The following is a 52,140-nucleotide window of genomic DNA, read 5'->3' on the forward strand; positions in this document are numbered from 1 at the left end:
GGCCCGTCACCCCCGGCAAATTCATGCTCAGAATGCGGATGCCTAATGGTATCCTCACCAGCGAACAAATGCGAACTTTAGCCGAAATTACCCAAAAATATGGAGAAGACGGCAATGCCGATATTACCACAAGGCAAAACTTGCAACTGCGAGGTATTCGCCTAGAAGACATTCCCCAAATCTTCCAGAAATTCGAGCAAGTGGGCTTAACTTCCATACAATCGGGGATGGATAATGTGCGAAATATCACCGGTTCTCCCGTCGCTGGCATTGATGGCGCTGAACTGATTGATACCCGCCCCCTGGTGCAGGCAACCCAGGACATGATTACTAATTCTGGTCAAGGGAACCCTGAGTTTACTAATTTACCTCGAAAATTCAACATTGCGATCGCCGGCGGCCGAGACAACTCCGTTCATGCCGAAATCAACGACATCGCCTACGTTCCCGCCTACAAAGACAGTATCCTCGGCTTCAACGTTATCGTCGGCGGCTTCTTCTCCGGCAAACGCTGCGAAGCCGCCATTCCCCTAGACGCTTGGATAGAACCCAATGACTGCGTAGCCGTCAGCCGCGCCATTCTCGAAGTCTACCGAGACCATGGACTGCGGGCAAACCGCCAAAAATCCAGACTCATGTGGCTCATTGACGAATGGGGAATCGAACGCTTCCGAGCCACCGTCGAAGAACAACTCGGCAAACGTCTCCAAGAAGCCGCCCCCAAAGACGAATTCGACTGGGACAAGCGCGACCACATCGGAGTTTACCCGCAAAAACAAGCTGGACTCAACTATGTTGGACTGCACATTCCCGTCGGTCGGCTCTATGCCCCCGATATGTTTGAACTCGCCCGGCTTGCTGAGGTATACGGCAATGCAGAAATTCGGCTCACTGTCGAACAAAATGCCATTATTCCGAACATTCCCGACTCCCGTCTAGAAGCCTTCCTCGCTGAACCTCTATTAGAGAAATTCAGCCTCAACCCCGACCCCCTCTCCCGCGCCCTCGTCTCCTGTACCGGTTCCCAATTCTGCAAATTTGCCTTGATTGAAACCAAAAATCAGGCCAACGCTATGATTGCAGAACTGAGTCAGGAATTAACCCTAGAAAAACCGGTTCGCATCCATTGGACAGGATGCCCCAACTCCTGCGGACAACCCCAAGTCGCCGATATCGGCTTAATGGGAACCAAAACCCGCAAAGACGGGAAAAGCGTAGAAGCCGTTGATATCTTCATGGGGGGAAAAGTCGGCAAAGAAGCACAACTGGGCGAAAAAGTCATGAAAGGTATCCCCTGCGAAGACCTCAAACCCGTCTTACGCAACCTGCTTGTTGAGCAATTTGGGGCCCAACCGAAACCGGGCTATGTAGCCCCAGTGAACCCAGAAGTTAACGGCAATGGGAAAAAATCTCACACCTCTGAACCGGTTGCACCCCCTGTGGGAACGGTGCAATTAACCAAAATGGGTAAAACCTTCACCTGTTATGAGGGCGAGTCCATCTTGGAAGCCGCAGAACGGTCAGGTATTGACCTAGATTCGAGTTGCCGTTCTGGAACTTGTGGAACCTGTCAACAACACTTGGTTTTTGGAGAAGTTCGCTATCTCCAAGACCCTCAAGCTTTGGGTAAACAGGAGGAAGTCATCCTCACCTGTAGCGCTCATCCCGTCGGAGACATTGTTCTTGACGTTTAGAAGCCATAAAAAAACTGGGGGAGTTTCCCCAGCCCACAAATTTTAGTCTTATTTCGGAGTATCGCAAAAATGTCTGCACATCACAACCGTCTTTCCCCCGTTGAGTCTGTCTTGTTAAAAAGCTTAAGCTTAGTGGGTGTGGTGATATTTACTGGACTGATGGCCAGTCGTTGGAATCATCTGTTAGCCCAAGCCGCTTCCGCCGAAACCGAAGTCGCCGAAACCGTCGCGCCAGAACCGGAACCGGAAGAAGTCATTGTTGCTAGTGCCAGTAGCACTCCAGTAACTCCTGTAGTTATGACCGAAACCGTAGAGCCTGAAGCCCTTGCCATGGTTGATGAAGCAACTCTCACCAAGCTAGGCTCCGAACTTTATGAGCAAATCGATAGCAGTTGGCAAACTGCGCCCACCTTCTCCGAGAGTTTAGTGTATCAGGTGGAGGTTAACCAAGAAGGGGCGATCGCCAAATACACCCCCCTAAACTCCCTCGCCTCCGACCACCTCAGCGAAACCCCCCTCGCCACCCTAGCCCAAACCGAAAACAGCTCCAGCGCTGCCCCCTTCCTCGTCGTCATGGCTCCCACTGGAGTCCTCGAAGTCAGTCCCTGGACAGGGAAATAGGGAATAGGGAATAGGGAATAGGGAATAGGAAAAACCCGGTTTTACCCCTTACCCCTTACTCATTACTTCTTACTCAATTACTCATTACTTAATTCATCGTCATGCTCAAAGAAATGTGGTCATTCCAGGGCAGATACAAAATTCTGCACATGACCTGGTTCGCCTTCTTCCTCTCCTTCGTCGTTTGGTTCAACCTCGCCCCCCTAGCCACCGCCGTTAGAGAAGACTTCGGTCTCGAAGTCGGCCAAATTCGCACCCTTGCCATCTGTAACGTCGCCCTCACCGTACCCGCCCGGATTATCATCGGGATGCTCCTGGACAAATACGGGCCCAGAATCACCTACTCTGTCCTGCTCGTCTATGCAGCCATTCCCTGCATCGCCTTCGCCAGCGCCCAAAACTTTAGCCAACTGGTCATTAGCCGACTCGCCCTCAGCATCGTCGGTGCAGGTTTCGTCATTGGCATTCGCATGGTTGCCGAATGGTTCCCCCCCAAAGAAATTGGTCTCGCTGAAGGCATCTATGGAGGATGGGGAAACTTTGGTTCTGCTGCTTCCGCCTTCACCCTACCCACCATTGCCGCCATTCTCACCTTCGGAGCCGGTAGCCTCATCAACTGGCGACTCGCCATTGCCGGAACCGGAATTATTGCCGCCCTCTATGGAGTCCTCTACTTCTTCAGCGTCCAAGACACTCCCCCTGGCAAAGTCTATCAAAAGCCCAAGAAAGCTACCGGCCTAGAAGTCACCACCAAAAAAGACTTTTGGTTCCTAATGCTGATGAATATTCCCCTCTCTGGCATTCTGGCTGTTCTCGCTTGGCGCTTAAGTAAAGTCGGCTTTCTCAATACGTCCCAACTCTATATTGTTTGGGCTTGTTTACTCGGTCTCTATCTCTTCCAAGCCTATAACTGCTGGGACGTAAACAAAGAACTCATGCTCGGCAAAAAGCGCTATCCAGCCGAAGACCGTTATGACTTCTCCCAAGTTGCCCTCTTAGAACTCACCTATATTGTCAACTTTGGCTCAGAACTCGCAGTTGTTTCCATGCTCCCCGCCTTCTTTGAAGGAACCTTTGGCCTCAGCAAACAAGCCGCCGGTATGATTGCTGCCAGTTATGCCTTCATGAACTTAATGTCCCGTCCTGGAGGCGGTTTAATCTCCGATCGCCTCGGAAGCCGTAAAATGACTATGGCAGTATTGACCGGATGTATGGGTATTGCCTATCTGATGATGGGCCGCGTTACCGGCGGTTGGTTTTTACCCCTCGCTGTCATGCTCACCATGATGTGTTCCTTCTTCGTGCAAGCGGGAGAAGGCTCCACCTTCGCCATGGTTCCCCTCGTTAAACGCCGCGTCACTGGACAAATTGCCGGTAATGTCGGAGCCTACGGCAACGTCGGAGCCGTCGCTTACCTCACCCTCTTTAGCTTGCTCCCCTCCGGAGATGTGGGTAACCGAGTCTTCTTTGAAGTCCTAGGAGTCGCCAGTCTCATCGTCGCCTTCCTCTGCGCCTTCTTCCTCAAAGAACCCAAAGGCTCCTTCGCCGACCACCACGAAGGAGAAATGGAAGCCACGACTGTTCCCCACGTGGAACCCATTGCGGCCGAATAAGGGAATGGGGAATGGGGAATAGGGAATAGGGAATAGGGAATGGGAATAGGCAATAGGGAATGGGCAATAGGCAATAGGCAATGGGCAATAGGCAATAGGCAATGGGCAATAGGCAATGGGCAATAGGCAATAGGCAATAGGTATCTGTGTCTCCCCATCATCCCATCACCCCATCCCCCCATCACCCCATTCCCCCATCTCCCCATCACCCCATCCCCCCATTCCCCCATCTCCCCATTCCCCCATCCCCCCATCCCCCCATCCCCCCACTCCCCCATTTTTAATTTTTAATTTTTAATTTTTAATTGAACACTATGGTATACAAAACCCTCTGTCCCTACTGTGGAGTCGGTTGCGGTCTCGAAGCTTCTCCTCCTGCTGTTCCTGGTAAAGCCACCAACCGAGACAAAGATGGTAATCCCATCTGGAAAGTTATGGGAGATAAATCCCATCCCTCTAGTCTTGGGAAAGTTTGTGTTAAAGGCGCAACTATTAGTGAATCTTTAGATAAAAATCGCCTCAAAACGCCCATGATGCGCGAGTCTTTAGATGAGCCATTTCGTAAAGTCACCTGGGATGAAGCGCTCCAGCGCATTGTGGGCAAAATTAAGACGACGCGCTTAGTTCAAGGCCCCCATGCTATTTGTATGTATGGGTCGGGACAGTTCCAAACGGAAGATTATTATATTGCCCAAAAGTTGCTCAAAGGTTGCCTGAAAACCAATAATTTTGATGCCAATTCGCGCTTGTGCATGTCTTCGGCAGTGTCGGGATATATCCAAAGTTTGGGTTCGGATGGCCCGCCCTGTTGCTATGATGATTTGGAACTCACCGATTGTGCGTTTTTAATTGGTACGAATACGGCGGAATGTCACCCAATTATTTTTAACCGCTTGCGGGTTTATCACAAGAAAAATAAAGAGGTGAAATTGATTGTGGTTGACCCGCGCAAGACGCAAACGGCAGAAGCGGCTGATTTGCATTTGGCGATTAAGCCGGGAACGGATATTGATTTAATGAATGGCATTGCCCATTTATTGCAGAAGTGGGGATTGATTGATTCCCTATTTATCGACGAACAAACCACGGGGTTTGTTGATTATGCTCAGGTTATCGAGTCTTATCCCCCGGAATTAGTGGCGCAAAATTGCGAGATTTCGGTGGAAGATTTGGAACAGGCTGCTCGCTGGTGGGGAGAGTCGAAGCGGGTGCTGTCTCTGTGGTCGATGGGGTTAAATCAGTCTTCGGAAGGGACGGCGAAGAATCGGACGTTGATTAATCTGCATTTAATGACCGGGAATATGGGTAAACCGGGAGCTGGCCCGTTTTCGCTTACGGGGCAACCGAATGCGATGGGTGGCCGGGAAGCGGGGGGACTGGCCCATATTTTGCCGGGGTATCGGTTGGTGAAGAATGAACAGCATCGCCGGGAGGTGGAGCAACTCTGGGGGTTAACTCCGGGTAGTATTCATCCTCAACCGGGGTTGTCTGCTTGGGAGATGATTCAGGGGTTGGAACAAGACCGGGTGGGGGTTTTGTGGATTGCGGCGACGAATCCGGCGGTGAGTATGCCGGATTTGGAGCGGACAAAGGCGGCGTTGTTGCGATCGCCTTTCACCATATACCAAGATGCATATTATCCCACAGAAACGGCCCAATATGCCCATGTGTTGCTGCCCGCAGCTCAGTGGAGCGAGAAGACGGGAACGATGACGAATTCGGAGCGCCGTGTGACGCTCTGTCCGGCGTTTCGACCGGCTCCGGGTTATGCGCGTCCCGACTGGGAAATTTTTGCCGAAGTGGGACGCAGATTAGGCTTTGAGCAGCAGTTTGATTTTGCAGATTCGGAAGCGGTGCGTAATGAATTTATCCAACTGACGGCGAATCGCCCCTGCGAACAGAGGGGAATTACTTACGAAAGATTACGCAATGAAGGGCCGCTGCAATGGCCTTGCACAGAAGGGGGAGAACCGCAAGCTCGCATGTATACGGATTTGCGTTTTAATACCCCTGATGGTCGGGCACGATTTGCTGCATTCCATTCGCGGGGACTGGCGGAACCGCCGGATGGCGAGTATCCGTTTGTACTGACGGTGGGACGGCTCTATGGCCATTGGCATACGTTAACCCGGACGGGTCGCATTGATAAGATTCAGAAGATGCATCCAGAAGCAGAGATTGAGGTTCATCCTTATGATGCGGAGCAGTTAGGGATTACGGAGGGGATGATGGTGGATGTGCGATCGCGGCGCGGCTGGTGTCGGTTTCCGGCGAAACTCACCAAAAATATTACTAAGGGAACCGTGTTTGCACCCATGCATTGGGGCGCTATGTGGGGCGATCGCACGGAAGCCAATATGTTAACCCATCCCGAAGCTTGCCCCAGTTCCGGACAACCGGAACTCAAAGCCTGCGCCGTCCAATTAATCCCCGTCTCTCCTGAAGCCTTATCCGCCAACTCTGAAGACTCAACCCTCGATATGTCCCAGTTAAATGCCCCAATAGTGACAAGTTAAAAAAATAGAATTTTCTGGCATTCCCCATTCCCCATTCCCCATTCCCCATTCCCTCGCGCTCCACTCTCTGACCATCTTTCCCTAATGCTCATCCAAAGGGTATCCTAGATGGTTTATTCCTCACATCCAGTTCAGACCATGAAACCCTATCTCGCAGCCGCTATCCAGATGACCAGTGAGCCAGATCTGGAGAACAATCTTAGCCAAGCGGAAGACCTCATTGACTTAGCCAAACGTCAAGGAGCAGAACTGATCGGCTTACCGGAAAACTTCTCCTTCATGGGCATTGAAGCGGAGAAAGTTGCCCAAGCCGGGGCGATCGCCGAACAAACTGAGAAATTTCTCAAAACTATGGCTCAACGGTTCCAAGTGACCCTCCTAGGAGGCGGATTTCCCATCCCGGTGAGCAGCGATAAAGTCCACAATACAGCCTTGTTGATTGACCCCAACGGTGAAGAGTTGGCCCGATACCAAAAAGTCCACTTGTTTGATGTCAACGTCCCTGACGGAAATACCTACCAAGAATCCTTAACTGTGCAAGCGGGAACCCAACTCCCCCCCATCTACGAATCAGAACACTTGGGTTGCTTAGGCTTATCTGTCTGTTATGATGTGCGCTTTCCGGAGTTGTACCGCTCCTTGTCCCAGCGAGGAGCAGAAGTTTTGTTTGTTCCGGCGGCGTTTACCGCTTATACCGGTAAAGATCATTGGCAAGTGTTGCTGCAAGCCAGAGCTATTGAAAATACCTGCTATTGTATCGCTCCTGCCCAAACCGGTTGCCATTACGCTCGGCGCAAAACCCATGGCCATGCCATGATTATCGACCCTTGGGGGATTATTCTCTCTGATGCAGGAGAAGAACCGGGAGTGGCGATCGCCGAAATTCATCCCGACCGTTTAGAACAAGTACGCCGACAAATGCCGAGCTTACATCATCGTGTATTCTAATCACAATCATGTGAAACTCTTACTTTCGTTTTTTTTCATATTTGCTTTACATTTGTAAAGAACCTGTACAGTAGACATCGATGAGTTAAATAACATAATGGTTGAAATACTCCCTTGGGTGTGTTCTCACACCCCAACCAGCCTCACCCCCTTGTTAGCCACAGCAACCGAAGCCGAAGCTCCCAGTGCTACCCTCGTCTTAGCTGGGGTTCTTCTGAGCCTCGTTACCATCTATCTTGCCAGTAAAATCGGTAGTGAATTATGCGCTCGCCTCGATTTACCTCCCGTCCTTGGAGAACTTTTAGGAGGGGTTGTCATTGGAGTTTCCGTCCTTAAATTACTGGTTTTTCCAGAAGGCGGAGCAGGTGCGGATGAATCCCTGATTGTTGCAGTGCTGGAAAAAACAGCCGGTTTAACCCCAGAAGCAGCCGATGGTGTTTTTCTGGCTCAAAGTGAAGTGATTTCCGTTTTATCAGAATTAGGGGTTATTTTTCTCCTGTTTCAAATTGGTTTAGAATCAGATTTAAAACAACTTATTGATGCCGGAGTCCAGTCAGCCTTAGTGGCCATTACTGGAGTTGTTGTCCCGTTTTTAACGGGTACATTAGGACTGATTTATTTTTTCCATGTGCCCAATATTCCCGCTATCTTTGCCGGTGCAGCCTTAACCGCCACCAGTATTGGAATTACAGCGAAAGTGCTGGCAGAAATTAAACGTTTGAATGACAAAGAAGGACAAATCATTATCGGTGCGGCTGTATTAGATGATATCCTCGGCATTATTATTCTGGCGATCGTCGCCTCTTTAGCAGAAAAAGGAGAAGTGGAAGTCTCCAGCATTATTTATCTGGTGATTAGTGCTGCGGCTTTCCTGATTGGTTCGATTATCTTGGGTCGCCTGGTCATGCCCTACTTTATGGGTTTACTGAATAAACTGACGACTCCAGGAACCCTCTTAATTGGTGGATTAATTATCGCCTTTATCTTTGCCTATATCGGTGCAGTTATTCAACTCGAAGCCATCTTAGGAGCCTTTACCGCCGGTCTAATTTTGGGAGAAACGGAAAAACATCGAGAACTGGAAGAATTAGTGGAACCCATCGGATTTATGCTCGTTCCCGTCTTCTTCGTCACCGTGGGGGCGCAAACCGATCTCTCGGTTCTCAACCCTGCGGTTCCCAGTAACCGGGAAGGCCTAATTATTGCTAGTTTCCTGGTGGTCGTGGCGATTATTGGTAAAGTAGTCAGTGGATTTACCCTCTTCGGTGGTGAACCGGTTAATCGGATTGCCGTTGGTGTGGGGATGATTCCACGGGGCGAAGTCGGATTAGTCTTTGCTGGAGTCGGTTCTGCCAGTGGTGTCCTACCTGAATCGTTGGATGCGGCGATTATTGTGATGGTCATTTTGACCACGTTTGTTGCGCCCCCCTTATTGCGAGTGGCGTTTCAACAATCAGAACCCTCAGAACCATCCAGTGGGGAACCGAGCAAAGAACCCGCAGCGATCGCCGAATCAGAATCGAGCAAATAATTCAGGCGATCGCCGCCCATCGGCATTACAATCAGCATTGAAACAACAATTATGGGGGTGCAATCATACCGTGAGAATCGCGATCTAATCGCGATCTTCACCGGGATTGCCCCCCATCTTTTTTTTGGTCAGCACTTGTAATATAGTGACTTGACTGTTACTTACAGACTCCTCCCAATCAACCGTCATGAAATTTAGTCACTCTTCTAGAGGCCCATCTGTGAAACTGCATTGGTTATTATCTAGCCTTTTAGGACTCTGGCTTTGGTCAGCTCCAGTCCAAGCAGCCAGTTTACAATATTGGCGGTTTGATGCCAGAAACAATCGTCTGGAATTTGCCACCAATGGTCGAGTTCAACCCAGCGCTCAACTGATTTTTAATCCCACCCGCTTAGTGATCGATCTGCCGGGAACCAGTTTGGGCAATCAAATTCGCTCCCAACTGGTCTCAACCCCAGGCATTAAACAAGTCAGAACCGGACAATTTGAGCGCAACACCACCCGCATCGTCATTGAATTAAACTCTGGCTACACCCTCGACCCCTCTCAAGTCAGATTTGTGGGAGATTCTCCTTCCCGATGGACGGTGCAACTGCCCCAACCCCAACGAGAGAGTAGCACCCCAACACGCTCCAATCCTCAGCCCACCTTAACTTCACCTCCTCCTTCTCGGCCGGTGGCTCAACAACCCTCTCCAAACCGCAGCACCACCGGAAATAAAATTGAAGCCGTTCGCATCACCGGTGATGGGTTTTTCATTCGCACCACCAACCAACCGGAAATTGCTAGGGTTGAGCGCTCTTCAGATCAGCGTCAAATTGAAATCGACCTTGAAGGGGTGAGTGTCCCCGATAATTTGAACCCCAGACGCTTAAATATTAATAGCCGAGGGGTCAATCAACTAATTCTCAGCCCCTTAGAGGGGGATGAGACGGGAACCCGCATTACTCTCAATGTCAACCCCAATAGTGCAGATTGGCAAGCCTTACCCAATCGTTTAGGGGTGGTGCTGATTCCCAGAGCGGGGAGTGGAACCGATGTGGCTAGTGCTAACCCTTGGCCGGCTGGTCGCGAGATTGAAGCCCCCGATCCCAATGTCCCCGATCCGAGTCAACCGCCCCTGATTCAGGCGATCGAGGTGTCTGGCAATAGCACGAATGCCCAATTGGTGATTCGTGCCAGTGGCCGAATGAATGCGGTGGGGGACTGGCCCAATGCTGCCGTCTATACCTTAAGATTATCTCCCGCTCGCTTAGGACAAAATCCGCCTCAGATGCCTACAGGGGGAAATAGTCCCTTTACCCGTTTTGATGTGCAACAAGCTGACGACCAAACGGTGGTGATTTCCATGACCCCTCGTTCTGGATTCACCTTGGGACAGATTAATCAACCGGGTTCTCAGGTGATTTCCCTATCCTTGGGGTCAGGTACGACTCCCCTGCCCCCCATTGCCACGACTCCTCCGCCCTCAGCCAACATTCCCATTCCGGTTCCTCGACCGGCGAATCCTCTCCCCCCTCAGCCCACGACTCCACCCCGTACCCAATGGCCCCTACCTACTCCAGGGCGCACGCCTAATTCTCGAATTCGGGTGGTGATCGATCCGGGTCATGGGGGCCGCGATCCCGGTGCAGTCGGCATTCGTGGACTGCGAGAAACGGACGTAGTTTTAGATATCTCTCGACAAGTGGCCGCCATTCTGCAACAAAATGGGGTGCAAGTGGTTTTAACCCGCGATCGCGAAGTAGAAATTGACCTGGCTCCTAGGGTGAATCTAGCTGAACGGGTCAACGCCAACCTCTTTGTTAGTATTCATGCCAATGCAATTAGTATGAGTCGCCCGGATGTCAATGGAGTGGAAACGTACTACTACAACAGTGGCCTTCGCCTAGCCCAGACGATTCAAGGTTCCATCCTCCGGAGCATACCGATGAGAGACCGGGGAGTAAAACGCGCTCGCTTTTACGTCCTGCGTAGAACTTCGATGCCCGCCGTATTAGTGGAAACGGGATTTGTAACCGGGGCCCAGGATGCTCCTAGGTTAATGAATCCGGCCTTTAGAAGTCAGATGGCTCAGGCGATCGCCAATGGAATTTTGCTGTACATCCGGCAATACTACTAGAGCTACGTTCGGAAAGTTTCACGCCCTCATCAGGGTTCATTTCCAAAGCTTAGGTAGTGAGTCGGAGCAGCAAGGGCGTATCACTATCATCAGCGAGGAAACGGCGTGAAACTTCATTGGCTTTTACCAGGTGTCTTAGGATTATGGCTGCTCTCATCTCCAGTCTATGCAGCCAGTTTAGAAAATTGGCGCTTTGATGCCAGAAACAATCGTTTAGAATTGACCACCGATACCAATGTCCAACCCAGAGCGCAGCTCATTTATGGGCCGACTCGTCTGGTGGTTGACTTACCCGGAATTCAGTTAGGGAGGGCCCTACGGGAGCAGTTGGTCAATACTCCTGGGATTGCCAAAGTCCGTACCGGGCAATTTAATTCTAATACCACTCGCTTAGTAGTGGAACTCAAACCCGGCTATACCATTGACCCCAATCAAGTGAAATTCCAAGGCATTTCCCCTCGTCGATGGGTAGTGCAAATTCCTAATCCTCAACGGGATCAAACACCGGTTACGCCTCCGGTGACCAATCCCCAACCGGCTCCCCCTAGCAGTGCTTCCTCGGTGGTCGAAGCCATTCGGGTAACTGGTGATGGCTTTTATTTACGGGTCAATGGCGAAAAACCTAACGTTAAGTCGGTCAGACGCACCTCAAATCAAGAGCAAATTACCATCGATTTTGAGGGGGTGACCTTAGCACCCGATTTACACCAAAGACCGTTACCGATTAATAGTCGAGGAGTACGGCAAATTCAGATGAGCCAACGGGAGGATTCCATTGTGCGGGTGACTCTAGATGTAACTGCCGCTAGTCCAGATTGGCAAGGGTTAACGAATAAATTTGGAGCAGTGATTATTCCTGTGTCTGGAAGTAGGGGTCGCATGGGTCAAGAGGCTCAACAACCTTGGCCCAGAAATCGGGAACTGGCCTCCGCTAATTCTTCTCTGGGCCCTTCTCCGAGTCAACCCCCCTCTTCTCCAACGCCTCAAGATGGAGTGGCAATTAATGTACCGCCACCGGCTAATCCTTTGCCTCCGACTCCTCCTCGTCCCCAACCTTTACCTCCTCCGACCACTAATCCTCGTCCGTCTACTCCGACTCCTCCCCGCAATTCTCGTATTCGGGTGGCTATTGACCCCGGCCATGGGGGCCGTGACCCTGGAGCGGTGGGGAATGGACTGCAAGAGAAACATATTGTCATGGATATCTCGAATCAAGTGGCGGCTATCTTGGAGCAAAATGGGGTGCAAGTGGTGATGACTCGTCGGGATGACCGGGAAATTGATTTAGCGCCTAGGGTGGCGACGGCCGAACGAGCGAATGCGACCCTATTTGTGAGCATTCATGCGAATGCAATTAGTATGAGCCGTCCAGAAGTGAATGGGTTGGAAACGTTTTACTATCAAACGGGTGAGCGTTTAGCTCGTGATATCCAGAATAGTATTCTGCAAACTTTAAATATTCGCGATCGCGGAGTGCGTCGTGCTAGATTTTATGTGCTGAGGAAAACATCCATGCCTTCTGTCTTGGTGGAAACTGGATTTATCACCGGTCGGGAAGATTCGGTTAAATTAGCGAATCCAGTTTTCCGTCGCCAGATGGCTCAAGGAATTGCCAATGGCATTCTGCGCCATATTCAGCAAAACTATTAGTGGGGGGAAGCACCCATTGCTAAACCCCATGGTGTGAGTGAGTGATTTGGAGTAAATACGAAGCATGACCATCAACCATTGGCCAATTGGGGTTTTTGATAGCGGTGTGGGTGGACTGACGGTTCTGAGCGAACTGTATCGTCAGCTTCCCCAAGAATCGATTATTTATTTTGGCGATACGGCGCGTTTGCCCTATGGTACGCGATCGCCCCAAGAGATTATTCAATTTGTCCGGGAAATTATCACCTGGATGGAACACCAACAGGTGAAAATGGTGGTGATGGCTTGTAATACCAGTAATGCATTGGCCTTAGAAGCCATGAGTGGCGAATTCTCGGTTCCTATCCTCGGATTGATCTTACCAGCCGCAAGAGCGGCTGTTTCTGTCGGTAAACGGATTGGAGTGATTGCTACTCCTGCTACTGCTGCGAGTCAAGCCTATCGCCAAGCCATGATTGAAGTCGATCCGACGGTTCAGGTTTGGCAAGTGGGATGTCCCGAATTTGTCCCTTTGATTGAACAAAATCGGATTAACGATCCCTATACTTATGAGGTGGCCCGCTCCTATTTGCAACCTCTCCTGCAACAAAATATAGATACCCTGGTTTATGGCTGTACTCACTACCCGCTTTTAGATTCGGTGATTCGTCAACTGTTGCCCAAAACGGTACAAATTATTAATCCAGCCGTTCATGTGGTTCAATCTACGGCACAAGAGCTAGATTTGCTGGGTTTGCGCCATACCTGTGCGCCTAAACCGACATACTTTTGTGTCAGTGGTTCGGCTCAACAGTTTAGGAGTCGTTCTTTGGGTTGGTTAGGACATACTCCCCAAGTTCAACAGGTGGATTTGAGTTATTTGCCCATGTCTAATTCTCTGGCTTCTTAATCTCATTTTAGATCGGTCAAGCTTTAATTGAGGTTCTATATCCCGTAGAACCTCAGTAGCTGTTTTTATAGATATAGCGCTTCGCGTGGCAAAAGGGTAATAGGAAAACCATTTTTCACGCTATAATGCCTATTTTCCAGGCTTTTTATAGGAATGCACTTTCAAGCAAAGCGCTGTATGATTACTCTTGACTGATTTATGGAGCATTTTCCGACTTGGGTGGCAGAAAACCCGATCGCCTCATTTACGCTGTTGCTGTTTGCCAGCTTAACGGTTCCTCCCCTAGTCGAGCGGCTGAAACTGCCGGGCCTGGTGGGTTTGCTCCTGGCTGGTGTCATTCTTGGCCCCTATGGTTTGCAACTGCTCGACCCGAAAACAGAAACCCTCAAACTCCTGTCGGACATTGGCAAAATCTACCTAATGTTTGTTGCTGGTCTAGAAATTGACCGTGCCGCCTTTCGTCAAACCCGCAACCGTTCCCTAAAGTTTGGCTTAACCACGTTTTTAGTCCCGTTAATTGCCGGAACCTTGGTGGGACAACTGTTTGGGTTTGGCTTAAATGCATCCCTACTGATTGGGTCGCTGTTAGCCTCCCATACCCTGTTAGCCTATCCCCTGATTCAACAATTTGGGGTCGTGCGAAATCCGGCGATCGCCGTTACTGTCGGCGCAACCATTTTCACCGACGTTAGCGCTCTCTTGGTTTTAGCCATTTGTGTCTCCATCCATCAAGGACAATTTTCATGGATGAGTTTAATCCTACAACTGGTTTCCCTGGCGATCTATGCCGCCGCCGTTCTCATCGGTTTAGATCGCCTCGGTCGGGAATATTTTGAACGGAGCGGAAATGAAGAAGGCAATCAATTTTTATTTGTGCTTGTGGCCCTGTTTTTAGCCTCAGTGGGCACACAAATTATTCAAATTGAAAACATCGTTGGTGCGTTTCTGGCTGGAGTTGCCATTAATGATGTTCTCGGCCACGGGCCGGTTAAAGAAAAGGTAGAATTTGTGGGGGCAGTTCTGTTTATTCCCTTCTTTTTTGTCAGTATGGGATTACTGATTGATATTCAGACTTTTCTCTACACTTTGGCCAATGAACCCATATTAGTGATGGCGATCGCGGGTTCTTTAATCGGTAGCAAATTTATTGCCGCTTGGATCGTTAAAGGTCTCGATCGCTACACTTGGATCGAAACCCTCACCATGTGGTCGCTCTCTTTACCGCAAGTTGCTGCCACCCTAGCGGCTGCCTTAGTGGGGTTTCAAGTGGGACTACTGACAGAAGCAGTGTTTAATAGCGTCATTGTGCTGATGTTGGTGACCTCGATCCTCGGCCCGGTGCTAACGGAACGCTTTGCCCAGCAGTTAACCCTTTCTGGGGATAAACCGACCTCCAGGGATGTCCAGAAGGATACTTTCTCTACGTCCCATCCCCTGGCGATCGTTGTACCGGTGACCAACCCCGCGACAGAACCGAATCTGATGGCGATGGCTAGTTTACTGGTGCAACAGCAAGGGGGGCGGGTTATGCCCTTGGCGATCGCCCAAACCTCTAGCTCCCTCACCGATCCACGATTTCTAGAAACCTTATCCCAAAAGCGTTCTGTCCTCCAACACGCTGCCCAACATAGCTTAAACCTAGGCGTGGAAACCCGACCTTTACTCCGCATCGATCTCGATATTGCTCTCGGTATTTGTCATGCTGCCAAAGAACAGGAAGCCGATTTGGTCTTAATGGGGTATGGTGACATTACCACCCTACAAGCTCGTTTATTGGGCAATATCATCGATCAAGTCTTTCAAGGTAGCCCCTGTCCTGTAGCAGTGATGCGACTGTTAGCTTCTCCCAGTGAACTTACTCGCATTCTGGTGTTTATCTGGGATGCCTCGCCTGATACCCTGAGATTAATCGCTTTTGCCCAGTCCATTGCTACAGCCAATCAAGGAACCGTTACCCTCAAATATCTGATTTCTCCTACCACTTCCCCAGAGAAACAAGCAGAATTGGAGCTACAGCTACAGCAAAATCTGGGATTCGAGTTTCAAGACCGACCACTGATTCTGAATATTGAGGCGATCGCCAATACCCATCCAGCAACAGTGATTTTAGAAACCGCCCGAAACGTTGACTTAATGATTCTCAATGCCAGAGATATCCATCCGGGCAAAGGATTAATTCTCAATGATTGGGCAACTCCCATCATTCAGGGAATTAACTGTTCCATGATATTAGTATCTGTTCCTAATTAGATTCTATATAGATTGCTATCGAGAAAGGGCGAATTTAAAAATCATCATCATCAAATTTGAGCATTTCCATTTCAGACTGTAGCTCCATAAAATAGGAACTTTGAGTAATTTCTTTCACTTGGTGATCGCGCTTTTGCTGATCGATCTCGATTCGTAGTTCGGCTACCTGACGCTTCAAGTCGTCTTCTTCCTGTTTTCGTTTGGTAATTTCCTGAACAATTCCTTCATAGTAGAGGACATTTCCTGCGCCATCATGCACCGCTCGTGTATGTTCAGAAAGCCATATTTTCTGACCATCCCGACGATACACTTCATATTGCCAATCCTGAATGGCTCCATCGGTTTGCATCTTGTCCTGAAACCAATACCGGTCTTTAGCATTCACATAAATTTGTTTTTCTATTTGATTGATACTATCGATCATTTCTTGGGGCGAATCATACCCATAAATTCGGGCCATGGCCGGATTAACACTCATATATCGGCCTTCTGGAGTCGATTGGAAAATTCCTTCTAGAGCATTTTCAAAAATACTGCGATAATTTTCTTCGGTAATGCGTAGGGCTTCTTCTGCTTCTTTGCGTTGGGTAATATCTAATCCGACTGTCACAATGGCTTGACCTTGATTATACTTTTGACCTGCCATCAAAATATATTGTTTTTCCCCCAATACTTCTAGGCTCAGTTCCTCAGAAATACTGGTTTCTGGACTGGTAAGAAAGCGATTGATAAAATCTTCAAAGTTTCCCTGTTGTCCAAGAAAACCGATTTCTTGGTTCATGAAGTCTTCAACGGGTAACCCCACCCGTTCAGCTAAGTAAGAATTGACTCCTAGATAATACCCATCGCAACTCACCCAAGACACCGATCCGGGGATGGCATCTAATACGGCTTGTAGTTGCTCTTTGGCGTAGTTGAGGTCAGCTTGGGCTTGTTTGAGGGTGTGAATATCGGAGAGGGCCCACAAAATAGTTTCTTGTCCTTGATACTTTAAGGGATGCAGAGAGGCGTTGACCCAAAATTCTTGGCGATCGCCAGTACAACACAATAACTCCGACCCCTTAATTTCCCCTTCTTGGGCAAAGGTTTCTAACAAATGCAGATAATCTTGTTGATGGTAACAAGAGTTGCCGATCGATTGACCTAGAAAATCTTGCTCTGAAGTTTGAAAATTTTTACACGCGGTTAAGTTCGTATACAAAATTTCACCATTATCGACTCTAGAAATTAAAACTGCGACCGGCATCGCTTCAGTAATGGCTTGAAACTGTTCTTCGGTTTCTCGCTTGGCCGCTTTGGCTTGATTTTTGAAATCATCCTCAATGTTAGAAGAATGGTCGGTTATGGTTTCGATGAGCAGTTCTAGATCGGCTTTTTCTTGCTTTACTTCTTTTAATTCCCGCCTTAAGTCCACCACCTCTTTAAACAGGTTTTCTCTGGGCCGGCGATCGAGGGAGTGAATATATTCCCGGATCACATCGGTTTTGGTACAATTGGTTTTCTGACAATAGGAATCTAGACTTATCAGCTCTTCTTCTGATAAAGCAATGGTTAATTCAGTTTTGGTCACGGTTCTCACTCCCCAGGTTTGGCTTTGCTCCAAAGCTTAACGTTATCTTAGATAGAGGTGGAAGTATAGCTAAATTCCTGATTATTCCCATTCATCTACAGAGTCTCCTCCAGAAATCCATTCTTGCAGATCTTTGTCTGCCGATCGCGCATTGAATAGGTGCAGGCCAAAGTCACGGGAGAGGTCTTCACAGACTTTAATCCCTCGCACACTATTGCCTTTGGCATCGAGTAAAGGGGAGAATGTGCCAATGCCTAATTTTCCAGGCACTACGGCAGTGATACCGCCACCGACTCCACTTTTGGCGGGAATACCGACTCGATACGTCCATTCTCCGGAGTAGTCATACATGCCACAGGTGAGCATTACGCTGATCACATCTTGAACATATTGACTGTCAATAGCTTGGACTCCGGTAATGGGATTGATGCCACCATTGGCTAGAGTCGCCCCCATAATGGCTAAATCATGGGCATTGACCATTATGGAGCATTGTTGAAAATAGAGGTCTAGGGTTTCTTCGATGCGATCGCTCATCATGCCGAAGTTGAGCATCAGATAGGCCATGGCGCGATTGCGGTTGCCTGTGCTTTTTTCGGATAGAAATACGGGCACATTCACGGATAGGGCGTTGCCGGTGTAGCGCTCAAACATATCGAGAATGCGCTTTAATCGTTCTGTTGCTCCGTTCCCTTTGATTAAGTCTGTGGTGGCGATCGCTCCGGCATTCACCATGGGATTATACGGCCGGTTGGTCGCTTCGTCCAAAACAATGGAATTAAAGGCCTCCCCTGTCGGTTCAACGCCCACTTTGCTATTCACATAGTCGCGCCCATTATCTTCTAATGCCAAGCCATAAACAAAGGCTTTTGAAATGGATTGAATGGTAAAGGATTGCTGACAATCCCCCACTTCAAACACTTGTCCATCTTGGGTGACTGCACAGACTCCAAACCAGTCCGGATTAGCTAGGGCTAATTCTGGGATATAGTCTGCCACAGCCCCCTCAGAGTTGCTCTGATGCTTTTCATGCAGCTCATTCAGATACTGCCGAAAGGGAGAAGCCACTGCCTGTATTGAGCTGGCTAGAGATTGTAATCCGCGATCGCTCATAATATTTTCTGACTACCAATTTTTAAGTATTCTTAAGGTTTAGCTCATAATCATTCGAGCCACGTTTTGGAATTCTTGACTAATCTTGTGGTCAGGATATCTCACACAAAACACCCCTTCACTCGCCAATTGCACAACATCTTCAGATAAGGGAAAAACTCCAGCTACAGGTTGGCCATAAGCTTCTTCAACCTTCTGTTTAAGCACATCTAAATTCAGGCTACTTAAGGCTTTATTGATTGTCAGTAACATGCGACGAACCTTTAAATGTTGTGCCACATCGACAGTAACCGCAGTTCCTTGATAATCCTGTTTATCTGGCCGTAAAATCAAGATCAAAATATGGGAAATAGCAATGGATAAAAAGGTCTCTTTAGATAAGCCAGGATGGGTGTCAATGAATAGGTAATCCAGTTTTAGATTTTTGACGAGCTTACGAAATCCATCATTGAGCAATTTCACATCATAGCCTTCACTCAAGATGCGGGATATATCATCTGGTTTTATGCTCGAAGGGACTAGAAATAGTTGACCTTCTCCTGTGAGTCCGACGGAATCACTCACGTCATAGGCTGCTTCTTCAATCCCGACTTCTCCCCACAAGTAATTATTGAGAGTTTTACCACTTTTTCCGGGTTCTTCTATACCTAACAAGTTATGAATTCCCGGAGAAGGAACATCGGTATCAACGATACCAACTCGCATTCCCTGCAAGGCCACTGTTGTTGCTAAATTAGCAGTGAAGTTTGATTTACCCGTGCCACCGCGATAGGAGTGAACCGAGACAACTTTAGGTTTTCTTTTCGGGGTCTCACCTGCACCTGTAGATTCCGCCATATTTTTCTAGGGTTTTAACTCGATTCTACTTTAAGGGTCTATTATAGGAGCCTAGATTTAAATTGTCTAGACGAAATTTAGTTAGGTCAAGGAGATTGTTGTCATAAAACGAACCTTAAACTTAATAGATGAGTTTATATACTTAGATGAGATTTTGGGCCTTTTTTACTGCATCTTCAACTAATAATTTGCGAATGCTGGGAGCGCGAAATCCAAAAACAATATCTTCTGGCTCGACTCCCCGTCGAAGTAAGTCGCGCTCGATATAAAATTCTGTACTATTGTGTTGAATCCAGATTTGATTTTCGATGATATCCAGATGCATAGCACAGCCATAGATCCGCGATTGATCTCGCCATTCATTGTGGATCACCATGTAGCGATCGCGGGGAATATCGAAAATAAACTGAGCCTGAGTATCATAGTTACAAAAGTCTTCGAGATACTCAGCAACAATTTGGCGATATCGATTTAGCTTATCCATCGATCAACCTCCTGGCGATGTGGGTTATAAAGAATTAGTCGCAGTTGATATCGTTCAATCACTATTCTAGCGGGTTCAAAACGCAGAAACATTATATACATCAACAAGACCATAACGTAACGGGTAGGGATCATGGGTAATTTGCCAACCCTCTTTTTCCAGCGCTATTTTAACTGTGTTATCAAATAAATCTTTAGCCATTACCCATTACCTAAGCAATAAACCTATCCCCAAATAAACCCTAAAGCGAATAGAAGTCCACTGAGGAAGTGAAAATTAACGGCGATAAACTTACAATTTTTTACTTGTTCCGGTTGGTCATGATAAGTTAGGACATGATGACACAGTTGGATGGCGACGGGGATACTGAGGAAACTGAGGGCTGTCCATTGGGGAAAGTAGCCTAGAATGATGAAAAGGGCGATCGCCACAAACACAGCGATACAAGCAGCCAACAACAGAATAGCGCCCTTTCTTGTCCCCATACGAACAATCGGAGAGCGTTTTCCCGCCGCGATATCGTCTTCTACTTGATGGAAATGGGAACAGAATAAAATAATACTGGTAGTAATGCCAATAATAATCGACGCTTTCAGGTTAGCCGTTGACCAAGCCAGGTTTTGGGAGTAATAAGCAGCACAGACGGCTAAGGGGCCGAAGGTAAAAAAACAGATGATTTCGCCCAAACCGAGATAGCCGAAACGAAATGGAGGCCCTTGATAGGTATAGCCGAGAAAAACCGCTAGGGCAATCAGTTCTAGAATCAGGGCATCCTGTTGCCACCAAGCAATCAAAATCAGTTCTAGAGCAGCTATGGCTAACAGAGCATTGGCAATCCAAAAGACTAAGCTTTTATTACCGGTTAAATTAACCACAGAATGATGTTTGTTCACATCGATGCCGGTTTCCGAGTCAAAGACATCATTGGTTAAATTCAGCCAGGCGACAATCAGAATAGCCGCCGTAATAAACAGGGTAAAAATTGACCAGTCGAAGACCCCGGTTTCCGCAAACGCCACGGCACTACCCACCCCAATGGGAATGACGGCAACACTGTACATGGGCGGCTTAATGGCAGCTAACCATAGCTTTCTTCGGGAAACAGGAAGGGTGGGCGTAGTCATGGAACAGGTTCAAGATTGAGAAGCGATCGGTTTCTAGAGTTTACCCTAAAAGGGTTGGCTGTTTGTCAAGCCAGATGGAGCGATCTCTCAAGTAAAAATCTCCAGTCTTTTACTATACCATAATTAGCGTATTACTGTATCTGCGAAAAATTGATATAATAAAAGTATATTTTCAATGGAAATGATTGTAATGGAAACTCAGTGGTATCTGTGCATGATTCAAAATTATCCTGAACATGAAGGCGAAGAGCTACAAAAGACGGACAATTTATCCATAACACAGCCTGATACTTTTGATGGATCTTGGTATGTGTGGTTACCCATTATTCCTCGTGCTGGGGATACATTGCAGTTTGCCGGTTGGCAAGTAGAAGTTTCTAGAGTAGTCTTGCAAACTGATTGGAGGAGCAAAACAGGAATTAAAGATGGCCCAGTCCTGTCAGCGGTCATTAGTATTCATGATAATGTAGTCTCAAAACTAATGGATACTGACTTTTCGATAGAGTCATTAAATAGTCAAGCACGTCATAAATGGGAGAAATTTGCTCGTCGTGGCCATGATATACAATATTTTGCATGGGAATTAAGGCATGAATCATATATAAAAAGCCAGGGAAATAAAGAAAATCTATTTTACTATCGTTGGCATACCAGAATACGGCCTATTGCTGGTGACATAATTGTAGTTATTAATAAACGTTGGCGTGTCAAATCTGTTGAACTGGCTAGTGCCTGTAAATATTATGATGGATCTTTATATCTTGAAGAAGAATTTTAGAGTGAATATATATGGTTATTAGTTATGTAAATTCCATAGAAGATTTGGATAAATTAGAAAAATATATACAAAACAAGTTCAAGAAGATAAAATTTGGAAACTTTTTATTTTCTCTACACCAACTAAAAAGACAGAATGCAAAAATTGAACCTTTTGTAGCTGCTGGAGCATCTTTGTTTGCTTGTCAATTTTGTTGCCCTAGTAAATCGTCTCAGAAAGTTATAAATTTAGATATCAGATCGTTAATTAATATTTGTAAAAATTACTATCTTGCTGATCCAATAACTTTGGATAGAAGCTTAGAAAAATATTTTCTAAGTTCCAATCCAGGGTTTCTGATGCTCAGGCTCGCCAGTCACCAGTTTCCATTCGAGCCAGATTATTTTGGTCAATTTTCACGTCCATCTTGGTTATTTACCAAAATGCCTAGTCAATTGGAAAATTCACTAGGCATTCAGAACTTTTATTTTGAAGACAAGTTTCAGTCCATTAACCAATGTTCTGTTATAGATTTTATCACTACTAGCTTTATTGCATGGGTTGGCTTACATCATAATTTTTCAATATCTCACGAATATTTTACTAAAGCTCGTAAACAAGGTATTAATTTACCCAATGATCGTGTAATTAGATCAATTATCAATACAATTTCGGCAGACAAATATAAACTAACTAAGCGCTATGAAGAACTTAAGAATAAGGATAGACGTTTTAGAATGTATGATTTCAATCCACTCTTGGAGTATCCAATTATAAAGCCATGTCAAGATAAACAATTTTCTACCAAAAACTTTCTACATGCTCCTATACCTGACTTGATTGTTTCACGTATTGGTACAGGTATTTTTTATCAAATGTTTAATGAATATGGCACAGAATTTTCTAAATACTTTGGTTATGTTTTTGAACACTATGTGGGAACAGTGTTGAAACACTCTACACCATCAAATACAGTGCTATCTGAAGCAGATGTTCGTCAAGTGTATCAAGGTAAATGCCCTGATTGGATTATAATTGATGGCTCAACTGTGATTCTATTTGAATGTAAAGCTACTCGATTTTCAAGAGAAGCACAAGCAATCGCTAGTGAAGATGCTGTTAATAAAAGTTTGAAGCAAGTTATCAAAGGATTAAAACAACTTCATAGCTTTATTCATAAAGGTTCTAAATGTCCAGCAATAAACCAGATGCTCAATTGTTGCAATACATTTAAACCGATTTTTGTATCACTAGAGCCACTATACTTAATCAACAGCAACTCTTTTCGAGAGCATATTAATAGTCTATTAAGAAATGAAAATATTACAAACTTTGAATGGATGATTCTATCTATTCAACAACTTGAACACTTACAACCACATATTGCATCTGGAGTGAGCATATCAGAAATTTTATATAACGTATATAATAAAGGATTTGATAATGTTATTCAAGATTTAGAGGCTAAAACAGGTAAAAGATTTGTTGATAGTTTTCTGTATTCAGAGCAAGAACAATTATATAAAAAACTCAATATTCTTCATTAACTCAATTTATATACTTAGTAGAGATGACTACGTTCGGATAAAAGTTTAATTTTGATAGAATTATAGATTGACTGTATACTTTAAGTATCCCATACTATAAATAATATCGTCACGGAAAACTTTGTAGGCATGAAACACAATAATCAAATCTTTACGGGTGATTGCCGAGAAGTCTTACGCCAATTCCCAGAACACTCTATTTCTGCATGTATTACAGATCCACCCTACAACTATGAGTTTATTGGGCATAAATGGGACGATCCAGAGATTAAACGACGACTTAATCGAGCCAAAAATAGTAGAACTCTGGTGAAAAATATTCCTTATGGAAGTGGTTTGGCTGGGGGAGTTCGGAATGCTCGATGGTACGAGCGAGTGAGGGAAAATATTCTCAATTATGAGCAATGGTGTTATGAATGGGCAATTGAAGTATTTCGAGTGTGTAAACCGGGTGCAATTGTTGCGGCGTTTAATAGCACTCGAACCATGGCTCATGTTCAAATCGCTCTGGAAAAAGCTGGTTTTTATGCACGAGATTGTCTCGTCTATCGCCGCTCTAGTGGGATTCCTAAAGGATTGAATCTCCAATCTAAACTCAAGCAAAAAGGGGTGGCTAATTCTCAAGAGTGGGAAGGCTGGCATAGTTGTTTAAGGAATGAATGGGAAGCGATTGTGGTGGTGCAAAAACCTCTGGTGAATAACTATGTGGAAACGCTGCTAGAATATGGAGTAGGCTTGTTTCATGCGATAAATGAAGATGGTTCATTTCAATCGAATATTTTAGAGGATATTCCACGAGAAAAGCCGATGGATTATAATGTCCATTGTACAGTCAAACCTTTAGCTCTGATGGAAAAGTTGATCGATCTTTTTGTTCCCCCTTCCTCTGAGCATATTGTGTTAGATCCTTTTGCGGGTTCTGGAACAACATTGGTCGCAGCGAAAAGACTGGGACGGAGTTATTTAGGGATTGAAATTGTTCCAGAGTATGTGGACATTATTGAAAAGCGTCTGGCAGAAACAGAATTTACATCAGAAAATCCACACTCTGCTGATGTTAAACCCGATCAATCTTATACGCAGATGCTTTTGCCCTTAGATACCCTTTCAGATCAAAACCGGTGAGTTCAGTCAGGTACTCAAATGTAGATTCTCCTGTGAAAATAGTCCACCCACTGGACTGACAGGCGCTGATAGCTGCGGGTAAATTATCCTCACGTACAATTAATAATGTGGGTTCATAATTTTGTTCTTTCAGGAGTCTGGCATAGGTTTTGAATTTCTTTAGTGTTCCAGAATCACCCGATCCGATGCGATACTTGGTGTCAATTGCCCGTTGACCAACAATTAAATCACAAGGTTCATCACCATTAAATTTTAAGGCTGGCGAAAAATAATCACAGGTTTGGCGACAAACTTCAATGACTAATTTTTGCCAACACATCCCTAACTCCCTACCCCAATATTGGCGATTTTGACGCTTTAATTCGGGAGTGATATCAAAGATGTCCATCAACAAGTCGGTTTCGTTGTTTTCATCTGTATAGACTTTTTTGGTGAAGGACTGATAATACTGCTGTAGGATCTGATCGAGTTGGCTTGAGTCAACCATAATTGAATAAAATTTTACTTTTTATTTTATCAAATATCCTGGGACTTGAGCGATCGCCAGAAACCCCATAATTAGCAGATTTCCTATCCTATAGATTCAGTGTTGACATCCGGCAATTTGCCGTATAGACTGGATTCATAAGGTTGTTACATTTATGGGTCTCACACTATGGCTACTAAAACTCATAAAACATCATCAGCACGGTTAGAAGCTCGTATCAGTCAGGAAACTAAGGCTCTGGTGCAAAAAGCGGCTGACTTAGAAGGACGAACGCTTACTGATTTTGTTGTTGCAAGTGTGCAAGCAGCCGCATACAAAGTTATTGAAGAACACCAAACTTTGAAGCTTAGTATTGAAGATAGTGAGGCTTTTGTAGATGCGATTCTCAATCCTCCGAAGCCGAATGAAGCTTTGAAATCGGCTGCTTTACGATACAAGCAAACGATGTCAGTTTAATGGTTCTCAAAATTAACCTTCTTGATAGTCGCAAGCACATCCGCTCAAGTTTTTGCTGTGGGCAAGAGAGTTTAGATACTTATATTCGTAAGCAAGCCTCTCAGGATCTCAAAAAACGGGTTTCAACTGTATTTGTTTTAACTGATGATCCTGACCTGAATGTTTTGGCATACTATACGCTTTCTTCTTACACGGTCAATGTTGCAGCTTTGGAGGAGAATGTTGCTAAACGATTACCCCGTTACCCAGTCTTACCTGCAACCCTATTAGGTCGTCTTGCTGTGGATAATGGGCAAAAAGGTAAACGGTTCGGTGAACTGCTATTGATAGATGCTCTTAAAAAGTCTTTAGATACAACGATGCAAGTTGCCTCTTTAGCTGTAATAGCAGAAGCTTTGGATGAAAGAGCGTCGAGTTTTTATAGAAAGTATGGATTTAGACCATTTAATCAGGAACCGATGAAACTGTATTTGCCGATGAAATCTATTGAAGAGCTTTGCGAAAATTTGGGAATTTAGGGGCGATCGCTATCTCTTTATTTCTGAGCTAAAATAGATCCCAAGGCGTGCCCTGACTCTGACAGCTTACATACTTTAGTACGAGAGGAACAGTAACACTGCCATGCAGTGGGTGTTTGGGAAACAGGATGCGAAGAACCCGACAGGTGGACATTAAAGGTAGTCATCCTTTAAAGAGTGTGTAATAACTCATCGGCGGAGTCCCTGGTGTACCTGAGTAAACACATTATGCTGTAAGCAACTTGCACGCCTTACCAATTAAAAATTAGAAATTAAAAATTAAAAATGGGTCTGGGTTGGGGGCGAGGTGGCTTGCTACAAGGGTAATATCGTGTTTTCATTGGAGATGCGAATAGGAAATCTCCCTATCTCCCCATCTCCCTATCCCCCCATCCCTGCACTATGCCGATTGATTTCCGTAACCTGAATATGCTTTGGGCTTCGATTTTGGTGGAAACCTTGGAGCGTTTGGGGTTAACTACGGTCATCATTTGTCCGGGATCTCGTTCGACTCCCTTAACGGTGGCTTTTGCGGCTCAAAGGGGGATTGAAGCGATACCGATTTTAGATGAGCGATCGGCGGCGTTTTTTGCCTTGGGACAGGCTAAAAAATCGGGCTTACCGGCGGCTTTAGTCTGCACTTCGGGAACGGCTGGGGCTAATTTTTATCCTGCGGTGATTGAAGCATCGGAGAGTCGAGTGCCTCTGATGGTGTTAACGACCGATCGCCCCCCGGAATTGCGCCAAACCCATGCCGGGCAAACCATTGACCAGGTGAAGCTCTACGGAAATTCCCCCACTTGGCAAACGGAGCTATGTTTACCGGATGTGGATCATTTAGCCTATCTGCGCCAGGCGATCGCCTATGGATGGGAACGTACCTTAAGCCCCATTCCCGGCCCCGTCCATGTTAATCTTCCCTTTCGAGACCCCTTAGCGCCGCTTCTACAACTGGATCTGGGCATTCGGGAAGAGGAGTTTGATATCGATCGCTTCTTTGGGTTTTTAACCCCCCGCTCTGCCTCAGTATCGACCATCGAAATAACACCGGAAGCTGTGCAAACCTGGTGCAAGGATCTGCGCTCTTCCCGTGGTCTCATTATCGCGGGAGTGGCTCAACCGCAGCATCCAGAAGCGTATGTAAAGGCGATCGCCCATTTAGCCAAAACCCTTAACTTTCCCGTCCTCACCGAGGGACTTTCCCCCGTTCGCAACTATGCCCATCTCAATCCTCATATTATCTCCACCTATGACCTAATTCTTCGTAATCCTGAAATTGCCCAAGAATTATCCGCCGATGTCGTCATTCAAATTGGCGATTTTCCCACCAGCAAAGTGTTGAGACAATGGCTCAAAGAAGGTAACCCTCGCCAATGGATTATCGATCCCACCTATCAAAATCTTGACCCCCTGCACAATTCAACCCAATTTTGGCGCTGTTCCATTGAACAACTCTCCCGATTTCTCCCAGAACCCCCTTCTGAAGCCAATTCCTATTTAGAGCGCTGGTGTGCCTTAGAGCATGGGGGGCGATCGCACCTCGATCGAGTCTTAGACAAAATAGAAGATTTATTTGAACCCAAAGCCGCCTGGTTACTCTCCCAAATTCTGCCCGAACATACGCCCGTCTTCATTTCTAATAGTATGCCCGTGCGGGATGTGGAATGGTTTTGGACTCCCAATACCCTCCAACTCCATCCCTATTTTAATCGCGGAGCCAATGGCATTGATGGCATTCTCTCCACTGCTTTGGGAATAGCCCACCGTCATCAAAAACCGAGCGTTTTACTCACCGGAGATTTAGCCCTTTTACATGATACCAATGGCTTTTTAGTGCGTCGCTATTTCCAAGGGCATTTAACCATTGTTTTAATCAACAATAATGGAGGCGGAATTTTTGAACATTTACCGATCGCCGAATATAATCCCCCCTTTGAAGAGTTTTTTGGTACGCCTCAATCGATTAATTTTGCCCACTTATGCCAAACTTATGAGATTGAGCATCATCAGATTGAAACTTGGCAGCAGTTCCGGCAGTATTTAGCCCAATTACCCCATCGGGGAATACGAGTATTAGAAATTAGGTGCGATCGCCATCTAGACAGTCAATCGCGCAAGCAAATCTTCAATAATTTACGCGCTTATACTTAGAAAATCCCAAGTTTTTCTATAATTAGCGTAAAGTAACGTACATAAAAACGCCCTATTGATCAATCTCGCTCAGAAGTAATGTAAAGAATTGTTACGACTGGCATAAAAACAGGGGCAAAAAAACGAGAACCCTATAGAGGGGTTCATAGCAGCCACTCTACCTATTCTTTACTGTATTCACGATTCGGGTGAATCTTACCACTATGGATTTTTTGAAGAAATTCTTCCGCAAAAACGCCCCTAAACCCCCTAAAACCAACCCTAACCCTGGTCAAACCTTCATCCTCGAACCCATCCTCACCCCTTCAGGTCTGGGTTTAGATGGAGATGCAGGAGATGGAACTCCCCCCTTAGATGGAGACTTCGATATCGACCTTAATGCTGCTGACGGTGACGACATTGATACTCCTGATGATATCAGCAGCACTTTAGATGCAGAACCCACAGACAGTGGAGAAGACGATAGCACAGCAGGCGATAATCCAGACGTTAGCGGGGGTGAAATTGACGATTCAGACATTGACGATTCAGACATAGAAGAAATTTCGTATATTACCTCAGTTGCAGAAGATGAGGGTTTAGACACTCCAGGAAATCAACTTGATACAGAGCTACAAGGTGAGGGTCAACAGACTTTAAACCCGGAACAGGTAGAAGCCAAGGACATCGAACCGGATGGCGAACAAGAACCCCTTGCTGCATTATCAGCGAACCGCACTTCAGGAGACTCTTCTGCGGAAGGCCTCTCTCAACCGAGCGATACCGAAACCACTGGAGGGGATAGGGTTGACCCCATAGACGATAATCCAACCGGAGAACAAAGCCTAGACCCTCCCGAAGAAGAGGAAGAAATTGCCCCCACCTTAGAAATTGTGCCACCCAATTTTACCTTTGATTCCGGAGTCTTCACCGTGGGAGAAACGGGAGAGGTTGGCGTTGACTTCCTCTTTGATGGGGGTGGATATCAAGGGGAACTGGCCATCTTTTCCTTAGAGGGAATGGATGAATTTGAAGCCGGTTCCGAGGAATTTATCCAAGAAGCTGCCACTCGCGCCTTGAGTAATTCTGAACTGGGTCATGTCGTGATTTCCGATGCTGAAGAAGGGGCTAAATTTAGTGGTAACTTGGGCGAGCGCGACCAAAATGACGGAGAGTATTTAGGGGTGAAAACCTTTAAGATGCGCTCTGGGGATGAATTTGGGGTGATGCTGGTTCCGAATAAAACCGTAGCCAGGGTTTTGGATAATCCCAGTATTGGCGGTTCCGGTCGTCCCTTGTTTTCCATGGTAACGGCGAATCCGGATGATGCGTTCCATGTGGGTCAAATTGCCGATGTGACGGGAGATGGTTCGACGTTTGTGATGGAAGATATCCGCGTCGATGGTAAGACAGACTCGGATTACAATGATGTGATTTTCCAGGTGAGGGGAGCAGAAGGGAAGGCGGCGCTGTTGGATAGTGCGATCGCCTCCGACAAAGAATGGCGTTATTCTGATCTTGGGCAAGCCTTACTCGAATACGCCAAACCCTACATCACCCCTGAGTCCGTAGAAACCGAAGTCAGCGACCTCATTCAGGACGTACAAGGCTTAACCGAAGCCCTGCAAGACGCAGTAGAAACTCTAGAACCTGAAGTTGTAGAACCTGTTGAAACCCCTGAAGAACCTGCTCCAGAACCAGAAACTCCCACTTCCGAGCAACCCGTGCAACCCGCAGAGACTGAAGTAACTGACAATTCTGCTGACTCCAAGCAAGACGAGCAAAATTCAGACACTGAGGAAACAGAAACTTCTGATAACTCGACTGCTGAAACTTCTAATTCCGAGCAAAATGAGCAAAATTCAGACACTGAGGAAACCGAGAATTCTGATAACTCGACTGCTGAAACCTCTAATTCCGAGCAAAACGAGCCAAATTCAGACACTGAGGAAACAGAAACTTCTGATAACTCGACTGCACAAACATCAGACACTGAGGAACCAGAACACATTCATTCCGAACAGGAAGAACCCTCAGCCACCGATAACCTCATCGCTCGGTTAGACCATTTAACCACCCGACTCGAAGACGCGCAGAATGCACCCGTTTCCAGCGAAGAAGCGGAACAATTGCAAACCTTAGTGCAACAGGTGGAAACCTTGACCGAAACCCTAGAACAACCCGACTATCAATCCTTCTCCGAGCGGGCAGAATTAGCCGTCACGCGAGTGGTTGAGCGCTTAGAAAACGTCGCCCAACGCATCGTTCCCATTGGTGAAACTCCTCCAGAATTTGAATTTGCCCAAACCGCCCAACCCCTAGTCGGTATCATCGACACCGGCTTTAGTGAGGATAATCCAGATATCGACTATGCTCGCATTACCCTGGGTCAAGACCATATCGACAATGACAATAATCCCCTATTGTCCGAAGGCGAAGGCAACGAACACGGAACCCATATCCTCGGCATTATCGGCGCAACCGAGAATAATGGCATTGGTATCGATGGCATCAATGACCAAGCTCCCCTCTGGGTAGGACGTGCTGTCGGTTCAGGAAAATGGGCCGAGTCCTTGGTGGAATTCGTCGATGCAGCGCGAGAGTCGGGACAACCCAATGCAGTGGTGAATTTGAGTATGGATTTAACTCAGATTGATGCCCAAGGAAATGTCACCACCCGCTATGAGTTTACCCAACAAGAGTGGGATGCTATTGAATATGCTCGTGAACATAATGTGTTGATTGTAGCTGCTTCCGGAAATGATGGCGGGGTGATGTCGGCGTTGGGACAAGCTTCTCAGGAGTTGGATAATATTCTTACCGTGGGTGCTGCCGAGCAAGTGAATCTAGACCTATCTGTGGCTGAAGGTTTTGAGCGAGTAGACTATTCCAGCTATGGAGAAGGATTAAATCTGGTTGCTCCTGGAGGAACCGATGAATATCCGATCTTATCCACGGTTGGTAATGGTGTAGGAACCATGACCGGGACTTCAGTAGCGACGGCAAAAGTTACCGGGGCAGCGTCTCAAGTTTGGGCTGCTAATCCTGAATTAAGCTATCAGCAAGTGGTGCAAATTCTCAAGGAAACAGCGACTGATTTGCATGAAGCGAATTCAGATCATGAAACTGGGTTTGGCTTGTTAAATATTGCCGCCGCCGTTCAGTTGGCAACTGTGACGAAACCAGAAGTTTACGAGTATTCTGCCATTGAGCTTTCACAACCTTGGAGCGACGAAGGTCAATTTACTGCTACGGAACGTGCTGCTGCCACCGAGTTTATGGGTAAATACTATGAGTGGGATAATTACATGATTAAATCAGGAGATACGCTGAGTGCGATCGCTTTTCGTACAATGGGTAATAGTTCCGCTCCTTATTACAATTTTATTGCCCAGAAAAATGGTATTGCTAACCCCAACTGGATTTTTCCGGGAACTTGGATTCAAGTGCCCAGGCAAGTTGCAGCACCAGCTCCAAAACCTATACCTACGCCTCCACCAGCTAATCGTCCAACTCCCATCTCTCCTCCTTCTGGCACTCCTTATACCGTTAAAAGGGGAGACACTCTCTGGGCAATTGCTCAACGCTTGTTAGGTAATGGTAGCCGTTGGCGGGAAATTAAAGATGATAAGGGTAATCCTTTCAATGAATCCACTGCGCGGCGTTTGCGTATTGGTCAAGTGGTTTATCTTCCTGGTGGTTCTCCATCTCCATCTCCGACTCCAAAACCCCAACCATCTAATACCTGGCATCATCCCCTTCCAGGAGCGCGAGTAACCAGTGAGTATGGGCCGCGTTGGGGACGTTTTCATTACGGTATCGATCTAGGCGCACGAACAGAAACTCCAATTAGAGCGGCTAAAGCTGGTCGAGTCGTTTATGTAGGTTGGGATACCACGGGCTATGGAAACTTAATCAAGATTCAGCATTATGATGGCACGATGACCTTCTATGCTCACCTATCTCGGTTTGGAGTCAGGGTTGGACAGTCAGTTAGTGGAGGAGCCTACATTGGTAGAGTGGGTAGTACAGGCAATTCTACGGGCCCTCATCTGCATTTTGAAGTGCGCGTATCTCCTTATCGATGGAGGGTTAATAATCGTAATCCTAGGAATTACATCAGATTCTAATGGTAGTGATTAATCGATCTCTCCCATGAAATTGTAGGGGCGAACGGCCGTTCGCCCCTACAGATTTGGCTACATACCGACAAATTTTGGGCGATCGCCCTTTCTAAACAAACTCTACATGATTCTGCATGTCCAACGGCTCCAATACCTCCCAAATTAAGACTAAACCTCGTACAATTTCACCCATTGAGCGACTCTTTTGATGGCAATAAACAATACCACAATGATCTAAGCCTCGTTGGTGAAGGGCTAAAAAATCATCGTCTTGGGTAAAAACCACTCGATTGTTGGCGATCGCAAACGCTAGTTGCTCCTCATCAGTAATTCCCAAAAGATTCTCCTCTGGTGTTGTCGTCACATCAATACTTCTTCGTCTTAAACCTTCTGCGATCGCCCGCTCAACTGACTCATCTAAATGATATTTAATCTTCTCCAATATTCATTCCCTTTAGTTTTTGCTGTACTTTAGAAGGAATTTTGGCTTGCAACTCTTGAACCCATTGTTCGCTCTGTTGAATTTGTTGTCGAATTTCTTGAAAATGATCGTGATAGTAAGCTAACGCAGCATAGACATCTGCCAAAGTAATTGAAGGATATCTGGAGACAATTTCATCAGGAGACATGCCCATTTGTTCGTGCCAAATCACAATATCCTGAACTCTAATTCTATGGCCAGCGATATGGGGTTTTCCACCACAAATATCAGGAGAAATTTGAATATGTTCTGAAATTACTTCTGTCATGGAAAGATGAAACTCGACGATTGTGAGTGTTTATTATATCTCAAATTCTTGTTCTTGAATCGTATTTTCAGTTAACCAGGGAGGCGATCTCGCCAGCGATGCGGAGCATTATCGCCCCTTCCATTCTCTCCCCCACCCCAAGAACCGGGTTATTCTGTCACTTTTGCTGCTTCAGCGATATCCGTGGCAAAAACCCGGTTTCTGACTTTGGGGCGATCATGGGGACGATCGCTATTGGATGATTTCCACTATTTTGGCGATCGCCTCGTTTGATTTCTCTGGTTTCAGCTTACCCGCTCGATACAGTATAATTGGGCGATCGGCTGTGAACAATCGCGGCCCTTCCCCACCCCTAAAAACCCGGTTTTTATGTCACTTTTGCTGCTGAAGCGATATCCGTGGCAAAAACCCGGCTTCTGACTTCGGGGCGATCTTTGGATGAGAAGGGGGCGATCGCCAAATGGGTCAAAACAAGTATAATTAACAAAACCCAACACAATCTCACAATGGCAAAACTCCCGATTGAAATAACTGTTCTGGTTAATCAATTAAAACAGCAAGCCTTAGATATAGTTGATGAATCTCTAGCTATAGAGCTAAAAGTTTTTGAGCAATTTGGAGAAACAGAGCAAACCATTGCCGCTTTAGACGAAATGAAGAATGCGGGAGAAGATGCCGCATCAGCTGACTCGCAACTGTCCACCCTCCAGTTACAAATTGCTAAAATCCAACCGGATGCTCCTTCTGATGTGTTAAAATTACTCACCAAAGTAATTGAGAGAACACAATTAAGAATTCCAGCATTACAAAGAAGTATTCAAGAAGTTCAACAAGAATATCAGGTATAAACTCTTATGAAAAACAAACCTCAGATCCCTAACACGGAAACATCAAAACGTTTGTTAAATAATCTACGTCGAACTCGTTTAGAAGTTCGAGAAGTTAGCTTAGAACTGGCAGAAATCAATGCAAGATTGGAAGATGAAATTCGTCAAAAGCAGCTAGAGAGAGTGAGAAAAACCTTAATGGGTTAATATTGACTCCAATTACCTGTAGCCTTGTATTGAGTTGGCCTAAATTAATTCCCCACTAACACACTTCGCATGATATGGGAAATCACTTCAACTAACCCTAACCCCCGTTTGATTTCTGCTTTTCTGAAACTACCATGAAAAATTTTCAACTTCTAGATTCAGTCGCCTTGCTCGAACCCATTTCCAGGGAAAGGCTCACTTTAATTGAGCCAGAATATGAATCCATTCTGAGTTTACCCACCGGACAAGTGGGAACTATCGTTGAAGTATATGATCGGGCAGAAGAACCTCAGTATTTGGTTGAGTTTTGCGATCGCCAAGGCTGTGAATACGCAATGGCAACATTAAAAGCGAACGAAATTTTAGCTTTACATTATGAATTAACGGTGGCTTAAAAGACCCACCCCAAGAAACCGGGTTTTTTGGTCACTTTTGCTGCTTCAGCAATCTCCGTGACAAAAACCCGGTTTCTGACTTCGGGGCGATCGCAGCGAATAGATGTTCATGTTGGTATAATCAAGATATTCGATCATGTGATGGTATTCTTCAACGCTGAAATGGGCAATTTCTGGAGCTATAAGGGTCATATTATCCTCCTTTCAATTTTCCTATCGCACTGACCAATCTTCTAAAGCCATTTGGATTACACTATCGACAGACTTAAAATCATCATGAGTTATAGGTCTAAGCTTCTGACGAGATTTCATCTGTTTGCGGTAATTGATATAGTAGTCTTCAAATGTGTTATAGATTTGCTCGTCGTTAAACGGATATCTTAATTTGATATTGCATGAATTACTCATTGATACATTAACGTCAGTTATCTTGTTAACATGATAAAAGTCATCTGTCCAGATGCCAACGCCACCAATTATTTTACCTCTTTTAAATATTCCACTTCTCATATTACGCAGTGTGGGAATAATCCACAAAGTAGGCAAGCGAACCCCTAGAAATAATCTTGGTTTTTCATGATTTGGGCCAAAATAATAACTAAAACGGGCACAGGTTTTATTGTGCATCATTTTTCCTTCCTTGTTAAACTTACCAAATTCCAGATATTTTATGTGAGAGTAGCGATCTACTTCAGTCGCAAACTGAATGGTTGGATGATAATTCAGAATCTTCTGAATGATTTCCAGGATTCTATCCTTAATCTCTGGCTGTGTCAGTAAATAGGCTTGAAGAAAGGGTGGCAAAGAATCAAATAGGGAATCTTCATCCACTTCAATGTCTTGTTTGCGATAGACTTTTCCCTCCAAATCTCGCAAAATCAGACAATAACGGTTGTCTTTGGTGCGATCGATTTCATATTGCAACAGTAAGCTATTCGGTAGATGACGAGCAGCATACTCTTTAGCGGGAGTTGAAAAATCAGCAGCAATTGAAATTAAAGAAAACTCTTGTTTCCAGTCCACTGGTGCAAATTCTTCACCGTCAGGAGGATGGCGCATTAATGCTTTTTTGTATCGCAGTAACTGATTGAGGCTGGCTTTGCCGCCGCTATTTTTCAGTTCGATAATCGCTAATCGGTTTTGTGCATCAACGGCTAAAATATCCGATCGATTTTTGTCATTAATGTAATATTGTTTAGCCACCGGATTTAAATCTAGGAGCTGAGGTAGATGCAGCCAGATAAACTCCTCAAGCAAGGCTTCTGATTTAAATAAGAATTTACCTTTATGAAATTTGATCATTTTCAGATGACAAAAATATCGGATACAGGAATTGAAAGATCGGGAAATGCCAAGGGGGTGACTTCTTCTGTGACTGAAAAATCCTGCCTGTCTCGATAGTCATTTCCTTGAGGAAAGCGATAAACTATTACTATTCTAGAGTTAAGATCCACAATCCAATATTCTGGGATATTTTCTTGGGCATAGAGTTCTTTTTTTGCGGACATATCGTAACTTCGAGTTGCTTTGGATACTTCAACTACTAGCTCGATATCCTTGGCAAAGGGGTGATGGTCGATATATTGCGATCGCGGCAACTTTGCCACCACAATATCCGGTTCCGGTTCCGATGTCGATAAGGTAATGGGTTTAGCTTCTCGTACATAGGCTCGTCCTGCGGTTAGCCGTTCCAGTTTTTTCGCCAAATTTTCTTCAAAATAAGCATGTTCCGTGCCTTGAGGAGACATTTCTATAATCAGTCCATTAATCAATTCTACTCTGCGTTCCTTGAATAGGCCACTCTCGATCATGTGATGGTATTCTTCAACACTGAAATGGGCAATTTCTGGAGCTATAATGGTCATCTCATCCTCCTTATAGTACAGCATTTTGCAACTGTCTCTCACTATCGTCAGTAACCACAGATTCCCAAATATAGCAAACCTAAATGAGTTATGTAATGGCTGCCCCTCATCCCCCTGCCCCCTTCTCCCGCAGGAGAAGGGGGAAAGTCCCTCTCCCGTGGGAGAGGGATTTAGGGAGAGGGCATTTCCCGTTGCACAACTCATTTAGACTAGCTATACATAACGCCACATACTCAGCTAATTTTACGGGTACTGCATTCCCAATCATTTGCTCTAATTCAGACTTATTCCCTTGAAACTTAAAAGTTGTAGGAAAGGTTTGTAAATAGCTTCGCTCTAAGGTAGTTAAAGCTCTCAAATTTTGATCGATCTCTCCTGCATCTCCTGGATGTTTTTGATAAGTTTTAGGAACAGGACGATTCACCCCTCGAATGGTAGGACTCGGTTCATAGATACTAAAAACACCTCTTCTCTGATAACTTCTGGGATGACGATAAAAATATTGAAGTCCTAAGCTGTCTCCTAAATAGTCAAATACTGTCATAGGTTTCTCAGATTTATTTTTTTCCAAGATCGGCTGTAGTGCATCATCTTTACCCTGCAAATGACCAATAAGAATATAGCGTTTTCTCGTTTGTGGCACTCTGCAATAACTGGCATCTAGAATACAAGAAGTGAGTCCATATCCCACTTCCTTAAAATGGTTATATGCTATTTTGAGAGTATTGCTTTTAGAAATTCTCGCTACATTTTCCATGACAAACCATTGAGGTTTAAGCTGCACAATAATGTTAGCAAAACTAAGTGTCAAGTTAGCACGGCCTAGACTTTCATCCCGTTTCCCTGCACTAGAGAAATCTTGGCAAGGAGGCCCCCCAATAATCATTTCTGGCTGAAAATAGCTCACCATCTTGTAAGCATCTGGATCGGCTAGATCTTTTTTGAAAATGGGATGATCAAAATTTTCTTGATACGTTTGTATAGCTTTGTCCCAAATATCAAAAGCAGCTACTAGATTAAATCCAGCATTTTGAAATCCTAATGACATTCCTCCACATCCAGCAAATAAGTCTACTGTTTTCATCGGCCCATTGATACTCTACAATTCAATAAACAAGTCAGGCGAGTTATAGATTATAGCATCTAGTCTTCTCTCTGGGCTTAATAAGTTTTGACCTCCACCTAAAATAATGTTTGATATTTCCTGCTTTTGAATTCTAGGTTTGGTTAAAGCCTCTGACTTCATATAAACATGGGTAAATCTTCCACTAACAGCAAAAGTTTTATCATTTTTAGTATTATAGGATAAAAAATCTATGATTTTCCTATAATCAAAAATCCCCTTGTTTGCAAATTCATCAATCATTTTGAATAACCAAATCACAGTTCGAGCTTGCCGGGTAATCGATCGGACTCGATCAAAATTCTTAATTTCTGTTTTAACCGCATCTATAAATAATCGACTAAATGCCAGATTACTCCAAATAAAAATATCCATACAGTGTTCTGACAGTTGTGGTGATTTTCCTTGAGTTTTCCATATGGGTTGCATTAAGAAAGGAGTTTGATCTTCTATAATTAAACTGACTATCTGATCTATAGAATTAATTATATCGGGAAGATAGGGGATAATAGTTTCAGGTTCTGACCAGTCAGAAATGGCAGAAAAGCGATCGTTAACTAATTCGGATGCTAACCAATGTTTATTTTTGAGTATTTGAGCAAAACTACAGGCTAAATAAACAATCGTATCTGGTCTAATCACCAGTTCACAACCATACTCATCTTCGTTTAAATCACAAGTGGAATTATCAGGTAACGCAGTTAATTTAATTTCTAGTGCTTGTAAACAATTACCGGTATCTCGTGCTTGGGTTACTAAATCTACTCCTGGAAGTGTGCCCAAAACATACTGCTGATAGGGAGTAAACTGTGTTTCAAAGGCATAAAAAATATTGTCTGAGAGGGGATCTAGAGCATAAAGTTGATCTGTATTAATCGTGGAATGTTCCACGGCTAAACTGGAATTGAGTTTTAGGTAAATATTCTCTAAATTATGACTATGCAAATAGGCACAAAGGGAAGCTGGAAAAGAAGAATTAAAGCAATTTTTACCCCAAGCTTCTTTTCGGGTAAAATCCCGATTGGAATATTGAAGACCGAATAGACTGGGTTTGGGAGTTTTAGGATTCATGGAAAAGACGTTCCGAAACTCTAGTGCGTAGAATGATAACACTACAATCAGACAAGGGGCTTAAGCCCCTTGCCCGATCGCTACTTCCCTAACCAGCAACCACAAAGTTAACTAATTTGCGCTTAGGAACCACAATCACCTTCTTCACTTCCTTACCCTCAATATAGCGTTGAGCGACTTCTGAATCGCGGGCATATTGTTCTAAAAGCGCTTGATCTTCGGTGGCGGGGACTTCGATTGTGCCCCGTGTTTTACCCATAATTTGAATCACGAGGGTAATCTCATCGACGACTAGGGCGCTCTCATCGACAACGGGCCAAGATTGACGGTGAATGGAGTCCTGATGACCCAAACTTTGCCATAATTCTTCTGCTAAGTGGGGAGCAAAAGGCGCAAGCAGAAGCAATAAGGTTTGAATGCCTTCTGTGTAAACGGGAGAGGATTTACAGGGGGCATCATTGAGGGCGTTACTGAGTTTCATCATCTCAGAAACGGCGGTATTAAACTGATAATCTCCTTCTAAATCATCGGTGATTTCTTTAATCGCAGTATGGATGGCGCGACGGAGGTCTTTTTCGGCTTTGGAATTAGTGGCTTCCTTGTCAGAAGAAGCTTCTGAGAACTCCATGACTAAGCGCCAAACCCGGTTGAGGAAACGAAATTGCCCTTCTACATCGGCATCATCCCATTCCAGGTCTTTTTCGGGGGGCGCTTTGAAGAGGATAAACATCCGTGCGGTATCGGCTCCGTATTTGCCTAAGACGGTTAAGGGGGCGATACCGTTGTATTTGGATTTGGACATTTTCTCATAGCAGGTGATGAGAGCATCGCCAGTATCAGGATCTGTGGGTTGGCTAATGTCGGCTATTTCATCGGTGCGAATATATTTACCGGTATTGGGATTTTTATAGGTTAGAGCCTGTACCATACCTTGAGTGAGCAACCGTTGGAAGGGTTCGTCAAAATTGATTAAACCGCGATCGCGCAAAACCTTAGTAAAGAACCGAGAATACAATAAGTGGAGAATCGCATGTTCAATCCCCCCCACATATTGATCTACCGGCATCCAATCATTGGTTTTGGCTGAATCAAACACCGCCTTATCATTCTTCGCATCGGGATAGCGCAGGAAATACCAAGACGAATCAATAAACGTATCCATCGTATCCGTTTCCCGTTTCGCCGGAGTGCCGCAGGTGGGACAATCTACATTCACCCAATCTTCTAATTGCGCCAAGGGAGACGCCCCCTTACCGGAAAACGCCACATCCTCCGGCAACCGTACCGGGAGTTGCTCGTCGGGAACCGGAACCGCCCCACAATTGGGACAATGAACAACAGGAATGGGAACCCCCCAATACCGTTGCCGAGAAATCAACCAATCCCGCAAGCGATACTGCACCCGTGCTTTTCCGTATCCCTGACTTTGGGCATAGTCAATGATGGCTTGTTTGCCTTCCGTGGAGGGAGCGCCGTTAAACATCCCGGAATTGACCATATAACCGGGTTCGGTATAGGCTTCGCTCAAGCTTTCCGGTGCTTCCCCTTGAGTCGGGGAAATTACCACCTTGATCGGTAACTGTTGTTGTGTCGCAAACTGGAAATCGCGCACATCATGGGCGGGAACCCCCATCACTGCACCCGTTCCATACTCATACAACACATAATCGGCAATCCAGATGGGAATCTCTTCCCCGGTAAACGGATTAATCGCCCGTCCTCCGGTGGGTATGCCCCGTTTTGGTTTATCTTCAGCCGTGCGGTCAATATCGCTTTCTCCCTCAAGGGATTGGATAAACTCACTCACCGCTTGCTGTCGGTCTGGGGTGGTCACTTGGGGGGTTAAGGGATGTTCGGGAGCTAACACCACATAGGTGACTCCATACACCGTATCGGGACGGGTGGTAAAGACGGCAATTTTCTCATCGAGTCCCACAATGGGAAATTCGAGATACGCTCCCACCGATTTGCCAATCCAGTTGGCTTGCATGAGTTTCACGCGCTCCGGCCATCCGGTGAGCTTATCCAAGTCTTGCAAGAGTTCTTCGGCGTAGTCGGTAATCTTCAAGAACCATTGTTTTAACAGTTTGCGCTCCACTTTGGCTCCAGAGCGCCAGGAATAGCCCTCACTGTCCACCTGTTCATTGGCGAGTACGGTTTGGTCTACGGGGTCCCAATTGACGGCGGCTTCTTTCTGGTAGGCTAAACCGGCTTGGAAGAATTGCAAGAAAATCCATTGCGTCCACCGATAATAGTCGGGGGAACAGGTAGCGACTTCCCGATTCCAGTCGTAGGAGAGTCCTAAGCGCCGGAGTTCGGCCTTCATCTGGCCAATGTTCTCATACGTCCATTTTGCCGGATGAATGCCTCGTGCGATCGCCGCATTTTCTGCCGGTAAACCAAAGGCATCCCATCCCATGGGGTGCAGCACCCGATAGCCGCGCATCCGATAGACCCTGGCAATGACATCTGTGATTGTGTAATTTCTGACGTGACCCATGTGCAGGTTTCCTGAAGGGTAGGGAAACATGGAAAGGGCGTAGAACTTGGGTTTCTCTGGGTCGGTTAGTGTGGTGTCTACTCCTTGTTCAGCCCAAGTTTGTTGCCATTTTTCCTCAATTTCGACTGGATTATAGCGAGATTCCACGAGTTAAACTCCTGCGGGGTCATTCATTCTACTTGACTATTTTGACATAATCTGGAATGTGTCGGCGCGTTCTCTGGGATTTTTCTGGCTATACATCGTGTTTTTTGAAGATACCATCTGGAGGAACAGGCGATCGCCTAATTGCCGGTTCGAGTTGGAACCCTGAAATCCTCACCAGCGCTGGTATCTCCATTTCCGAGGCACAGAAGGCTGGGGAAATTCTGACATTGCAGCAATTTTAGAAACTCTAAAATGGATTTATCAAAACCACAAGCCAGCCAAAAAATAGGGCGATCGCTTTGCCAAAATAATGCCAACCCTCACCTGGGAAAAACCAATTCAGAAATTGCTCTAACTTGCTACAATAAAAAACTACAATAAAAAAATATCTATACCCTAACCCCAGATGACTCAAACGCTCACTCCATCCCTAACCTTAGAAGAATTTCTAGCCCATCCAGAAACCAAACCCGCTCTAGAATACATCAATGGAACACTTGTAGAAAAAACCATGCTCCAAGGTGAACATAGCCTAATCCAAGGTGAATTGTGCGAAGTCATTAACCGAGTTGCGAGATCTTCTAAAATTGCTAGAGCTTTCCCCGAACTGCGCTGTACCTTTGGGGGACGTTCTCTTGTTCCCGACATTGCCGTGTTTCGCTGGGAAAGAATCCCCCGAACAGATAGCGGAAAAATTGCCAATCGCTTTGAACTTCACCCCGATTGGGTCATTGAAATTTTATCCCCTAACCAAAGTAGCTCTCAGGCATTAGATAAATTATTGCACTGTTCCCAAGCGGGTACAAGTTTGGGATGGTTAATTAATCCCGCAGAAGAAAGTATTTGGGTGATTCGAGAAAACCAACGTATTGATGTGTTTACAACTGACGCACCACTGCCGATTTTAGAAGGAATCGATCGCCAGTTAACAACATCCGAAATTTTAAGTTGGTTAATTCTCTAAAATCTATTCCCTATTCCCTATTCCCTATTCCCTATTCCCCATTCCCCTGCCGTGACAACCCTAAAATGGTGGGTTACGGCGGATTGATAGATTGCTGTCAGAGTCTAGGTTTTAGCCGCCTAACCCACCCTACACTAATGCACTATTTTAGCTATGTCACGGCACTACGAAGATTAACTGGATTATAGCGAGATTCCACGAGTTAAACTCCTGCGGGGTCATTCATTCTACTTAACTATTTTGACACAATCTGGGATGGGTCGGCCGGTTCTCTGGAATTTTACTGATAGGGCTACGGGCGGGTCATGGGTCGTATTAGCTCGGTAGAAGTCGGAAACTTTAAACTATCTTCATGAAGTTTTGTTAAAGTTTCCGTAGGTTTGCGGAATCTAGACCTCTAAATCTGTAGTTGGTTATTAGGGAGTAAGTATACTTATGTAAGTTGCTCGTCCAAACGGTCAAAAAAAAGTTCGGAAAACTAGCACTTTTTTTCAATTTGCGGTTATGATGTTCAAATCTTAATACAATCTAAAGTCAATACATTGATGGCAGATCAGCCCAGGAGCTGATGGAACATTTGCCAAGGGAACCCCTAGCCATCAGGTCATCTACTATCAAAGGAGTTAAGTGTCTTATGTTAATTCGAGATATTGTTGAGCAAAGTCTAACGGTTGGTTATCTGAGTGTGGAAGCTGAAGAGCAACTGCGAAACAACCTCAGCCACAAGTATGATGTGGAAGATTTCCGAGCATTCATGCAACTACAATTTGCGATTATGAATGGACAGGTGAGGCAGGAAGCTCGCGAACGGTTGTTGGTTGCGGGATAGTCTCCTAAACGGGGCGATCGCTCATTTTTACAATTAATTGAGCTAACTGCTGGGCACTGTCGGGTACAGCGAGTGAACCCATGGCTTCTGCCATTGTCTCTAGGGTGTCTGGAGATTGGAGTAATTCAGAGACGGTTTGCTTTAAGGTTTCAGCCGTAAGTTGGTTTTGCTCAAAGAGTTGAGCTGCACCGGCTTGGACGAAAATCCGGGCGTTATAGGTTTGATGATCGTCGGCAGCGTAGGGATAGGGAATGAGTAGTGCGGGTGTTTTGGCGATCGCCAATTCCGTCAATGTTCCAGCACCAGCACGACTAATCACTAAACTCGCTCGATGGAGCAAAGCGCCCATATTATCGTAAAACGGTAGAGTTAAATAGCGCGGATGCTGAACATCGTTAGCTTCGGGATCGTTATTCCCCGTTAAATGAACCACCACAACACCCCGATCTAGCCAATCTTGCACCGCTTCGCGGATCAGTTGATTCACGGCAACAGCGCCTTGAGATCCCCCAACTACCACAATTAAAGGGGCATCTTCAGGAATATCTAGGGTGAGGGGTTGGGGATCGAAAAAATCAGCACGCACAGGAGTCCCCATCGCGATCACATCCGTTCCCTTGAGATAACTTTGGGCAGCTTCAAACCCGACAGCTACCGTAGTACACCAGGGAGCCAACAGGCGCGTCACTTTACCGGGTAAGGCGTTCGACTCATGGAGCAAAACCGGTAAACCGAGCGATCGCGCCGCTAGAATAACGGGAGCAGCAATATACCCTCCCGTGGTAAACACCCCTTGAAATCCACCAGTTTTCAGCAACCGACGACAGACTCCAATGGAACTCACCAGCCCTTGCAACACTCTAAGACTCTTGAGACTCAAGCCACCCTGAAAGCCTTCAACGGCGATCGTATGTAGGGGATATTGACTCGGAACTAACTGGGTTTCCAAGCGGTTGGGAACCCCCAACCATTCAATATGGCAGTTCTCAAGTTGTCCAGCAACCGCCAGCGCAGGAAATAAATGTCCACCAGTTCCACTAGCGGCAATTAGGAGTTTCAAGGGTGAATCAGACATGGGAGAGCTATAGGATATGAATCAGGTACTCTAGAGTTATAGTAATAGGGTTTTGCGGGCAGTTTCTGCTAATCCGTTATTTTCCCATAAACCGTTTTGCCCTCTCCCTAGGTTGAGTCGAGGGAGGCTATTATGCCTCGCCCCTTCTCCTACAGGAGAAGGGGTAGGGGGATGAGGGCAACGGTTGAGACATTATTTTAGATAGGTCAATCCATGAGCGACAATATGATAAATGCTATTTCCAGCCACCAGAGACAAGGGACAAGATTACCCGGCAGTCGCCTGTGGGCTACCCTATTGTTGAGTGTATCCATCGCCTGGACTGGGGTAGGGGTACAAGCTGCCGAAACCGTACCCAATGAATTAAAACAAGTGATTGAGCAAATCGACACGAATGCTAGTCAACAGAACTTAGAAGGGGTTTTATCTTTTTACGATCGCCAGTTCAAGAGTGAGGATGGCTTAACCCGCTCTAGTCTGGCAGAGGTGTTAGCGGGATTTTGGCAAGAGTATAGTCAGATTCGCTATAGCACAGAAGTCGAATCTTGGCAACAGGAAGGCAATGCTTGGATCGCAGAAACCGTAACCACCATACAAGGTCAAAAAATGATGATGGGGCGATCGATGCAGATGCGATCGCAGATTCGATCGCGCCAACGGCTAGAAAATCAAAAGCTAGTCTCCCAGGAAATCCTCTCCGAGCGCACCATTTTAACGGCTGGAGACAATCCGCCTACAGTTGATTTTCAACTGCCCGAACAGGTTTTAATCGGTCAACGCTTTACTTTAGATGCGATCGTCCAAGAACCGTTAGGAAATGATGTTCTTTTAGGCGCTGTCCTAGAAGAACCCGTGCATGTCAACCATTATCTGGAATCGGAATCCATCGACTTGGAGTTACTCTCGGCTGGTGGATTATTCAAATTGGGCACAGCTCCCGTTATTCCCGAACCCAGATGGATTTCAGCCGTACTCATTCGCGGGGATGGCATCACCATGATTACCCAACGCTTAAGAGTGGTGAGTTCAATTAACAATTAATCTAGGATGGAGAAATCACCCTATTCCCCATTCCCCATTACCCATTCCCTATTTACCCATTACCCATAAAGATCTATGTCTCGATTCAAAATTGATGTATGGGGGATAGTATTTGCGAGTTTAATAGGGGTTAATCCCCCATTAACTCCCCCAGCATTTTCTTTTCCTGTACTGGCTCAGGATATCCCCATTAATTCGAGTGAAGTTCAAAGGGTTCCGCAATTTTTAGTCGATGCCGTTCGTTGGGATCTGAGTATTGAATTAGGCGTACATCCCGATCGCCTGTCCTTTGTTGAAGCCAGTCGCCAACAATGGCCCGATACCTGCCTAGGATTGGCTTATCCTGGGGAATTCTGTGGTCAGCAAATTCTTCCCGGATGGCGAATTGTCTTATCTAATGGCTCTCGCCGTTGGGCCTATCGCACGGATGTTCAGGGACAACTGAGGCGACTGGAAACCACGCCTCAAGAAACAGCTTTTCCCCTATTTTTACAGGACATTGTGTTAGAAGCAGCAGCCAGAGACTCCCAACAACCCATCGATTCTTTAGCCTTTCAACAAGCCATTCCCCAAACTTGGCCCGATACTTGTTTAGGGTTAGGAGGCAATAATTGCGCGGCGATCGCCATTCCCGGTTGGGAAATTACAGTGATTAGCGACACTCTCGGTCAAACATGGAACTATCGTACCAACCGGGATGGCTCCATTGTCCGGCAGGCGATCGCCTCATCCTCCACTGAAACCTCCGGAATTCAAGGATTACCAGAATCAGTCAGACAAGCCGTCTTCAAAGATTTGGCCCGTCGCCGCAGGTTACCGATGCGTGCCCTAGAAATCGTAGAAGCCACCCCGCAGATTTGGTCAAGCAACTGTTTAGGATTGCAATTTTGGAATAGTGAATGCCAAGAAGAAGAGCTAGAGGGATGGCGAGTCGTGGTGAGAAATTCCCGCCGCCGTTGGGTCTATCGCACGGATAGTCAGGGCGAGATTGTTTATCCAGAAAATAACTAATACAGCGCTTCGCGCGGTAATAGGTATAGTCAATTCAAATAACAGTGAGACATTTTTGTAGGGGCGTTTCATGTCGCGTTGGCGTAGCCTGCGCGGAGCGCATAGCGAAACGGCCGCTCGCCCCTACAGATGATGTCCGGTTAAACCTCTAACCCATAGTTGAATGCCATACCTCATATCCCATCCCTATTCAGCCACCCGCACCCTAGCCAAATAAGCATCCGTATAATAATGGCGGAGAATATCCTGATAAGTTGACCCTTGAGAAGCCATCGCATAGGCTCCATACTGGCTCATCCCCAAACCATGGCCAAATCCCCGGCCTTGCACTTGGAAACTTGCCCCTCCGGTTGCCTTATCCCCTGTGGTCAGGGGTTGAATCGTAAACAGGGTACTTCTCAAACTTAGGGCCTTTCTCAACTGTGCCCCCGTAATCATCTTTTCTCCCTGATCTCCGGTAACTTTCAGGGTGCGGACTCGGCCCTGGGGGGTTTTTTCTTGAGGGGCAATGGACAAGACATTACCTACCCCTTCAATTAACTCGCTGATATCAGCCAAGCTAAAGACCTCTGTCCATTGATAAACCGGAGCTTGCTGATCGTAATCGGGTACAGCTCGCAGATAGGGACGGGGTTCTGACCAAATATCTTCTACATTCTCGGTGTGACCCCCAGAAGAGGAATGAAACACCGCTTCAATAATCGAACCGTCATAGGCCAAGATTTGTCCTTGAGTGGCATCTACCGCTTGCTGAGTGCTGACGTATTCATCTTCTACACCACCATAGACTTGCCAGAAGGTGTCATTGCCCACATCATAAATTTTATCGGCGGTTCTTTCCCGGTGATAGAGGGCATAACTGCGGGCAGATACGGCTTGAGCTTTCAGAGCTTCCAAGGGCCAAGACGGAATCATTTCGCCGCCGACCACACTGTAGAGATAATGCTCAATATCGACATAATTAATGGCGGTAATGCCTTCATCGGTGGGCATAATTAAGAGTCTACCTCGATACCAGCGATCGCCAATCCACACCAATCCATCATTTTGGGGTTCAATCCACAACTGGCCAGCTCGCCACTGAGCTAGAGACACTCCATAGTAATCTGACTGAGCCGTAAACCCATCCATCGGGTTTAACTCTCCAATCACCTGACCATTGGAGTCCTTGACAATGGCGGCGGTAGAACTACCAATTTTTACTCGATCGGTATCTTCCTGAATCGCTACCCGTAACTCAACTTCGGCTGCACTTGCTAAGGAAGCCATGACCATCCACAGCAGAGTGGTCAACCACCAATGGGGTTTGATGGGTTTCAATAGCGCTTTGACGGGAATGTAGAAAATACTGAACACAGAAGCCATAGAAAATCAATCCTTAGTGGGAGTCGTTTAGTGAATGTATACGTTATGGAAAATCTTAATAGACCTTAACAGATCGTCAGCTCCTCTGAGTCAATTTCCGGGAAATTCCCCCAAAATCTTTGCTTCTTATCTCAAATTCGGTTCATGGGTTAAACTTGCGGGCATCTTGCCCGCACTCCCTCAATTGCTTGATATTCATGGAGTGGGAGCATCTTGCTCCCTAGGTTTTCATGGAGTGGGAGCATCTTGCTCCCTAGGTTTTCAATGACGGTTACCCTTTGTGGGTTAAGCAAATAAGCGGCGAATTTCTTCGATGCGTTTGCGGTTGACTCCTAAATCCGATTGTCCTAACCGGGAAGCAGAGCGCACGTGGATCGTTTGGGCGTTTTGATCCACATAAAATTCCACATCATCCACATACCCCATGAGCTTGCTGGTAAACTCAGCATAGAGATAATTCTCTGACTCGGTAACAATGGCGGTTCGAGGCATTCCCTGGATAATAGATTTCAATTTCTCGATCGCTTCTGAGGGAGTGCCGCTATAAGAAAATGGCTGAATATAATGTTCAGTATCGGTTGTTGAACCTTGACTACAAACACAATTGGGAGAAGAGGGACAAGGGGCGAGTTTTCCCTCTTTAACCCCTAGATTCGTCGGACGTTTTCCAGAAAATGACAACATAAATTAAGGAGATGCTTCTAAACAGACAACTTAGTTATGCTATCATTCCTGGAATAATTTTTAATGGATTAACTAGAGGCACTGGTATAGTAGCGTAGGGCAAATTTCCAGAAGGCATTGGAGAGGATTAATAAGGCGATCGCCAGCAACAAGGAACCCATTAACCAAGAAGTATTGCTCTCTCCTAACAGGGCTTGGGCGGGAACCGTAGTTAAAAAAGTTACGGGGACTACAAACGTAAAGAAAACTCGGTAAGCCACGGGATAGGCAACCACCGGATAACGGCCAGCATCTAAAAGCGATCTCAAAACTTCAGTAATATTATAAATTTTGACAAACCAGACGCTAGTTGTGCCGAGGAGAAACCACAGACTATAGAGAATCAAAATACCGAAAAATAGGGGAAAGAGCGCCAAAATAAAGTCAGTTATCCCTAAATTGAGGCGGTTACCTGCATAGAGAATCACCCCCAATCCTAACACCACATCCGGTAACCCCCAAGGGGAAATCATGCGTGTAGAGAGCCAAAATTGGGTGCTAATGGGTTTGAGGAGTACAAAGTCTAGGGTTCCTTGCTCCACTTGGTCTACAATGCGATTGAGATTCGGTGCAAGAAAGGCGTTAGAGATGCCTTGCAACAGGGTAAAAAAGCCCATGACTAATAAGGCTCTCTCCCATGACCAACCGTCAAAAGTGTAGCCGGTTCGATAAAATAGGAATAGCCCCAAAATCCCCCCCACGAGATTGCCAAAACTGGTTAGGGTAGCGATCGCGAAATTCAGTCGATATTCCAGTTCTGCCGCGATCGAGGTAGACCAAAATAACTGAAGTAATTTGAAATATTGCATGATTTTACCGATTACCTACCGCCCCATTAATAGGGATTCTGAACCCAGTCTTGAGTCTGATTAAAGGGTAACTCTTGATTAATAGAATTAATTTGGAATTGTTCAGCCTCATTGATTTGATCGATGTGGGTTTTCATGATCTGCATCAGTCGTTGATTGTAAAATCGGTGTAGGCTATGGTGGGGAGTTGCCGGAAAGCCTCGCCGCTTCTTGTGTCTGCCTCCCGCACCGGGATCGAAGCGTTGAATACCGTTGGCGATCGCCCACTCAATGGGCGTATAGTAACAAGCGTTAAAGTGCAGGCAATCGAATTCTTCAAAACTGCCCCAATAGCGTCCATACAGTTGATCCCCTTTAGTCACACAAAAGGACATTCCCACCGGTTTGCGCTCATCTCCTTCCCGATAGGCGGCGCTGAGTACCAAGCGATGGCGATAGTTATCATAGAGGCGCTCAAAAAAGGTCTTGGTTAAATACTTACTTCCCCACCAGCCAAATTGATCGCAGTGATGGCTATAAAACTGGTACATATCCGAGAGCAGATGATGGGTAATGTCTTCTCCATTGTGGACTTTCATGGTTAATTGGGCTTTTTCAACCGCTTTGCGCTCCCGCTTAATATTGCGCCGTTGATTGGCATTAAACATCTTCAAATAATCATCAAACGTCTGGAAGCCCTGATTATGCCAGATGCTGCTGTGGTGTAACCAAGCCGAAAAACCGTATTTTTGAATCATTGGCCGCCATTTGGGGTCAACATAGAGGAAATTGCAGCCGGAAATATTATGGCGATCGCAAAATTGGTCAATTGCTGCTACCATCATTTCCGTTAAACTCTCCTCATCTTCAGTCAGATCGACTAAAAACCGATAGCCCAAGGCTGGCGTAAACGGACTCATCCCCAACAGTTTCGGATAATAGTCAATGCCCAGACGATAAGCTAGATCTGCCCATTGGTGATCGAAAACAAACTCACCATAACTATGACCTTTAAGATATAAGGGAGCCGCCGCCACTAAGGTGTTCTCTCTCCACACCGTTAAATGACAAGGTTGCCAACCCGCTTGTGCTGTAGCACTACGGGAGGCTTCCATGTTGTGCAACCATTCCCACTCTAAAAACGGTGTTTTCAACGGTTGCGCCAGAGCATCCCATTCTGGCTGAGGCACTTCAGAAATTTGTGAAATCCAACGAGCTGAATATTGACCCATGAGAGAATTAACAATTAATAATTAACAATTAACAATTTGGGGAATGGGGAATAGGCAATAGGCAATAGGCAATAGGCAATAGGCAATAGGCAATAGGCTATCCTCCCCATCTTCCCCATCTCCCCCATCCCACCTAACCTAACCGATAGTGTAAAAACACCTCTTGCCCTACGGGATGAGCGGAGAGCAGGGTTAAAGATTTGGGGATACTTAAGCCTAACCCATCTACCGGTGTGGGGGCAGTTGCGCCGCCTAAAAGGACTGGACATAGGGTTAACCATAATTCATCAATCCAATCTCCAGCCAGTAAACTCGCTACTAAGTTCCCTCCTCCGAGGATGGCCAAGCGCTTAATATTCAGTTGGGCAAACTGGACAAAGATCTGATTCCAATAGAAGCCCCCTTCATGGGTGGAGGCGGTCAGAATTCGGTCAAATTTGGGGGTTAATTCTGGTTGATTTTCCCAGGGAATGGCTCCCTCTGGGGTGGTGAGTAGCCATCGGGGAATGGGTTGTTGAAAAAAGCGACAGGAGGCATCAAGAGCGCCGGTTTGGGAGACGACAATTTGTACGGGTTGGGGCGGATATTGCTGCTGCTGGCGTTGTTGTAGGAGTTGGCGATCGCTAATGCTTAAGGTTGTACCATAGGCCCGTAGGGTAGCCGCACCGAAGAGAACCGCATCGACTTTGGCAATTTGTTGCTCAAGGTGGGCTTTATCGGCAGCCGAGCCAAACCGAGCCGGTGAGCGGCTTGCGTCAGAGATTTTGCCATCGGCGCTCATGGCGAGGATAACGGTAATATGGGGGCGATCGACCGCAGAAGCCGTCATAGGATAGGAGTAAGAACTTTCACAAAGTATACAATATGTTGCTTTATGTTGCTGTTGAGCATCATTTTCTTGCGCCCAAGTGAAGATTCTTGATAGGCTAGGAGTGGGAAACTAAACTCAGGGACTAAGCTTCTTCCCCTCAATTCCCATATCAGAAGCAGGGTGCAAACAATCGCAAGTTATCCTTAACGTCGCAACTGTGATGAAGAACACAGTTAGGCTGCTGGTGAAATCATAGCCTAAATGATAAAAAGATTTACAATTAAAAGTGAGTGCTATATTAATCGTGTTTTAGGATGACCTGGACTTGATTCTCTAACCTTCAAACAATCTACCCAACCCCAACTGAGATTATGACAACTTCAGCTTCCCAAGATATCAAAAACGAAAATATTGATTTGCTCTCGGCTTATCAACAAAATTCTTCTCTGGAATTGCGGAACCAAATTGTCAAATCGAATATTGGTTTAGTCCGGAAAGAAGCCCATCACTGGATGCACCAATGCAGTGAAGGATACGATGACTTACTCCAGGTTGGGTGTATTGGTCTGATTCGAGCCATTGAACGGTTTGAACCCTCCAAAGGTCATGCCTTTAGCTCCTTTGCCATTCCCTACATTCGGGGCGAAATTCAACATTATTTACGCGATCGCAGCAATACCGTCCGCATCCCTCGACGGTGGTTGATGATGCAACGCAAGGCAGAAAGCACCATTCGCGATTTACAAGTGGAACTCAACCGCTATCCCAAAGATATCGAAATTGCCCAAGCTATGGGTGTGTCTGTAGAAGAGTGGCACGAAGTGAAACTCGCTTCAAAAAACCGATCGCTCCTCAGTCTAGATGCTCCCGTTACCGAGGAAGGAGAACAAGCAACCAGTCTAGGGGAACTGGTTCCCGACCATCACTATCGCAGTTTCCAGTTAGCCATGGAAGACCAAATTCGCCTGCAACAAGGCTTGGTGAAACTGGAAGAGCGCACCCGCCAAGTCTTAGAATTTGTTTTTCTCCACGACCTCACCCAGAAAGAAACCGCCGAGCGCATGGGAATCAGCGCCGTGACAGTCTCTCGCCAGGTGAAAAAAGGTCTGGAACGGTTGAAAAAGGTGATGACCACCGAGATCTGAAGCCCTCATCCCCCAACCCCTTCTCCCACGGGCGCTGCCCTGAGCGAAGTCGAAGGGAGAAGGGGAGCAGAAGTCCCTCTCCCCTGGGAGAGGGATTTAGGGAGAGGGCAACCCTCATCCCCCAACCCCTTCTCCCACGGGCGCTGCCCTGAGCGAAGTCGAAGGG

General features: G+C 46.0%; 49 protein-coding genes (1 of these 49 cut by a window edge). 28 read left to right on the plus strand and 21 right to left on the minus strand.

Annotation, left to right across the window (positions count from 1 at the left end; genetic code table 11):
* The 10 genes from PMG25_RS09850 to PMG25_RS09895 all read left to right on the plus strand — a co-directional run.
* Positions 1–1,694: the 3' portion of a ferredoxin--nitrite reductase gene (locus PMG25_RS09850; RefSeq protein WP_283766726.1), read on the plus strand. The gene continues 169 nt to the left of window position 1, outside the view; 1,694 of the gene's 1,863 nt are visible here — the last part of the coding sequence; the start codon falls outside the window, past its left edge; its stop codon occupies positions 1,692–1,694.
* Positions 1,695–1,763: 69 nt separating this feature from the next.
* Positions 1,764–2,315 carry a hypothetical protein gene (locus tag PMG25_RS09855; RefSeq protein WP_283766727.1) on the plus strand — a complete coding sequence of 184 codons (552 nt, stop codon included), beginning with the start codon at positions 1,764–1,766 and terminating at the stop codon, positions 2,313–2,315.
* Between the two features lie 101 nt (positions 2,316–2,416).
* The gene (locus PMG25_RS09860; RefSeq protein WP_283766728.1) at positions 2,417–3,928 is read left to right on the plus strand and encodes an MFS transporter; all 1,512 of its coding nucleotides are present in this window, start codon (positions 2,417–2,419) and stop codon (positions 3,926–3,928) included.
* A gap of 314 nt (positions 3,929–4,242) precedes the next feature.
* Positions 4,243–6,444 carry a molybdopterin oxidoreductase family protein gene (locus tag PMG25_RS09865; protein WP_283766729.1) on the plus strand — a complete coding sequence of 734 codons (2,202 nt, stop codon included), beginning with the start codon at positions 4,243–4,245 and terminating at the stop codon, positions 6,442–6,444.
* Positions 6,445–6,582: 138 nt separating this feature from the next.
* Positions 6,583–7,392, plus strand: a complete 810-nt coding sequence (locus tag PMG25_RS09870) for a carbon-nitrogen hydrolase family protein (protein WP_283766730.1) — start codon at positions 6,583–6,585, stop codon at positions 7,390–7,392.
* A gap of 97 nt (positions 7,393–7,489) precedes the next feature.
* Positions 7,490–8,923 (plus strand): cation:proton antiporter, encoded by a 1,434-nt coding sequence (locus tag PMG25_RS09875; RefSeq protein WP_283766731.1) that lies wholly within the window; start codon positions 7,490–7,492, stop codon positions 8,921–8,923.
* Between the two features lie 187 nt (positions 8,924–9,110).
* Positions 9,111–11,045: an N-acetylmuramoyl-L-alanine amidase gene (locus tag PMG25_RS09880; RefSeq protein ID WP_283766732.1), complete on the plus strand. Its 1,935-nt coding sequence runs from the start codon at positions 9,111–9,113 to the stop codon at positions 11,043–11,045.
* Positions 11,046–11,150: 105 nt separating this feature from the next.
* Positions 11,151–12,695, plus strand: a complete 1,545-nt coding sequence (locus PMG25_RS09885) for an N-acetylmuramoyl-L-alanine amidase (protein ID WP_283766733.1) — start codon at positions 11,151–11,153, stop codon at positions 12,693–12,695.
* Positions 12,696–12,759: 64 nt separating this feature from the next.
* Positions 12,760–13,584 (plus strand): glutamate racemase, encoded by an 825-nt coding sequence (gene murI, locus PMG25_RS09890; protein WP_283766734.1) that lies wholly within the window; start codon positions 12,760–12,762, stop codon positions 13,582–13,584.
* A gap of 198 nt (positions 13,585–13,782) precedes the next feature.
* Positions 13,783–15,834: a cation:proton antiporter domain-containing protein gene (locus PMG25_RS09895; RefSeq protein WP_283766735.1), complete on the plus strand. Its 2,052-nt coding sequence runs from the start codon at positions 13,783–13,785 to the stop codon at positions 15,832–15,834.
* A 34-nt stretch (positions 15,835–15,868) separates the two neighbouring features.
* Here PMG25_RS09895 and PMG25_RS09900 read toward each other — a convergent pair whose 3' ends face one another.
* From PMG25_RS09900 to menA, 6 genes are all read right to left on the minus strand, one after another.
* Entirely contained in the window at positions 15,869–17,404 is a 1,536-nt protein-coding gene (locus PMG25_RS09900; RefSeq protein WP_283766736.1) for a PAS domain S-box protein, read from the minus strand.
* A gap of 81 nt (positions 17,405–17,485) precedes the next feature.
* Positions 17,486–18,517, minus strand: a complete 1,032-nt coding sequence (glsA, locus tag PMG25_RS09905; protein ID WP_283766737.1) for a glutaminase A — start codon at positions 18,515–18,517, stop codon at positions 17,486–17,488.
* 39 nt (positions 18,518–18,556) lie between these two features.
* Positions 18,557–19,354, minus strand: coding sequence for a MinD/ParA family ATP-binding protein (locus tag PMG25_RS09910; protein ID WP_283766738.1), 798 nt, complete (start codon positions 19,352–19,354; stop codon positions 18,557–18,559).
* Positions 19,355–19,496: 142 nt separating this feature from the next.
* Positions 19,497–19,838 (minus strand): element excision factor XisI family protein, encoded by a 342-nt coding sequence (locus tag PMG25_RS09915; protein WP_283766739.1) that lies wholly within the window; start codon positions 19,836–19,838, stop codon positions 19,497–19,499.
* A gap of 75 nt (positions 19,839–19,913) precedes the next feature.
* A complete protein-coding gene (locus PMG25_RS09920) occupies positions 19,914–20,039 on the minus strand; it encodes an element excision factor XisH family protein (RefSeq protein WP_283766740.1) in 126 nt (41 codons plus the stop codon).
* 23 nt (positions 20,040–20,062) lie between these two features.
* Entirely contained in the window at positions 20,063–20,962 is a 900-nt protein-coding gene (gene menA, locus PMG25_RS09925) for a 2-carboxy-1,4-naphthoquinone phytyltransferase (protein ID WP_283766741.1), read from the minus strand.
* A 175-nt stretch (positions 20,963–21,137) separates the two neighbouring features.
* Here menA and PMG25_RS09930 point away from each other — a divergent pair, with 175 nt between their 5' ends.
* The 3 genes from PMG25_RS09930 (at position 21,138) to PMG25_RS09940 (ending at position 24,391) form a co-directional block, all read left to right on the plus strand.
* Entirely contained in the window at positions 21,138–21,740 is a 603-nt protein-coding gene (locus PMG25_RS09930; protein WP_283766742.1) for a hypothetical protein, read from the plus strand.
* 11 nt (positions 21,741–21,751) lie between these two features.
* Positions 21,752–23,266 carry a hypothetical protein gene (locus PMG25_RS09935; RefSeq protein ID WP_283766743.1) on the plus strand — a complete coding sequence of 505 codons (1,515 nt, stop codon included), beginning with the start codon at positions 21,752–21,754 and terminating at the stop codon, positions 23,264–23,266.
* 129 nt (positions 23,267–23,395) lie between these two features.
* Entirely contained in the window at positions 23,396–24,391 is a 996-nt protein-coding gene (locus PMG25_RS09940; RefSeq protein WP_283766744.1) for a DNA-methyltransferase, read from the plus strand.
* Here PMG25_RS09940 and PMG25_RS09945 read toward each other — a convergent pair.
* Entirely contained in the window at positions 24,324–24,878 is a 555-nt protein-coding gene (locus PMG25_RS09945) for a hypothetical protein (RefSeq protein ID WP_283766745.1), read from the minus strand. The two genes, PMG25_RS09940 and PMG25_RS09945, sit on opposite strands and share 68 nt — an antisense overlap.
* A 168-nt stretch (positions 24,879–25,046) precedes the next feature.
* Here PMG25_RS09945 and PMG25_RS09950 point away from each other — a divergent pair, with 168 nt between their 5' ends.
* The 4 genes from PMG25_RS09950 to PMG25_RS09965 all read left to right on the plus strand — a co-directional run bounded on the left by PMG25_RS09950 (position 25,047) and on the right by PMG25_RS09965 (position 32,112).
* Positions 25,047–25,334, plus strand: coding sequence for a type II toxin-antitoxin system TacA family antitoxin (locus tag PMG25_RS09950; RefSeq protein WP_283766746.1), 288 nt, complete (start codon positions 25,047–25,049; stop codon positions 25,332–25,334).
* A complete protein-coding gene (locus PMG25_RS09955) occupies positions 25,334–25,852 on the plus strand; it encodes a GNAT family protein (RefSeq protein ID WP_283766747.1) in 519 nt (172 codons plus the stop codon). The genes PMG25_RS09950 and PMG25_RS09955 overlap by 1 nt, the downstream gene beginning before the upstream one ends.
* A 402-nt stretch (positions 25,853–26,254) precedes the next feature.
* Complete coding sequence (gene menD, locus PMG25_RS09960; protein ID WP_283766748.1) at positions 26,255–28,003, plus strand: 2-succinyl-5-enolpyruvyl-6-hydroxy-3-cyclohexene-1-carboxylic-acid synthase; 1,749 nt, start codon at positions 26,255–26,257, stop codon at positions 28,001–28,003.
* A 188-nt stretch (positions 28,004–28,191) separates the two neighbouring features.
* Positions 28,192–32,112 carry a S8 family serine peptidase gene (locus PMG25_RS09965; RefSeq protein ID WP_283766749.1) on the plus strand — a complete coding sequence of 1,307 codons (3,921 nt, stop codon included), beginning with the start codon at positions 28,192–28,194 and terminating at the stop codon, positions 32,110–32,112.
* Between the two features lie 103 nt (positions 32,113–32,215).
* Here PMG25_RS09965 and PMG25_RS09970 read toward each other — a convergent pair whose 3' ends face one another.
* Together PMG25_RS09970 and PMG25_RS09975 are read right to left on the minus strand one after the other, a co-directional pair.
* Positions 32,216–32,551, minus strand: a complete 336-nt coding sequence (locus PMG25_RS09970; RefSeq protein ID WP_347178797.1) for a DUF5615 family PIN-like protein — start codon at positions 32,549–32,551, stop codon at positions 32,216–32,218.
* Entirely contained in the window at positions 32,535–32,855 is a 321-nt protein-coding gene (locus tag PMG25_RS09975) for a DUF433 domain-containing protein (protein WP_283766751.1), read from the minus strand. Before PMG25_RS09975 ends, PMG25_RS09970 begins: the two co-directional genes overlap by 17 nt.
* 238 nt (positions 32,856–33,093) lie before the next feature.
* Here PMG25_RS09975 and PMG25_RS09980 point away from each other — a divergent pair, with 238 nt between their 5' ends.
* The 4 genes from PMG25_RS09980 to PMG25_RS09995 all read left to right on the plus strand — a co-directional run bounded on the left by PMG25_RS09980 (position 33,094) and on the right by PMG25_RS09995 (position 34,284).
* On the plus strand, positions 33,094–33,243 hold the full coding sequence (locus tag PMG25_RS09980) for a hypothetical protein (protein WP_283766752.1): 150 nt from the start codon (positions 33,094–33,096) through the stop codon (positions 33,241–33,243).
* Positions 33,244–33,361: 118 nt separating this feature from the next.
* Positions 33,362–33,703, plus strand: coding sequence for a hypothetical protein (locus PMG25_RS09985; protein ID WP_283766753.1), 342 nt, complete (start codon positions 33,362–33,364; stop codon positions 33,701–33,703).
* A gap of 6 nt (positions 33,704–33,709) precedes the next feature.
* Positions 33,710–33,889, plus strand: coding sequence for a hypothetical protein (locus PMG25_RS09990; RefSeq protein ID WP_283766754.1), 180 nt, complete (start codon positions 33,710–33,712; stop codon positions 33,887–33,889).
* 134 nt (positions 33,890–34,023) lie between these two features.
* Positions 34,024–34,284 (plus strand): DUF4926 domain-containing protein, encoded by a 261-nt coding sequence (locus tag PMG25_RS09995; protein WP_283754047.1) that lies wholly within the window; start codon positions 34,024–34,026, stop codon positions 34,282–34,284.
* 45 nt (positions 34,285–34,329) lie between these two features.
* Here the strand turns inward: PMG25_RS09995 and PMG25_RS10000 are convergent, their stop codons facing one another.
* From PMG25_RS10000 to leuS, 6 genes are all read right to left on the minus strand, one after another.
* A complete protein-coding gene (locus tag PMG25_RS10000) occupies positions 34,330–34,476 on the minus strand; it encodes a hypothetical protein (RefSeq protein WP_283766755.1) in 147 nt (48 codons plus the stop codon).
* Between the two features lie 21 nt (positions 34,477–34,497).
* A complete protein-coding gene (locus PMG25_RS10005) occupies positions 34,498–35,586 on the minus strand; it encodes a PDDEXK family nuclease (RefSeq protein WP_283766756.1) in 1,089 nt (362 codons plus the stop codon).
* A 2-nt stretch (positions 35,587–35,588) separates the two neighbouring features.
* On the minus strand, positions 35,589–36,149 hold the full coding sequence (locus PMG25_RS10010) for a Uma2 family endonuclease (RefSeq protein ID WP_283766757.1): 561 nt from the start codon (positions 36,147–36,149) through the stop codon (positions 35,589–35,591).
* A gap of 106 nt (positions 36,150–36,255) precedes the next feature.
* On the minus strand, positions 36,256–37,233 hold the full coding sequence (locus tag PMG25_RS10015) for a DNA cytosine methyltransferase (protein WP_283766758.1): 978 nt from the start codon (positions 37,231–37,233) through the stop codon (positions 36,256–36,258).
* 15 nt (positions 37,234–37,248) lie between these two features.
* Entirely contained in the window at positions 37,249–38,343 is a 1,095-nt protein-coding gene (locus tag PMG25_RS10020; protein ID WP_283766759.1) for a HindVP family restriction endonuclease, read from the minus strand.
* Between the two features lie 88 nt (positions 38,344–38,431).
* Entirely contained in the window at positions 38,432–40,990 is a 2,559-nt protein-coding gene (gene leuS, locus PMG25_RS10025; RefSeq protein WP_283766760.1) for a leucine--tRNA ligase, read from the minus strand.
* Positions 40,991–41,094: 104 nt separating this feature from the next.
* On the opposite strand from leuS, the gene PMG25_RS10030 reads away from it, so the two are divergent.
* The 4 genes from PMG25_RS10030 (at position 41,095) to PMG25_RS10045 (ending at position 42,783) form a co-directional block, all read left to right on the plus strand.
* Positions 41,095–41,232, plus strand: coding sequence for a hypothetical protein (locus PMG25_RS10030; protein ID WP_283766761.1), 138 nt, complete (start codon positions 41,095–41,097; stop codon positions 41,230–41,232).
* A 10-nt stretch (positions 41,233–41,242) separates the two neighbouring features.
* Positions 41,243–41,371: a hypothetical protein gene (locus tag PMG25_RS10035; RefSeq protein ID WP_283766762.1), complete on the plus strand. Its 129-nt coding sequence runs from the start codon at positions 41,243–41,245 to the stop codon at positions 41,369–41,371.
* Between the two features lie 25 nt (positions 41,372–41,396).
* A complete protein-coding gene (locus tag PMG25_RS10040; protein ID WP_283766763.1) occupies positions 41,397–41,954 on the plus strand; it encodes a Uma2 family endonuclease in 558 nt (185 codons plus the stop codon).
* Positions 41,955–42,588: 634 nt separating this feature from the next.
* The gene (locus PMG25_RS10045) at positions 42,589–42,783 is read left to right on the plus strand and encodes a hypothetical protein (RefSeq protein WP_283766764.1); all 195 of its coding nucleotides are present in this window, start codon (positions 42,589–42,591) and stop codon (positions 42,781–42,783) included.
* A gap of 4 nt (positions 42,784–42,787) precedes the next feature.
* On the opposite strand, the gene murG is transcribed toward PMG25_RS10045, so the two are convergent.
* Positions 42,788–43,858, minus strand: coding sequence for an undecaprenyldiphospho-muramoylpentapeptide beta-N-acetylglucosaminyltransferase (gene murG / locus PMG25_RS10050; RefSeq protein ID WP_283766765.1), 1,071 nt, complete (start codon positions 43,856–43,858; stop codon positions 42,788–42,790).
* A 213-nt stretch (positions 43,859–44,071) separates the two neighbouring features.
* Between murG and PMG25_RS10055 the strand changes: the two genes are divergently transcribed.
* Together PMG25_RS10055 and PMG25_RS10060 are read left to right on the plus strand one after the other, a co-directional pair.
* Entirely contained in the window at positions 44,072–44,899 is an 828-nt protein-coding gene (locus tag PMG25_RS10055) for a hypothetical protein (RefSeq protein ID WP_283766766.1), read from the plus strand.
* Positions 44,900–44,974: 75 nt separating this feature from the next.
* Entirely contained in the window at positions 44,975–45,910 is a 936-nt protein-coding gene (locus PMG25_RS10060) for a hypothetical protein (RefSeq protein WP_283766767.1), read from the plus strand.
* A gap of 186 nt (positions 45,911–46,096) precedes the next feature.
* Here PMG25_RS10060 and PMG25_RS10065 read toward each other — a convergent pair whose 3' ends face one another.
* From PMG25_RS10065 to PMG25_RS10085, 5 genes are all read right to left on the minus strand, one after another.
* A complete protein-coding gene (locus tag PMG25_RS10065) occupies positions 46,097–47,275 on the minus strand; it encodes a SpoIID/LytB domain-containing protein (protein WP_283766768.1) in 1,179 nt (392 codons plus the stop codon).
* Between the two features lie 285 nt (positions 47,276–47,560).
* Positions 47,561–47,956: a DUF1499 domain-containing protein gene (locus tag PMG25_RS10070; RefSeq protein WP_347178798.1), complete on the minus strand. Its 396-nt coding sequence runs from the start codon at positions 47,954–47,956 to the stop codon at positions 47,561–47,563.
* A gap of 71 nt (positions 47,957–48,027) precedes the next feature.
* The gene (locus PMG25_RS10075; protein WP_283766770.1) at positions 48,028–48,807 is read right to left on the minus strand and encodes an ABC transporter permease; all 780 of its coding nucleotides are present in this window, start codon (positions 48,805–48,807) and stop codon (positions 48,028–48,030) included.
* A 26-nt stretch (positions 48,808–48,833) separates the two neighbouring features.
* Complete coding sequence (locus PMG25_RS10080) at positions 48,834–50,033, minus strand: GNAT family N-acetyltransferase (RefSeq protein WP_430540958.1); 1,200 nt, start codon at positions 50,031–50,033, stop codon at positions 48,834–48,836.
* A gap of 118 nt (positions 50,034–50,151) precedes the next feature.
* Positions 50,152–50,847, minus strand: coding sequence for a RibD family protein (locus PMG25_RS10085; protein WP_283766772.1), 696 nt, complete (start codon positions 50,845–50,847; stop codon positions 50,152–50,154).
* Between the two features lie 353 nt (positions 50,848–51,200).
* On the opposite strand from PMG25_RS10085, the gene PMG25_RS10090 reads away from it, so the two are divergent.
* A complete protein-coding gene (locus tag PMG25_RS10090) occupies positions 51,201–51,974 on the plus strand; it encodes an RNA polymerase sigma factor SigF (protein WP_283766773.1) in 774 nt (257 codons plus the stop codon).
* Positions 51,975–52,140 lie beyond the last annotated feature (166 nt).

Source organism: Roseofilum capinflatum BLCC-M114 (assembly GCF_030068505.1).
Classification (GTDB): domain Bacteria; phylum Cyanobacteriota; class Cyanobacteriia; order Cyanobacteriales; family Desertifilaceae; genus Roseofilum; species Roseofilum capinflatum.

Bases quoted from the DNA above. Each gene is read 5' to 3' on its own strand.
- PMG25_RS10085 (WP_283766772.1), bottom strand. From the start codon at position 50,847: ATGACGGCTTCTGCGGTCGATCGCCCCCATATTACCGTTATCCTCGCC.
- PMG25_RS09875 (WP_283766731.1), top strand. From the start codon at position 7,490: ATGGTTGAAATACTCCCTTGGGTGTGTTCTCACACCCCAACCAGCCTC.
- PMG25_RS10040 (WP_283766763.1), top strand. From the start codon at position 41,397: ATGACTCAAACGCTCACTCCATCCCTAACCTTAGAAGAATTTCTAGCC.
- PMG25_RS10020 (WP_283766759.1), bottom strand. From the start codon at position 38,343: ATGAATCCTAAAACTCCCAAACCCAGTCTATTCGGTCTTCAATATTCC.
- menA (WP_283766741.1), bottom strand. From the start codon at position 20,962: ATGACTACGCCCACCCTTCCTGTTTCCCGAAGAAAGCTATGGTTAGCT.
- PMG25_RS09915 (WP_283766739.1), bottom strand. From the start codon at position 19,838: ATGGATAAGCTAAATCGATATCGCCAAATTGTTGCTGAGTATCTCGAA.
- PMG25_RS10055 (WP_283766766.1), top strand. From the start codon at position 44,072: ATGAGCGACAATATGATAAATGCTATTTCCAGCCACCAGAGACAAGGG.
- PMG25_RS09980 (WP_283766752.1), top strand. From the start codon at position 33,094: ATGATTTCCACTATTTTGGCGATCGCCTCGTTTGATTTCTCTGGTTTC.
- PMG25_RS10065 (WP_283766768.1), bottom strand. From the start codon at position 47,275: ATGGCTTCTGTGTTCAGTATTTTCTACATTCCCGTCAAAGCGCTATTG.
- PMG25_RS10010 (WP_283766757.1), bottom strand. From the start codon at position 36,149: ATGACCATTATAGCTCCAGAAATTGCCCATTTCAGTGTTGAAGAATAC.
- PMG25_RS09995 (WP_283754047.1), top strand. From the start codon at position 34,024: ATGAAAAATTTTCAACTTCTAGATTCAGTCGCCTTGCTCGAACCCATT.
- PMG25_RS09855 (WP_283766727.1), top strand. From the start codon at position 1,764: ATGTCTGCACATCACAACCGTCTTTCCCCCGTTGAGTCTGTCTTGTTA.
- PMG25_RS09940 (WP_283766744.1), top strand. From the start codon at position 23,396: ATGAAACACAATAATCAAATCTTTACGGGTGATTGCCGAGAAGTCTTA.
- glsA (WP_283766737.1), bottom strand. From the start codon at position 18,517: ATGAGCGATCGCGGATTACAATCTCTAGCCAGCTCAATACAGGCAGTG.
- PMG25_RS10045 (WP_283766764.1), top strand. From the start codon at position 42,589: ATGTTAATTCGAGATATTGTTGAGCAAAGTCTAACGGTTGGTTATCTG.
- PMG25_RS09870 (WP_283766730.1), top strand. From the start codon at position 6,583: ATGAAACCCTATCTCGCAGCCGCTATCCAGATGACCAGTGAGCCAGAT.
- PMG25_RS10000 (WP_283766755.1), bottom strand. From the start codon at position 34,476: ATGACCCTTATAGCTCCAGAAATTGCCCATTTCAGCGTTGAAGAATAC.
- PMG25_RS09920 (WP_283766740.1), bottom strand. From the start codon at position 20,039: ATGGCTAAAGATTTATTTGATAACACAGTTAAAATAGCGCTGGAAAAA.
- PMG25_RS09955 (WP_283766747.1), top strand. From the start codon at position 25,334: ATGGTTCTCAAAATTAACCTTCTTGATAGTCGCAAGCACATCCGCTCA.
- PMG25_RS09935 (WP_283766743.1), top strand. From the start codon at position 21,752: ATGGTTATTAGTTATGTAAATTCCATAGAAGATTTGGATAAATTAGAA.
- PMG25_RS09950 (WP_283766746.1), top strand. From the start codon at position 25,047: ATGGCTACTAAAACTCATAAAACATCATCAGCACGGTTAGAAGCTCGT.
- PMG25_RS10015 (WP_283766758.1), bottom strand. From the start codon at position 37,233: ATGAAAACAGTAGACTTATTTGCTGGATGTGGAGGAATGTCATTAGGA.
- PMG25_RS09910 (WP_283766738.1), bottom strand. From the start codon at position 19,354: ATGGCGGAATCTACAGGTGCAGGTGAGACCCCGAAAAGAAAACCTAAA.
- PMG25_RS09985 (WP_283766753.1), top strand. From the start codon at position 33,362: ATGGCAAAACTCCCGATTGAAATAACTGTTCTGGTTAATCAATTAAAA.
- PMG25_RS10035 (WP_283766762.1), top strand. From the start codon at position 41,243: ATGGATTTATCAAAACCACAAGCCAGCCAAAAAATAGGGCGATCGCTT.
- murG (WP_283766765.1), bottom strand. From the start codon at position 43,858: ATGTCTGATTCACCCTTGAAACTCCTAATTGCCGCTAGTGGAACTGGT.
- PMG25_RS09975 (WP_283766751.1), bottom strand. From the start codon at position 32,855: ATGACAGAAGTAATTTCAGAACATATTCAAATTTCTCCTGATATTTGT.
- PMG25_RS09990 (WP_283766754.1), top strand. From the start codon at position 33,710: ATGAAAAACAAACCTCAGATCCCTAACACGGAAACATCAAAACGTTTG.
- PMG25_RS10090 (WP_283766773.1), top strand. From the start codon at position 51,201: ATGACAACTTCAGCTTCCCAAGATATCAAAAACGAAAATATTGATTTG.
- PMG25_RS09930 (WP_283766742.1), top strand. From the start codon at position 21,138: ATGGAAATGATTGTAATGGAAACTCAGTGGTATCTGTGCATGATTCAA.
- murI (WP_283766734.1), top strand. From the start codon at position 12,760: ATGACCATCAACCATTGGCCAATTGGGGTTTTTGATAGCGGTGTGGGT.
- PMG25_RS09945 (WP_283766745.1), bottom strand. From the start codon at position 24,878: ATGGTTGACTCAAGCCAACTCGATCAGATCCTACAGCAGTATTATCAG.
- PMG25_RS09865 (WP_283766729.1), top strand. From the start codon at position 4,243: ATGGTATACAAAACCCTCTGTCCCTACTGTGGAGTCGGTTGCGGTCTC.
- PMG25_RS10005 (WP_283766756.1), bottom strand. From the start codon at position 35,586: ATGATCAAATTTCATAAAGGTAAATTCTTATTTAAATCAGAAGCCTTG.
- PMG25_RS09860 (WP_283766728.1), top strand. From the start codon at position 2,417: ATGCTCAAAGAAATGTGGTCATTCCAGGGCAGATACAAAATTCTGCAC.
- PMG25_RS10060 (WP_283766767.1), top strand. From the start codon at position 44,975: ATGTCTCGATTCAAAATTGATGTATGGGGGATAGTATTTGCGAGTTTA.
- PMG25_RS09880 (WP_283766732.1), top strand. From the start codon at position 9,111: ATGAAATTTAGTCACTCTTCTAGAGGCCCATCTGTGAAACTGCATTGG.
- menD (WP_283766748.1), top strand. From the start codon at position 26,255: ATGCCGATTGATTTCCGTAACCTGAATATGCTTTGGGCTTCGATTTTG.
- PMG25_RS09895 (WP_283766735.1), top strand. From the start codon at position 13,783: ATGGAGCATTTTCCGACTTGGGTGGCAGAAAACCCGATCGCCTCATTT.
- PMG25_RS10075 (WP_283766770.1), bottom strand. From the start codon at position 48,807: ATGCAATATTTCAAATTACTTCAGTTATTTTGGTCTACCTCGATCGCG.